This window comes from Candidatus Palauibacter scopulicola, from assembly GCF_947581915.1.
GTDB lineage: Bacteria > Gemmatimonadota > Gemmatimonadetes > Palauibacterales > Palauibacteraceae > Palauibacter > Palauibacter scopulicola.
The window spans coordinates 1-57671 of sequence record NZ_CANPWG010000038.1 but is presented as its reverse complement, the minus strand read 5'-3'; the positions used below and the strand labels follow the sequence as shown (position 1 = coordinate 57671).

At 69.0% G+C, this 57671-nt stretch carries 50 protein-coding genes (1 of these 50 running past the window's edge); 22 read left to right on the top strand and 28 right to left on the bottom strand.

Features of this window, described 5'->3' with window-relative positions; genetic code table 11:
* A protein-coding gene (locus RN743_RS06990; protein WP_310778059.1) for an aconitase family protein crosses the window boundary here: on the top strand, positions 1-1780 show its 3' portion. It extends 251 nt beyond the left edge of the window; the window shows 1780 of its 2031 coding nt (coding positions 252-2031); its start codon lies off the left edge, out of view; its stop codon occupies positions 1778-1780.
* A gap of 30 nt (positions 1781-1810) precedes the next feature.
* Here RN743_RS06990 and fdhF read toward each other — a convergent pair whose 3' ends face one another.
* Positions 1811-4540 (bottom strand): formate dehydrogenase subunit alpha, encoded by a 2730-nt coding sequence (gene fdhF / locus RN743_RS06980; protein WP_343219001.1) that lies wholly within the window; start codon positions 4538-4540, stop codon positions 1811-1813.
* A gap of 102 nt (positions 4541-4642) precedes the next feature.
* Positions 4643-6307, bottom strand: a complete 1665-nt coding sequence (locus tag RN743_RS06975; protein ID WP_310778057.1) for an NADH-ubiquinone oxidoreductase-F iron-sulfur binding region domain-containing protein — start codon at positions 6305-6307, stop codon at positions 4643-4645.
* A 118-nt stretch (positions 6308-6425) separates the two neighbouring features.
* On the opposite strand from RN743_RS06975, the gene fdhD reads away from it, so the two are divergent.
* On the top strand, positions 6426-7262 hold the full coding sequence (gene fdhD, locus RN743_RS06970) for a formate dehydrogenase accessory sulfurtransferase FdhD (protein ID WP_310778055.1): 837 nt from the start codon (positions 6426-6428) through the stop codon (positions 7260-7262).
* Between the two features lie 40 nt (positions 7263-7302).
* On the opposite strand, the gene RN743_RS06965 is transcribed toward fdhD, so the two are convergent.
* Complete coding sequence (locus tag RN743_RS06965; protein ID WP_310778053.1) at positions 7303-8775, bottom strand: FAD-dependent oxidoreductase; 1473 nt, start codon at positions 8773-8775, stop codon at positions 7303-7305.
* 195 nt (positions 8776-8970) lie between these two features.
* Here RN743_RS06965 and RN743_RS06960 point away from each other — a divergent pair, with 195 nt between their 5' ends.
* Genes RN743_RS06960 through RN743_RS06930 form a run of 7 tightly spaced genes read left to right on the top strand, consistent with a single transcriptional unit; the run spans position 8971 to position 15524 of the window.
* Positions 8971-10116, top strand: coding sequence for an aminotransferase class I/II-fold pyridoxal phosphate-dependent enzyme (locus tag RN743_RS06960; RefSeq protein WP_310778051.1), 1146 nt, complete (start codon positions 8971-8973; stop codon positions 10114-10116).
* Positions 10117-10132: 16 nt separating this feature from the next.
* Positions 10133-11263: a hypothetical protein gene (locus tag RN743_RS06955; protein WP_310778049.1), complete on the top strand. Its 1131-nt coding sequence runs from the start codon at positions 10133-10135 to the stop codon at positions 11261-11263.
* Positions 11263-12216 (top strand): NAD-dependent epimerase/dehydratase family protein, encoded by a 954-nt coding sequence (locus RN743_RS06950; RefSeq protein ID WP_310778047.1) that lies wholly within the window; start codon positions 11263-11265, stop codon positions 12214-12216. Before RN743_RS06955 ends, RN743_RS06950 begins: the two co-directional genes overlap by 1 nt.
* Positions 12213-13100 carry a phosphatase PAP2 family protein gene (locus RN743_RS06945; protein WP_310778045.1) on the top strand — a complete coding sequence of 296 codons (888 nt, stop codon included), beginning with the start codon at positions 12213-12215 and terminating at the stop codon, positions 13098-13100. The genes RN743_RS06950 and RN743_RS06945 overlap by 4 nt, the downstream gene beginning before the upstream one ends.
* A gap of 50 nt (positions 13101-13150) precedes the next feature.
* Positions 13151-13708, top strand: a complete 558-nt coding sequence (locus RN743_RS06940) for a sigma-70 family RNA polymerase sigma factor (RefSeq protein ID WP_310778043.1) — start codon at positions 13151-13153, stop codon at positions 13706-13708.
* 14 nt (positions 13709-13722) lie between these two features.
* Positions 13723-14421 carry a hypothetical protein gene (locus RN743_RS06935; RefSeq protein ID WP_310778041.1) on the top strand — a complete coding sequence of 233 codons (699 nt, stop codon included), beginning with the start codon at positions 13723-13725 and terminating at the stop codon, positions 14419-14421.
* Complete coding sequence (locus tag RN743_RS06930; RefSeq protein WP_310778039.1) at positions 14418-15524, top strand: PDZ domain-containing protein; 1107 nt, start codon at positions 14418-14420, stop codon at positions 15522-15524. The genes RN743_RS06935 and RN743_RS06930 overlap by 4 nt, the downstream gene beginning before the upstream one ends.
* A gap of 30 nt (positions 15525-15554) precedes the next feature.
* Here RN743_RS06930 and RN743_RS06925 read toward each other — a convergent pair whose 3' ends face one another.
* A complete protein-coding gene (locus RN743_RS06925) occupies positions 15555-15827 on the bottom strand; it encodes a hypothetical protein (protein WP_310778037.1) in 273 nt (90 codons plus the stop codon).
* 383 nt (positions 15828-16210) lie between these two features.
* Here RN743_RS06925 and RN743_RS06920 point away from each other — a divergent pair, with 383 nt between their 5' ends.
* The 3 genes from RN743_RS06920 to RN743_RS06910 all read left to right on the top strand — a co-directional run bounded on the left by RN743_RS06920 (position 16211) and on the right by RN743_RS06910 (position 21546).
* A complete protein-coding gene (locus RN743_RS06920) occupies positions 16211-17233 on the top strand; it encodes a hypothetical protein (protein ID WP_310778035.1) in 1023 nt (340 codons plus the stop codon).
* Between the two features lie 222 nt (positions 17234-17455).
* On the top strand, positions 17456-18709 hold the full coding sequence (gene icd, locus RN743_RS06915; RefSeq protein ID WP_310778033.1) for an NADP-dependent isocitrate dehydrogenase: 1254 nt from the start codon (positions 17456-17458) through the stop codon (positions 18707-18709).
* Positions 18710-18792: 83 nt separating this feature from the next.
* A complete protein-coding gene (locus tag RN743_RS06910) occupies positions 18793-21546 on the top strand; it encodes a pitrilysin family protein (protein WP_310778031.1) in 2754 nt (917 codons plus the stop codon).
* 54 nt (positions 21547-21600) lie between these two features.
* Here RN743_RS06910 and RN743_RS06905 read toward each other — a convergent pair whose 3' ends face one another.
* The 4 genes from RN743_RS06905 to RN743_RS06890 form a co-directional block, all read right to left on the bottom strand.
* Positions 21601-24168: a DPP IV N-terminal domain-containing protein gene (locus tag RN743_RS06905; protein WP_310778028.1), complete on the bottom strand. Its 2568-nt coding sequence runs from the start codon at positions 24166-24168 to the stop codon at positions 21601-21603.
* 189 nt (positions 24169-24357) lie between these two features.
* Positions 24358-24765, bottom strand: coding sequence for a hypothetical protein (locus tag RN743_RS06900; protein ID WP_310778026.1), 408 nt, complete (start codon positions 24763-24765; stop codon positions 24358-24360).
* Between the two features lie 199 nt (positions 24766-24964).
* Entirely contained in the window at positions 24965-26239 is a 1275-nt protein-coding gene (locus tag RN743_RS06895; RefSeq protein ID WP_310778023.1) for a hypothetical protein, read from the bottom strand.
* 20 nt (positions 26240-26259) lie between these two features.
* Positions 26260-26634, bottom strand: coding sequence for a VOC family protein (locus RN743_RS06890; RefSeq protein ID WP_310778020.1), 375 nt, complete (start codon positions 26632-26634; stop codon positions 26260-26262).
* A gap of 25 nt (positions 26635-26659) precedes the next feature.
* Here RN743_RS06890 and RN743_RS06885 point away from each other — a divergent pair, with 25 nt between their 5' ends.
* Entirely contained in the window at positions 26660-27796 is a 1137-nt protein-coding gene (locus RN743_RS06885) for a diaminopropionate ammonia-lyase (protein ID WP_310778017.1), read from the top strand.
* A 117-nt stretch (positions 27797-27913) separates the two neighbouring features.
* Positions 27914-29287, top strand: a complete 1374-nt coding sequence (locus RN743_RS06880; protein ID WP_310778014.1) for a dipeptidase — start codon at positions 27914-27916, stop codon at positions 29285-29287.
* On the opposite strand, the gene RN743_RS06875 is transcribed toward RN743_RS06880, so the two are convergent.
* From RN743_RS06875 to sufC, 10 genes are read right to left on the bottom strand one after another with little or no spacing between them, the layout of a single operon-like run.
* The gene (locus tag RN743_RS06875) at positions 29284-29556 is read right to left on the bottom strand and encodes an OsmC family protein (RefSeq protein ID WP_310778260.1); all 273 of its coding nucleotides are present in this window, start codon (positions 29554-29556) and stop codon (positions 29284-29286) included. The two genes, RN743_RS06880 and RN743_RS06875, sit on opposite strands and share 4 nt — an antisense overlap.
* Complete coding sequence (locus tag RN743_RS06870; RefSeq protein WP_310778011.1) at positions 29557-29751, bottom strand: hypothetical protein; 195 nt, start codon at positions 29749-29751, stop codon at positions 29557-29559.
* Positions 29748-30344, bottom strand: a complete 597-nt coding sequence (locus tag RN743_RS06865) for a CoA pyrophosphatase (RefSeq protein ID WP_310778008.1) — start codon at positions 30342-30344, stop codon at positions 29748-29750. Before RN743_RS06865 ends, RN743_RS06870 begins: the two co-directional genes overlap by 4 nt.
* The gene (rsgA, locus tag RN743_RS06860; protein WP_310778006.1) at positions 30341-31252 is read right to left on the bottom strand and encodes a ribosome small subunit-dependent GTPase A; all 912 of its coding nucleotides are present in this window, start codon (positions 31250-31252) and stop codon (positions 30341-30343) included. Before rsgA ends, RN743_RS06865 begins: the two co-directional genes overlap by 4 nt.
* A complete protein-coding gene (gene sufU, locus RN743_RS06855; RefSeq protein ID WP_310778003.1) occupies positions 31249-31746 on the bottom strand; it encodes a Fe-S cluster assembly sulfur transfer protein SufU in 498 nt (165 codons plus the stop codon). Before sufU ends, rsgA begins: the two co-directional genes overlap by 4 nt.
* A 4-nt stretch (positions 31747-31750) precedes the next feature.
* Positions 31751-33073 carry a cysteine desulfurase gene (locus RN743_RS06850; protein WP_310778002.1) on the bottom strand — a complete coding sequence of 441 codons (1323 nt, stop codon included), beginning with the start codon at positions 33071-33073 and terminating at the stop codon, positions 31751-31753.
* Between the two features lie 44 nt (positions 33074-33117).
* Positions 33118-33429: a non-heme iron oxygenase ferredoxin subunit gene (locus tag RN743_RS06845; protein WP_310777999.1), complete on the bottom strand. Its 312-nt coding sequence runs from the start codon at positions 33427-33429 to the stop codon at positions 33118-33120.
* Positions 33426-34757, bottom strand: coding sequence for a Fe-S cluster assembly protein SufD (gene sufD / locus RN743_RS06840; RefSeq protein WP_310777996.1), 1332 nt, complete (start codon positions 34755-34757; stop codon positions 33426-33428). The genes RN743_RS06845 and sufD overlap by 4 nt, the downstream gene beginning before the upstream one ends.
* Positions 34758-34806: 49 nt before the next feature.
* On the bottom strand, positions 34807-36222 hold the full coding sequence (sufB, locus tag RN743_RS06835; protein WP_310777992.1) for a Fe-S cluster assembly protein SufB: 1416 nt from the start codon (positions 36220-36222) through the stop codon (positions 34807-34809).
* A 25-nt stretch (positions 36223-36247) separates the two neighbouring features.
* Positions 36248-37021 (bottom strand): Fe-S cluster assembly ATPase SufC, encoded by a 774-nt coding sequence (gene sufC, locus RN743_RS06830; RefSeq protein WP_310777988.1) that lies wholly within the window; start codon positions 37019-37021, stop codon positions 36248-36250.
* A gap of 244 nt (positions 37022-37265) precedes the next feature.
* On the opposite strand from sufC, the gene RN743_RS06825 reads away from it, so the two are divergent.
* The 4 genes from RN743_RS06825 to RN743_RS06810 all read left to right on the top strand — a co-directional run bounded on the left by RN743_RS06825 (position 37266) and on the right by RN743_RS06810 (position 42259).
* Positions 37266-38300, top strand: coding sequence for a zinc-binding dehydrogenase (locus tag RN743_RS06825; protein ID WP_310777985.1), 1035 nt, complete (start codon positions 37266-37268; stop codon positions 38298-38300).
* Entirely contained in the window at positions 38297-40024 is a 1728-nt protein-coding gene (gene glpD, locus RN743_RS06820) for a glycerol-3-phosphate dehydrogenase (RefSeq protein WP_310777983.1), read from the top strand. The genes RN743_RS06825 and glpD overlap by 4 nt, the downstream gene beginning before the upstream one ends.
* A 543-nt stretch (positions 40025-40567) precedes the next feature.
* Entirely contained in the window at positions 40568-40714 is a 147-nt protein-coding gene (locus RN743_RS06815; RefSeq protein ID WP_310777980.1) for a hypothetical protein, read from the top strand.
* 327 nt (positions 40715-41041) lie between these two features.
* The gene (locus RN743_RS06810) at positions 41042-42259 is read left to right on the top strand and encodes a DUF3179 domain-containing (seleno)protein (RefSeq protein ID WP_310777976.1); all 1218 of its coding nucleotides are present in this window, start codon (positions 41042-41044) and stop codon (positions 42257-42259) included.
* Here RN743_RS06810 and RN743_RS06805 read toward each other — a convergent pair.
* From RN743_RS06805 to RN743_RS06790, 4 genes are all read right to left on the bottom strand, one after another.
* On the bottom strand, positions 42256-43455 hold the full coding sequence (locus RN743_RS06805) for a hypothetical protein (protein ID WP_310777974.1): 1200 nt from the start codon (positions 43453-43455) through the stop codon (positions 42256-42258). The genes RN743_RS06810 and RN743_RS06805 overlap by 4 nt on opposite strands.
* A gap of 19 nt (positions 43456-43474) precedes the next feature.
* A complete protein-coding gene (locus RN743_RS06800; RefSeq protein WP_310777972.1) occupies positions 43475-43711 on the bottom strand; it encodes a hypothetical protein in 237 nt (78 codons plus the stop codon).
* Between the two features lie 111 nt (positions 43712-43822).
* Complete coding sequence (locus tag RN743_RS06795; RefSeq protein WP_310777970.1) at positions 43823-46519, bottom strand: DUF5916 domain-containing protein; 2697 nt, start codon at positions 46517-46519, stop codon at positions 43823-43825.
* A 189-nt stretch (positions 46520-46708) separates the two neighbouring features.
* Complete coding sequence (locus tag RN743_RS06790) at positions 46709-47674, bottom strand: hypothetical protein (RefSeq protein WP_310777967.1); 966 nt, start codon at positions 47672-47674, stop codon at positions 46709-46711.
* Positions 47675-47816: 142 nt separating this feature from the next.
* On the opposite strand from RN743_RS06790, the gene RN743_RS06785 reads away from it, so the two are divergent.
* From RN743_RS06785 to RN743_RS06770, 4 genes are all read left to right on the top strand, one after another.
* A complete protein-coding gene (locus tag RN743_RS06785) occupies positions 47817-48104 on the top strand; it encodes a DUF4342 domain-containing protein (RefSeq protein ID WP_310777964.1) in 288 nt (95 codons plus the stop codon).
* Between the two features lie 96 nt (positions 48105-48200).
* Positions 48201-48665 carry a hypothetical protein gene (locus RN743_RS06780; RefSeq protein WP_310777961.1) on the top strand — a complete coding sequence of 155 codons (465 nt, stop codon included), beginning with the start codon at positions 48201-48203 and terminating at the stop codon, positions 48663-48665.
* Complete coding sequence (locus tag RN743_RS06775; RefSeq protein ID WP_310777958.1) at positions 48650-50872, top strand: TonB-dependent receptor; 2223 nt, start codon at positions 48650-48652, stop codon at positions 50870-50872. Before RN743_RS06780 ends, RN743_RS06775 begins: the two co-directional genes overlap by 16 nt.
* 7 nt (positions 50873-50879) lie before the next feature.
* Positions 50880-53057 carry a PQQ-dependent dehydrogenase, methanol/ethanol family gene (locus tag RN743_RS06770; RefSeq protein ID WP_310777955.1) on the top strand — a complete coding sequence of 726 codons (2178 nt, stop codon included), beginning with the start codon at positions 50880-50882 and terminating at the stop codon, positions 53055-53057.
* A 12-nt stretch (positions 53058-53069) separates the two neighbouring features.
* Here RN743_RS06770 and RN743_RS06765 read toward each other — a convergent pair whose 3' ends face one another.
* The 6 genes from RN743_RS06765 to RN743_RS06740 are packed head-to-tail and all read right to left on the bottom strand — an operon-like array spanning position 53070 to position 57638.
* On the bottom strand, positions 53070-53498 hold the full coding sequence (locus RN743_RS06765) for a hypothetical protein (protein ID WP_310777952.1): 429 nt from the start codon (positions 53496-53498) through the stop codon (positions 53070-53072).
* Positions 53499-53543: 45 nt separating this feature from the next.
* The gene (locus RN743_RS06760) at positions 53544-54209 is read right to left on the bottom strand and encodes a zf-TFIIB domain-containing protein (RefSeq protein ID WP_310777949.1); all 666 of its coding nucleotides are present in this window, start codon (positions 54207-54209) and stop codon (positions 53544-53546) included.
* 16 nt (positions 54210-54225) lie between these two features.
* Positions 54226-54678: a hypothetical protein gene (locus RN743_RS06755; RefSeq protein WP_310777946.1), complete on the bottom strand. Its 453-nt coding sequence runs from the start codon at positions 54676-54678 to the stop codon at positions 54226-54228.
* A gap of 27 nt (positions 54679-54705) precedes the next feature.
* Positions 54706-56199 (bottom strand): sodium:solute symporter family protein, encoded by a 1494-nt coding sequence (locus RN743_RS06750; protein ID WP_310777944.1) that lies wholly within the window; start codon positions 56197-56199, stop codon positions 54706-54708.
* Positions 56200-56224: 25 nt separating this feature from the next.
* Positions 56225-56449, bottom strand: a complete 225-nt coding sequence (locus tag RN743_RS06745) for a hypothetical protein (RefSeq protein ID WP_310777941.1) — start codon at positions 56447-56449, stop codon at positions 56225-56227.
* Positions 56450-56492: 43 nt separating this feature from the next.
* Positions 56493-57638 (bottom strand): hypothetical protein, encoded by a 1146-nt coding sequence (locus RN743_RS06740; RefSeq protein WP_310777937.1) that lies wholly within the window; start codon positions 57636-57638, stop codon positions 56493-56495.
* Positions 57639-57671: the final 33 nt, after the last annotated feature.

Here is a 57671-nt window from a genome sequence, read left to right as displayed (position 1 = left end):
CGAGCGACCGGTCGGCCGCAACGACATCCGGGAGGGCGGCTTCGTCTGCTCCGTGTCCGGGAAGAGGCGCGGGAAAGGATCCAGCCGGGAGGCTTCGCCGTATGCCGAGCGCGCTGCGGGCCTCCGCGTCGTCATCGGGGAGAACATCGAGCGTATCTACGGGGAGAATTGCGCGAACATCGGCCTCCTCGCATCGACGGATTTCTCCCTCATCGAGAAGATCCGTAGCGGGGAGGAGATCCCGCTCGACGCGTTCATCGGAGACGCGGGGCGCATTCAGCGCGACATCATCGAGTACGGCGGGCTGCTCGACTACGCCGTGGCGAGGCTGAAGGGACTCGTCACTCTCCCCGCCATCACGACCCCGGCGGACCGCCCGCAGACGATCGCGGAGAAGATCATCGCCCGGCACTGGGTCACCGACGCGGCCTCCGGCGCGTTGGGCGTTCCGGCCGTGAAACCGGGCGACACCGGCTTCCTGCGCGCCGACCTTCGCTTCTCCCACGAATACGTGACCCCCATGGCGTCGACGTTCTGGGAGGACTTCGCGGGCGATGCGGGGCTGAACCATACCGAGTCCATCGTCTTCTTCCGGGACCACCTCGCGTTCCTCGACGAAGTCATCACGGAAGAGAGGAAGGCGGCCGGCCTGCTCGACGCGGCCCATGCGCTGCACGACCGCCAGCGGGAGTTCGCGGCCGCGAAGGGCGTGCGCCTGCACGGCGAACTGCCCGACCGCACCGGGAGCGAGGGGATCTGCCATATCATGGTGCAGGACCGCTACGCCCTCCCCGGCCAGATCATCATCGGCAGCGATTCACACACACCCCATTCCGGTGCGCTGGGATGCGTCGCCTTCGGCGTGGGTACGTCCGCGATCGTCAACGCCTGGGCGACCCGCGACGTCCGGCTGGAAGTGCCGGAGTCGATTCGGGTGAAAATCACGGGCGAGCCGCCCCCCGGCGTCGTGGCGAAAGACCTCATCCTCGAACTGCTGCGTCACCCGACGGTCAAGAACGGCGAAGCCATCGGACGCATCATCGAATTCACGGGAGAGGCCGTGGAGGCGCTGTCCATCGATGAACGCGCGACGCTGACGAACATGGCGGCCGAGGTCGGAGGCTTCACCGGCATCATCGCCCCGGACGCGAAGACGGTGGCGTGGATCGCCGGCCGGCGCGGCGTGGCGGTGGACGAGATCCGGGGGCTGTGCGACGGACTGTACAGCGACGCGGGGGCGGCCTACGCGGCGACGATCGAGATGGACGCGGGCGGCATCGAACCGATGGTCGCAACCCCGGGCGATCCCGGAAACGGCGTGCCCGTCTCGGCCCTCGAAGGGGCCGTGAGTCTGGACACCGTGTTCGTCGGGTCCTGCACCGGGGCGAAGCGGGCGGACTTCGAGATGTATGCCGCGGTGGCGCGGGAGGCGGTGGCGGCGGGGAAGCGCGTGCCCGCGTCCGTCCGCGCCTATGCCCAGTACGGGTCCATCGACGTGGAGGCGTGGAGCCGGGAACAGGGCCACGACCGGGCGCTCCGGGATGCGGGATTCGACGTCCTCGCGCCCGGCTGCGGAGCCTGCATCAACGCGGGGCCGGGCGTCTCGACGACGAAGGAGCAGGTCACGATCAGCTCCATCAATCGGAACTTCCCCGGCCGCAGCGGGCCGGGGCAGGTGTACCTGGCAAGTCCGCTGACGTGCGTGGCTTCGGCGATCGAAGGGAGAATCGTCGCGTACGGAGACCAGGCGTGGATCCGCGGGGCCGCCAGCTCCCGGTAGCCGGCGAATTCCCTGACGGCCGGACGGCTGCTAGACGGGTTCCACCCTCACGGGGCAGACCTTCAGCTCGGCCGTGTGCGTGATCGGGTCGTAGCCGCCTCCGGTGAGGAAGTTCACCGGCACGTCGTTGAAGCTGAATGACGCGAACACGGTTCCGGGCGGAGATCGGTCGTTCGCCTCGACCTTGATCCGGACCTGGCCGCGCGGGCTCGACATCATGGCCCAGCCGCCGTCCTCGAGACCCCATTTCGACACGTCGGCCGGGTGCATCTCGAGACGCTCTTCCGACAGGAGGTACTCGATCCCCGCCGCACGCCCGGTCTGCGTTCTGGTGTGATAGGCAGGCAGGCGGCGTCCGGTCGTAAGCCAGATCGGGTATTCCTCCGAAATCGTCTCCGCCGGGTCCCGGTACCGGATCATCTGGAAGATCCCGCGCCCGTTCTCGAACTCGCCCTGGTGCAGGATGGGGGTGCCGGGGTGACCCCGGTGCGGCACCGGCCAGTGGTACTCGCCGTGCTCGATCACATCCCAGTCCAGGCCGGCATAGATCGGCGAGAGCGAGCAGAGTTCGTTGAACACCTGCTTGGCCGACTCGAACTCGAAACCCTTCAGCCCCATGCGCTGCGCGATGCGGGACACGCACCACCAGTCGGGTCTCGCCTCGCCCGGCGGGTCCACGGCCTTCCGCAGGCGCTGGACGCGCCGCTCCGTATTCGAGCACACGCCGTCCGTCTCCGCCCACGAGGTGGCGGGGAGGACGACGTCCGCCAACTGCGCCGTCTCGGTGAGGAAGATGTCGATCACGACGAGGTGGTCGAGGCTCCGGAGCGCGTGCTCGCAATGCTCCCGGTCGGGGTCCGTGACGACGGTGTTCTCGCCATTGATGATCATGGCGCGGATCCGGTCGCCGCACATCTCGAGCGCCGTGACCTTCGTGGGCCCCAGTTCGAGGTCCACCTCCCGGCCGTAGGCGGCGGCGAACTTCGCCTGGTACGCCGGGTCGAGCACGTCCTGGAAGCCGGGATAGTTGTTCGGCAGCGCTCCGGAGTCGCCCGCGCCCTGGATGTTGTTCTGGCCGCGCATCGGGTTGATCCCGGTGCCCTCGCGGCCGACGTTGCCGGTCATGAGGGCGAGATTGCAGAGGCTCTGCACGTTGTCCACGCCGCAGATGTGCTCCGTGATCCCCAGCGTGTAGTAGATCGCTCCGCGTTCCGCCTTCGCATACCAGCGGGCCGCCTCCGCGATCAGCTTCGCGTCCACCCCGGTGATCGATTCGGCCCATTCCGGCGGGTACTCCAGGACGTGCTCGACGAAGTCCTGGCCCTCCGTCGTGCGGGCGGCCACGAAATCTTCATCCATCAGCCCTTCGCGGACGATCGTGTGGGCCATGCCGAGCAAGAGGGCGACGTCCGACCCCACCCTCAACGGCAGGTAGATGTCGGCCATCTCGGCCAGCGCGATCCGCCTCGGATCGGCGACGATGAGCTTCGCGCCCCGGGCCACCGCGCGCTTGATGCGGGTGGCCGCGACGGGATGGCACTCGGTCATGTTGGTCCCGATGCAGAAGATCACATCGGGCTTGTCCATGTCCGCGAGTGGATTCGACATCGCCCCCCGTCCGATAGAGGCCGCCAGACCGGCGACCGTGGGGGCGTGTCAGGCACGGCTACAGTTGTCGATCTGGTTCGTACCGAACGCGCCTCGGATGAACCGCTGCATCATGTAGGCCGCTTCGTGCGGCGCACGCCCGGAGGCGACGCCGTACACGGAATGCCTGCCGTGATTCTCCACCGCCGCCGTGAACCCGGCCGCCGCGCGGTCGAGGGCCGTGTCCCAGTCGGTTTCGTGGAGTTCGCCGTCCTCGCCCCGCACCATCGGATAGGCCAGTCGGTCGGGGTGCTGCACGAAGTCGAACGCGAACTGCCCCTTGACGCAGAGCGCGCCCTCGTTGGCGGGCCCATCCATCGCCGGCTGGACGCCGATCAGCTTGTCGCCCCGAGACATCAGGTCGACGGCACACCCGACGCCGCAGTAGGGGCAGACGGTTCGCGTCTTCTCGGTCTCGCCCGGCACGTCGGCGTTCGCGAGCGCCTTGATGTCGGCGAGGGCGCCGGTCGGGCAGGTCTGGATGCACTGCCCGCAGAACGTGCACGCGGAGTCCCCCAGCAGGCCTTCGAACTCTGTCGTGATCTGCGTCTCGAACCCCCGGTTCATGACCGAGATCGCGTAGTCGCCCTCCTGCTCCGCGCAGACCCGCACGCAACGGTAGCAGGAGATGCAGTTCTCGTAGTCGCGGAGGATGAAGGGGTTGTCGTCGTCCGGCCGGCTGCGGCCGGACCTGGCCCCGGCAAAGCGGCCCGTCCGTGCCTCGTAACGGTCAAGCAGGACCGCCATCTCCTGCGAAGCGTAGCCGGAGAGCGGGTCGACATCCGTGTCGCGGTTCTCGGAGGCGACCATCTCCATCAGCACCCTGCGGTGCATGTCGAGCCGCGCCGAACGGGTCGTGATCCGCATCCCGGGCTCCGCCCGCATGGTGCAGGAGGCGACCGGGTTGCGGGCGCCGTCGAGTTCCACGATGCAGAGACGGCAGCCGCCGAAGGCTTCCAGGCGCGGATCGTAGCACAGCGTCGGGATCTCCTTGCGGTGCCGCTCGGAGACCTCGTACAGGCTCTCGCCCCGACGGACGCCGACCTTCTCGCCGTCGAGCGTGATCTCGAAATCGAAGCCCGTGCCGTTGCCCGAATTGTCGCTCAAACCCACCTCCGGGGGCGCGAGAACCCCGCACCGCTGGAAACTGCCGGGCCCACTAACATGACGCGGCGCGCCCGCTGCGACAAATCCGGGCGCCCTCCCAACGGGCGGTTAGCGAGATTCGGTGACGTGCCGGGAGACGCGATCCGGGAAGTAGCGGATCAGGCTCTCCGTGATGAGGGGGGCCGCCTGCCCGAGGCCGCAGGCGCTCGTCTGCATCATCGTGTCGCCCAGATCGTGCACCTCGTCGATCCAGGCGCCGATGTCGGGCGGGCCGTCGCCGTGCAGGCGCTCCGTCAGGCGCTGCGTGCCGATGCGGCAGGGGAAGCACTTGCCGCAGGATTCCTCGGCGAAGAACTCCATGGCGGAATGCGCGACCGCGATCATGTCCCGCGAGTCGTCGAACACCATGATGCCGCCCGCACCCAGGAAAGACCCCTTCGAGCGGATGTCGGGTTCGTCCAGCGTGACGTCGAGCGCCTCGCCGGCCAGGAAGCCGCCCGAGAGCCCCGCCATCGTCACCGCCTGGATCTTCCGTCCGCCCGGCACGCCGCCGGCGCAGTCGTCGATCAGCGTCAGCAGGGGGAAGCCCATCGGTACTTCGTAGTTGCCGGGGCGCGTGATGTCCCCGGAGAGCGAGATCACCTTCGTGCCCGCGTGGTCGCCGATCCCGAGCCCGCGGTACCAGTCGGCGCCGTGCACGAGGATATGAGGCACGGAGGCCAGCGTTTCGACGTTGTTCACGACCGTGGGAAGGTCCTCGTACCCGTGCGTCACCGGGAAGGGCGGCCGGTTGCGCGGGAACGGATGCTTGCCCTCCAGGCTGTTGAGAAGAGACGTCTCCTCGCCGCAGATGTAGGCGCCCGCGCCGCGGCGCACCCAAAGGTCGAACGGTTGTCCGGGCCCCAGGGCGTCGGGCCCCAGCAGCCCGGCGCCGCGGGCTTCTTCGAGGGCCGTCTCCAGGATGCGCATCGTATCCGGGTACTCGTAGCGAAGGTAGATGAACCCCCGCGTGGCGCCCGTCGCGAAGCCGGCGGCGATCATCCCTTCGATCACCGCGTGCGGGTCGTAGTCCATCAGCGCCCGGTCCTTGAAGCAGCCCGGCTCCCCCTCGTCGGCGTTGCACACGATGGTCTTCGGCTCCCCGGCGGCCTCGGCCACCGCCCGCCACTTCCGTCCGGTGGGGAAGCCGGCGCCGCCACGCCCGGCGAGGCCGCTCGCGTCGATGGCATCGAGCAGCGCGCCGGGCCGCCCGCGGAGGGCCTTGTCGAGACCCGAATACCCGCCCGTCGCCCGATAGCCCGCGAACGTCGCGCGTCCGGGAGTCCGGATGTGCGCGAAGACGCATTCCTCGATGTCCGGGTGTGGAGCGGGAGGGAGAGGAGAGGGTCGGGAAACGAGTTCCGCGACCGTGGTTCCGCAGAGGACGCGGTCCCGGTCGAGGACCGGAATCGGCTCGTCGCAACGCCCCGGGCAGGGCATCGCATGCGCGTTCGGCATCGCGGCCAGCAGTTCGTCGGCCCCCTGCAAGGCACAGATGGGTCCCGTGCAGATGCGGGCGTGCGCATACCCTCCGGGATCCCGTGAGAAATGGTGGTAGAACGTCACCGTACCGAAGAGGTCCGCGATCGGGATCCGCAGGTCGTCGGAGATGGCGCGCAGGGCGTTCTCCGAGAGGTGTCCGTCCCTCTCGTGGAACTCGTGCAGCAGGGGGAGCAGAGGAGCGGGCTCCTCCCGCCATTTCGCGAGGAGTTCCCCGTCCGAGGGCGTGTTCATGCCGTCATAGTTACCCGCAGACGCGAATAGCGGCAAACGACCGTGCCGCCTCGACGGCAGGCGCGACGGTCGACGGAGCGCTTGCTACACCAGGCGGTCGACAACGTAATTTCGGCCCATGATTACGCCCCGAAGGAACACCGCCCGCATCGACATCGAGCGCGTGTCCGAATCCACGAGCCGAAGGCGGCGCGACGCCGTCGCGGTCGAAGAGCCGCTCGAGATCCGGATCGCGCCCGCGGGCGGAGGCGAGCACCAGGTGGCCGTGACGATGCGCACGCCCGGGGACGACTTCGACCTCACGGCCGGGTTCCTCTTCTCGGAGGGGCTTCTGGGACAGCGGTCGGATATCGCCGACCTGCGGTACTGCGTCGACGTGGAGCCGCAGGAATACAACATCGTCACGGCGCACCTGAGCGAGACGGCCCGCTTCGACCCGGCGGAGCTGACCCGCAACTTCTATACGACATCGAGTTGCGGCGTCTGCGGCAAAGCCTCCCTCGAGGCGATCGAGATTCGCGGCTGCGCTCCGGTGCCGGCCGAGGGTCCGACCGTCGCGGCCGAGGTCGTGCGCACCCTCCCGGGAGCGCTTCGCCGCCGCCAGCCGGTGTTCGAGCGGACGGGCGGGCTGCACGCGGCCGGCCTGTTCGACACGGCGGGTGAACTGCGTCTCCTGCGCGAAGACATCGGACGCCACAACGCGCTCGACAAGGTGATCGGCGACCGATTCCTCCACGAAGCCCTGCCCCTGGGCGATACGGTGCTGGCCGTGAGCGGCCGGGCTTCCTTCGAGATCATGCAGAAGGCGCTCGCCGCCGGAATCCCGATCGTCGCCGCCGTGGGCGCCCCCTCGAGCCTCGCCGTCGACGTGGCCGAAGAGTTCGGGATGACGCTGATCGGCTTCGCGAAGCCGACGGGATTCAACATCTACACCGGGCGTCACCGCGTCGGCTGAGGACCCGGACCCGCTGCCCCCTCCCGCGGGGGGCCGATTCTCAGGGCGGCAGCGCGCGCCCGATCCGGAGCGCGAGGTCGACGGCCGACTTCCTCCATCCCGTCAGCGTCGACCGGCGGTACGCGTCGGCGGTACGCTTCACGCCCTCGCTCATCGTCGGGTACGGATGGACCAGCGACGCGAGCGTCCCGAGCTTCACCCCCGCCTTCATGGCGAGCGAGATCTCCGCGATCATCGTCCCCGCGTCGGGCGCCAGGATGTGTCCGCCGAGAATCCGGCCCCCCTTTCCCACGACGATCTTCACCCGGCCCATGGCGGCGCGCTCGGCGATCGCCCGGTCGAGGTTCGCGATGTCGTAGACGTGGGCGGACACCGAGTCCCCGTGCCGGTCGCGCGCCTCGGCTTCCGTGAGGCCGACGTGCGCGAGTTCGGGGTCGGTGTAGGTGCACCAGGGGATCACGCTGTAGTCGATATTTGCGCGGACCGGAAAAAGCGCGTTCTGGACCACCGTGCGCGCTTCGTGGTCGGCGACGTGCGTGAACAGGAACCCGCCGGTCACATCGCCGGCCGCGAAGATGTGTTTGCGGGAGGTGCGGAGTCTGGAGTCGACGGTGACCCAGCCTCCGTCTGTCTCGACCCCCGCGGCGTCCAGTCCCAGCTCCTGCGTGTTGGGCGCCCGTCCCGCCGCGACGAGGACCTCGTCGACTTCGAATGTCTCGACCCGCTCGTCCGCGCTCCCTCCCTGCTCCGCGACCGCGGGGGGCGCGATCGTGACGCGCCGCCGGTCTCCCATGCGGTCGACACGCGTCACGATCCGGCCCGTCCGGATACGGATACCCTCTTCCCGCAGCCGGCTCGTCAGCAGGTCGGCGAGTTCGGGCTCCTCGCGCACCATGAGCCGGTCGAGCAGTTCGACGACCGTGACCTCGGCCCCGAGACGGCGATACGCCTGGGCGAGTTCGACGCCGATCGGCCCGCCGCCGACCACCGCGAGCGAAGAGGGGATCGTGTCCCGGTCGAACGCCTCGGCGTGCGTGAAGTAGCCCGCCTCCTCGAGTCCCGGGATCGGGGGCACCGCGGCTCTGGAGCCGGTGGCGATCACGAAGCGCCGCGCGCGGAGGCGCCGGCCGTCCACCTCCACTTCATGCGGAGAAACGAAGCGCGCCGCCCCCTCGACCACGTCGACGCCCATGGCGCGGAAACGCTCCGGATCGTCGTGCGGCTCGATCTGCGCGCGGACATCGCGGACGCTCGAGAGTACGCCGGTGGCTTCGATCTCCTGCCGCGGGATCCCGAGGCCGAACGAGCCCGCGTCGCGAACGTGCCGCGCCACCCGGGCCGAGCCGATGAGCGCCTTGGAAGGCACGCATCCCGTCCACAGACAGTCGCCTCCAAGCCGGTCGCGCTCGATCAGGGCCACGCTCGCACCCAGCCCCACGCTGCCGGCCGCCGTCACGAGACCCGCGGTCCCTCCGCCGATGGCGACGATGTCGAACGTCCGGTCTCGAACCACGTTGCTCCTCCCCATGGAAGGTCATCGATTTCACCGAGCCGCCAGGGCCGTTTTTTCTTGCCGGGCGTCCCGATTCGCGCTTAGCTTCGATTCGTGCAGAAACCTACATCTCAAGCTGCGGTGTCCCGGTCGGGCTCAATGAAAAGCCGCGTCCAGCCGCCTTCGATCCTTGCCAAGTGTCGTGAACTAGCGACCGTGCACAACCTCCGCGAGTCCGGTCTCTACCCGTACTTCATGCCCATCGAGGCCTCTCACGACACGTGGGTCGTCATCGACGGCGCCCGCAAGATCATGGTGGGCTCCAACAACTACATGGGACTCACGCACGATCCGCGGGTCCTCGAGGCGGCCCGCGAGGCCCTCGACAAGTTCGGCAGCGGCAATACGGGCAGCCGCTTCCTCAACGGCAACCTCGATCTCCATGAGCAACTCGAGGCCGAACTCGCCGACTTCACCGGCATGGAGGCCGCGCTCGTGTTCTCAACCGGCTACCAGACGAATCTGGGCACGCTGGGCGCGTTGATCGGTCGCGCGGACACGGTCTACATCGACAAGCTGGACCACGCCAGCCTGCAGGATGGCGTACGCCTGGGGCTCGGCCGCACGCGCCGCTTCAACCACAACGACTTCGCGACGCTGCGCCGCATGCTCGAGGCCGAGGGGCCCTCGCGCGGCAAGCTCATCGCGGTGGACGGCGTGTACAGCATGGAAGGCGACATCGCCGATCTGCCCACGCTGGTCGAACTGAGGCGAGAGTACGACGCGGCCATCCTGGTGGACGACGCGCATGCCGTGGGCGTGCTGGGCGAGACCGGGGCCGGGACCGCCGAGCACTGGGGGCTCACCGATGAGGTGGACCTGATCCTCGGCACGTTCTCCAAGTCCTTCGCCTCGATCGGCGGCTTCGTGGCGGGCCGCGCCGACGTCATCGACTACCTCCAGCACAACGCCCGCGCCCTCATGTTCAGCGCGAGCATGCCTCCCGCCTCCGCCGCCACCGTGCTGAAGGCGCTCGAAATCATCCGCGAGGAGCCGGAGCGCCGGGAGCAGCTCTGGAAGAACACGCACAGGATGATGGAGGGCTTCAAGTCGATCGGGTTCGACATCGGGCCGACCGAGACCCCGATCGTCCCCATTCTCATCGGGCCCATGGAGAAGACCTTCGTGTTCTGGCGGGCCCTGTTCGAAGCGGGCGTCTTCACGAACCCGGTCGTCCCCCCCGCGGTTCCCGAGGGGAGCTGCCGCCTGCGCACGAGCTACATGGCCACGCACTCGGACGACGACCTCGACTTCGTGCTCGAACAGGTGGAGCGCGTGGGGAAGGAGCTCGGCGTCGTCTGAACCGGCGCCTCCCACCATGACGAGTCTTGCCTCCTCCGTGCGCGTCGTCCCCGTCGAGAGCCGCGCCGATCTCAAGCGCTTCATCGACCTGCCGTGGTCCATCTACCGGGGCGATCCCGACTGGGTGCCCCCGCTCAGGCGAGACGTACGGGCGGCCTTCGATCCGACGAAACACCCGTTCCACCTGCACTCGGAAATCCAGCCCTACCTCGCGTTGCGCGACGGCCGGGCCGTGGGCCGAATCTGCGCGATCCGGAACCGGAACCACGAGCGGACGCACGACGAGTCCGTCGGATTCTTCGGCTGGTTCGAGTCCGTAGACGACCCGGAGGTGGCCGGGGCGCTGCTCGACGCGGTCCGGGCCTGGCTGCGGGAACGCGGCCTTACCGCGATGCGGGGTCCCACGAGCTTCTCGACCAACGAGACCTGCGGCCTGCTCATCGACGGAGATCCCGGGCCGCCCGTCGTCCTCATGGCCTACAACCCCCCGTACTATCCCGCGCTGCTGGAGGCCGCGGGGCTGCGGAAGGTCAAGGATCTCTTCGCCTGGCTCATGAAGAAGGGCGACTGGCCGCCGCACCTCTTCCGCGCCGAAAAGGTCGCGACCCGCAGGTACGGCATCCGGATCAAGACTCTGGACATGTCGCGCTTCGACGAAGAACTCGGCCGCGTCCAGCGCCTGTACAACGCGGCGTGGGAGAAGAACTGGGGTTTCGTCCCCATGACCGAGGCCGAGATGGATCACATGGCGGCCGAACTCAAGCCCATACTCGACCCCGAACTCGCGCTCTTCGCCGAGACGCCGGAGGGCGAGACCGCCGGCTTCGCCCTTGCCCTCCCCGACTTCAACCAGGTGCTGCGCCGGATGAACGGCCGACTCTTCCCCTTCGGGATTCTGAAGGCGCTCATCTACAGGCGGAGAATCACGTGCATGCGCGTGATCATCCTGGGGCTTGCCGAGGAGTGGCGCGGAAAGGCCGTCGATGTCCTCCTCTACCTCTGGCTGTTCAGAAAGGGGATCGCCGCAGGGATGACGTCCGCCGAACAGTCGTGGATCCTCGAGGACAACCAGAAGATGAACCAGGCCATCGAGCGTCTCGGCGGCAGGATCTACCGGACCTACCGGCTGTACGAAGCGGCCCTTTAGTGGCATCGGTCTTCCTGACGGGGGGAAGCGGGTTCCTCGGCGGCCATCTCGCCGAGACCCTCGTCGCGGCCGGCCACCGGGTCACCGCGAGCGTGCGGCGAACGAGCGACACGCGGCGGCTCGATCGCCTCGAGTTGAGGAAGACCGAACTCGACCTCGGGGTGGAGGGCGGACCAGGAGCGGCCGCGGCACTCGCGGGTTGCGCCGCCGTCGTGCATTGCGGCGCCCTCACGCGGGCGCGTAACGAGTCGGAGTTCATGGCCGTGAACGCGGTCGGCACGCGGAGGCTCGCGGACGCGGCGGCGGAAGCGGGAGTCCGGCGGTTCGTCTTCATCAGCAGCCTCGCCGCCCGCGGTCCGGATGGCGCGGCCGGACCCGTGAGCCCGTACGGTCGGTCGAAAGCCGAAGCGGAGGCGGCGCTCGCCTCCGTCCCCGGGTCGATGGAGGTCGCCGTGCTCAGGCCGGGGGGCGTCTACGGCCCGCGCGACGCCGACCTGTTGCCGCTCTTCCGGCTGGCGGCGCGAGGTTGGACCGTGATTCCGCGCAGCCACGCACCCCTGCAGCCGGTGTACGTCGCCGATGTCGTCTCGGCCGTCCTCGCCGCCCTCGACGCGGAGCCGGCGCCGCTCCCGCTCCCCATCGCCGGGGCGGAACGCCATTCCTGGGGCGCGCTGGCGCGCGCGCTGATGGCCGCCGTGGACCGCCCGGGGCGCGTGCTGCGGCTGCCGCCCGCGCTCTTTCTCGCCGCCGGGGCCCTGTCGGAACCCGCCGCCCGCCTGACGGGGAAGGCCCCCGCCTTCGACCGGCGACAGGCGCGGGATCTGTCCGTGTACGCCTGGACATGCGACATCGAGTCGAGCCGAAGGGTTCTCGACCCCTGGCGTCCGAGGGTCGGCATCGAAGACGGGCTCGCGCGCACCGCCGAGTGGTATCGCCGAAAGGGCTGGCTGTGAGCGGCGGCCGCGGCGGAGGGCTCCTGCCCGTCGATCGCGTCGCCATCGGCTACTTCGGTTGCACGGGCCTCATTGCGGTGGCGTTCGGCGGCCTGTCCGGCGCAGGCATCGCGGCGGCCCACGCGATCGCCGTCTTCGGGATCACGCGACTTGCGGCCTGGCGCCCCCGCGCCGGCGTCGCCGCGATCGCGAGGGGGGCGTACGCGGTGCTGCTCACGCCCCTCCTGTATGCGGAACTCGCGGTCCTCAACCGCTTTCTCACGCAGCGGTACTTCGACGCGACAGTGCAGGCGTGGGATGCCGCCTTGTTCGGCGGACAGCCGAGCATCGGCCTCAGCGCGTCGCTCCCCTGGCTCCCCTTCTCCGAGGTGTTGCACCTGGGCTACTTCGCCTACTACGCCATCATCCCCGCCGCCATCCTGGGCGTGTTCGCGACGCGGGGGCTCGAGGCCATGCAGCGCACCGCCCTCGCCGTGGCCGCCGCCTTCTTCGTCTCCTATCTCATCTTCATGTTCTTCCCGGTCGCCGGTCCCCGATACGAGTTCGCGCAGATCGGCGGCGAGATCGGCGAGGGGACGCTGTTCGGGATCGTGCACGGGATCCTGGAGGCCGGCTCGTCGAAGGGCACGGCCTTCCCCAGTTCCCACATCGCCGCCTCCCTGGCCGGGGTCCTGGCCGCCGGGCGCGAGGATCGGCGCTGGTTCTGGCTCCTCCTCATCCCGGAACTCGCGTTGACTGCGGGGACGGTCTACGGTCGCTTCCACTATGCGGTCGACGCCCTCGCGGGCATCCTGCTCGGGCTGCTGGTCTGCGCCGTACTGCGCGCGGCCGACGCCGGGGCCCGCGGCGCCCGGGCTGCCGAAGGCGGGCAACCCGCGGGTTGAACCGCGCATCAGAAGCGGTGGATCCGGAAGGTGACCTTCAGAGGGATGACGTGGAAGAACGCGACCTGATCGCCTGTGCCAAGGCGGGAGAGCGATCCGCGATGGGGGAGTTGTACGAACTCCACGCGCGGCGCGTCTACACCGTGATCCGCCGCCTCGTCGGCGACGATCACCTCGCGGAGGACCTCTCCCAGGAAGCGTGGATCCGCGCGTTCGAGAAGCTCCACCTCTTCCGGGGTGACGCGGCCTTCGGCACGTGGCTCTACCGGTTGGCGACGAACGTGGCGCTCAACCGGCTGCGCCGGTCGTCGAAGCGGCGTCCGGTGGAATCCGCCGCCGAGCTTCCGCGCGTCGTGCGGGCGCACGACGACGTGATCGTGACGCGGCGGGTTTTGACGAAGGCGCTGGACCAGTTGCCGCCGGGGTACCGGAGGGTCCTCGTGCTGCACGACGTGGAAGGGTGGACGCACAACGACATCGCCGAGGCTCTGGGGTGTTCGCCCGGCACCTCGAAGTCGCAGTTGCACAAGGCGCGGGCGCGCATGCGGAAGCTCATCGCTCCGGAGGATTCCGGGGACGGCGGTGCGCGGGGCGAAGCGCGCCTCTGAGAGGGTTGGAAGAGATGGCGAACCACATGGATGCCGAGCGAATCTCGGCGCTGCTCGACGAGCCGTGGGCGGACCGGGACTGCCGGGCCCACCTCGAGACGTGCAGGGACTGCCAGGCGGAGTTCGAGAGGTTGAGCCGGATGCGCATGGCGCTGTCCGCGCTTCCGGATGAGAAGGCGCCGGCCGGACAGTGGGCCGCCATCGAAGCCGCGCTCGATACCGGCGAGACGCGTGCCGGCGTCCGCCGGACCGGAGGAGGCTTCGCCGGCCGTCTCTTCGTCCGGGGACCGCTCCAGGCCGCCGCCGCGCTCGTCTTGTTCGCCGGCGGCGTGGTCGCCGGCCTCCAGTTCACGGGCGGGCCGTCCGCGAACTCGTCGGCCGCGGATCTCGCGGATCTCCCGGCCGTCGTCTCCACCGACGACGGTCGCGCCCTCGTGGACGGGCTCAACCGGATGGAATCGCTGCGGTCGCCGCTCAGACAGGTCGGAGAGGGAGGGGTGAACCCCGCTTCTGCAGGCGGGCCGGAGGAGCGGGATCCCCTGGAGATGGCGCAGAGGCTGGCGACGCTGGAGGGGTATATTCGGGCACTGCGCGACGGCCTCGAGACGAGTCCCGACGATCCGTTCGCCAGCGCCTATCTGCTGGAACTCGTGGAGACGCGCGATCGGCTCGCGGAGGACCTGGGCCGCGCGCGCGGGACGCGAACCTGGTGACCCGGCTCCTCGCGCGGCCGCGCACGCCGCTGGCTTCGTCCCTCGCCCTGGCCGCCCTGCCGTTCGCCGCCCTCGTCGCCGCCGCGCAGGAGGCCGGGACGGCGGAATCCGCTGGCTGGATCGGGGTGCGGGTCGAGGAACGCTTCAACTGCGGCTGGGAGACTTCGGAAGACTGGAAGAACTGCACGCTTGTCCTCCGGATTCGCGAGATGCAGGAAGACGGTCCGGCGGAGCGCGCGGGGCTCCGCGCCGGCGACCGGCTCGCGGCGATGGACGGCGTGGAACTCACTCTGGCCAACCTGCCCGACCGGCTCGCGTCCATCCGAGCGAGCGTTCCCGTTCGACTGGAAGTGAACCGGGACGGATTGCGCCATACCTTCGAGATCATTCCCGACGTCCGGCCGCCGGACGCGGACGCTGTTCCGATGGTGGGCCGCCGGACGGTGGTGGCGACCGCCGGTACTCCGCAGCGGAACACGTTCGTCCTCTGGCTGACGGATCCGGCGGAGGGCGACCGCCCCGGCTTCGCGCTCACCGTCCGCAATACGGAGGATGTCGGCGTCGCCGTGGAACCCTCCGCCGTGCGGGTCGTCGACGGTCGTCTCAACGTGCTTCCGGTGCGCGACCGGCCGGTCTCGGAGTTGCCGGCCGTCCGCCGGGAAGTGCTGAGCGATCTGCAGCGGGAATCGGAATCGGCGTATCGCAACTTCGCGGGCGCGCTGGAGCGCGTCGGGGCGGTGCGGGCCCGCCTCTCGCCGGCGGAGTTCCGGCGCCGCGCGATTCGCATCGCCCAACTGGCACTGGAGGAAACGGAACTCGCCGTCCGCTTCCAGCGCACGTTCGCCGGGGCCGAGTTCGAGCCCGTGCGCGACTTTTCCGACCGGCCCGGCCTCGACGGCCTCCTCGTGCTCCGGGTCGCCGGGGGGACGGTCACCGACCGGCTCGGGCTCGGGCCGGGAGATCTCCTCGTGAGAGCGGGCGGCCGGCCGATACGCGATGTCGAGGATCTCGTCGCCGCGCTGGAATCGGAAGGGAACGAGGGTCTCGGGGTGGTATGGGTTCGGGGGAGCGAAGAGATAAGCGGAGTCTGGCCCCGGCGCTGACTCCGGCTCGCGAATCTCCGCGGCGCCACATTAGGTTTCCGCATGGCTCGAAACCGTCCGGGACAGCGGAGCCGCATCGTGGGTAGAGGGCGAGTACGCGTCCGAATGGATACGTACGCCGTCATCGCGGCCTTCCTCCTCGGGATCGGCCCGGGCGCGGTCGTTCAGCCCTGTCCGAAGCATCAAGCGGCGCACGGTGACGAGTCGGGGACGACCCAGGCCGCCGCGCACCACGGGATGCATGCGGACCACGGGACGCATGCGGAGGCCGGCCGGGCGGACCGCCACGCGGAGTCCGCTCACGCCGAAGGCTCGGGCGCCGCGCCGGCGCATCCCCATTCGGACGGACCCTGCGACTGCCTCGGCATCTGCCTCACCTGCTCCGGTCCGGCACACGTGGCGTCCGCCGTACGGGCCGCTCAGCCCACGTCGGAAAGCCGATCACCGCGCAGAGAGCGACCCGACTCCAGGCCGGCCCCCGACCCGACCGCCTATCTCAGACCGTTCGCTCAACCACCCCCCGCCTGACTCCTCGACGCTAGCTGCTACAAGTCGTCCAGGGCGTGAACCGCGTCGGCCGCGAAGGCCGCCGCGCGCGCTCGTGCCCGTTGCCGAATCGATCGCGGCGCCCGTTGGCCGCGTGCATCGATCGGCGGCGCATTCCCTGTCGAACGAGGAGTCGAACCTTGAAGAAAAGCACGATACTCGGCGCATTCGCGCTGCTGGCCCTTGCCGCACCCGTCGCCGCGCAGTGGAACGCCTCGCGCGCGGACAGCCACGCCCCCATCGGAGTCATGGGCGACCACCGCCACGAGGCGGGCGAGGTGATGCTCTCCTACCGCTACATGACGATGACCATGGAGGGGAGCCGTATCGGCACGGATCCCATCGCCGATGCGGACATCGTTTCCCCGGGCGGGGGGTTCATGATCACGCCGACCCGCATGCCCATGACGATGCACATGTTCGGGGCCATGTTCGCGCCGTCCGATCGCATCACGTTCATGGCCATGCTCCCCTTCGTGTCGAGTTCGATGGACCATATCACGCGCCATGGCGGATCGTTCACGACCGAATCCAGCGGCATGGGCGACGTCAAGGTGGGCGCGATGATCGGCCTGGCCGACTGGGCGAACCAGTCGCTCCACCTGAACGCCGTGGTCGGCCTGCCGACCGGGTCGATCGAGGAGAGGGGCGTCCTGCCCATCAGTCAGGGGATGGAAGTGCAGCTCCCCTACCCGATGCAGATCGGGTCCGGTACGCTCGACCTGCGCCCCGGCCTCACGTGGCTGGGCCAGGCCGGCGACTGGTCCTGGGGCGCCCAGGGGAACGCCGTGATGCGCACCGGCAGGAACGACCGCGACTGGGCGCTCGGCGACAAGGTGCAGGGGACCGCCTGGTGGGCGCGGGCGCTGGGGCGCAACGTTGCGGTCGGCCTGCGGCTCGTTGCGACCCGGACCGGGAACATCGACGGAATGGACGCCGCGCCCAGCGTGAACCCGCAGATGGTCCCCACGGCCCGCACCGACCTCCGCGCGGGCACCGTGGTCGAGGGGGGCGTGAGCTTCAACCTGTATATTCCCCAGGCGAAGGCCTTTCGGGTCGCGGGCGAAGTGCTCCTGCCCCTCGTTCGCGACCTCGAGGGTCCACAGCTCGAAACCGACCTGACCTTCGTGCTGGGTCTTCAGGTCGTACCCATAAGTCACTGACCGGCAACGCGGTATCGTACGGGAGCCGCCCCGTTCGGCTCCCGTGCGGCGCTGCCGTGAGATTTCACGTGAGGTCTCGAACGCGCCCGGTTCGTATACAGTACATGCGTCTGTATACGAACCGCATGGTTTGTCATCGGTGAAGGGCGGGCGTACTCTCCCCTCCCGCCGCCCACCGGTCCCCCGGCGGGCGAAGGACCCTGAAACCGTTCGAGAAACCCCATGTCCGACGCATCTCCCGCATATGACAACCTGCGCCCGCCATCCGGCGGGGAAGCGATCCGCATGGCCGGCGACCGCCTCGGCGTGCCCGACCGTCCGATCATCCCTTTCATCGAAGGCGATGGGATCGGCCCCGACATCTGGCGGGCCGCGAGCGCGGTCTTCGAAGCGGCCGTCGAGAAGGCCTACGGCGATGAGCGGCGGATCGAGTGGTTCGAGGTGCTCGCGGGCCAGAAGGCGTTCGATCGTACCGGGGACTGGCTCCCCGCTGACACCCTCCGCGCCATCCGGCATCACCGCGTCGCGATCAAGGGCCCCCTCACGACGCCTGTGGGCGGAGGGATCCGGTCGCTCAACGTGGCGCTGCGCCAGCAACTCGACCTGTTCGCGTGCGTTCGGCCGGTACGCTGGTTCGAGGGCGTCCCGTCGCCGGTTCGCCAGCCGGACCTCGTGGACATGACGATCTTCCGCGAGAACACCGAGGACATCTACGCCGGCATCGAGTGGGAGGCCGGGAGCGAGGAGGCCCGCCGCCTGCGCGCCTTCCTGCACGACGAGATGGGCGTGTCGACGATCCGTTTCCCGGAGACCAGTTCCTTCGGGGTGAAGCCGATCTCGCGGGAAGGGACGCAGCGGCTCGTGCGCGCCGCGATCCGATACGCGCGCGACCGGGGTTGTGGGAGCGTTACCCTCGTCCACAAGGGGAACATCATGAAGTTCACCGAGGGCGGCTTCCGCGACTGGGGCTACGAACTCGCGAAGGACGAGTTCGGGGCGCGCGAGTTCGGCGGCGGCCCCTGGTGCGAGACCTCGGACGGGATCGTCCTCAAGGACGTGATCGCCGACGCGTTCCTGCAGCAGATCCTCACGCGCCCCTCGGAGTACGACGTGATCGCGACGATGAACCTGAACGGAGACTACATCTCGGACGCGCTCGCCGCGCAGGTGGGGGGGATCGGCATCGCCCCCGGCGCGAACATCAACTACGAGACGGGCCACGCGATCTTCGAGGCGACGCACGGCACCGCGCCGAAGTACGCGGGGCAGGACAAGGTGAACCCGGGATCCGTCATCCTGTCCGGGGAGATGATGCTGCGGCACCTGGGGTGGAACGAAGCCGCCGACCTTATCGTATCCTCCCTGAGCGCGACCATAAGCGAGAAGCGTGTGACGTACGACTTCGAGCGCCTGATGGAAGGCGCGACGCTCCTCAAGTGCAGCGAGTTCGGTCAGGCCATGATCGACAACATGTGACAGACCCGGCACCCGTCGTTCGCCGGGAGATCGGGGATCGGGAGGTCCGGTCCCGGCAGTCGTTGTATCCGATGGAGAAAGAGATGAGAAAGACAGGCATCTTCGCGGCAGTGGCGGGATTCGCGTCCGCGCTGGCCGTACCGGTTACGGTCGAGGCCCAGCTTCCCGCCGGCGTCACCGAGGTCGCCAGCGTCGAGGGGATTACGGAGTATCGGCTCGAGAACGGGCTGCGTTTCCTGCTCTTCCCCGACCAGAGCAACCAGCGCATCACGGTGAACATCACCTACCTCGTCGGCTCGAGACACGAAGGGTACGGCGAAACGGGCATGGCCCACCTCCTCGAGCACCTGGTGTTCAAGGGGACTCCGAACCACCCGGACATCCCGAAGGAACTGGACGAGCGGGGCGCCTTCCCGAACGGCACGACGTGGTTCGACCGCACGAACTACTTCGAGACGTTTCCGGCCAGCGACGACAACCTCGAGTGGGCGCTCGGCCTCGAAGCCGACCGCATGGTGAACTCGTTCATCGCCCAGGAGGATCTCGATTCCGAGATGACCGTCGTCCGGAACGAGTGGGAGGCGGGTGAGAACAGCCCGCAGGGCGTGCTCCAGAAGCGAGTCCTGTCCGCCGCCTACGACTGGCACAACTACGGCAACTCCACGATCGGCGCGCGCGCGGACATCGAAAACGTGCCCATCGACCGGCTGCAGGCGTTCTACCGGAAGTACTACCAGCCGGACAACGCGATCCTGGTCGTCGCCGGGCGCTTCGATCCGGACCGGGCGCTCGAACTCGTGGCCGAGAAGTTCGGTCCCCTCCCGCGGCCGGATCGCACGGGGGCGAACCAGCTGTTCGAGACGTACACGGCCGAGCCCGCGCAGGACGGCGAGCGCACCGTCACCCTGCGGCGCGTCGGCGATGTCCAGTTCGCGATGGCGGCCTATCACATGCCGCCGGGCTCGCACGAGCACTTCGCCGCCGTCGACGTGATGACGCACATCCTCTCCGCGCGTCCCGCCGGACGGCTCTACCAGGCGCTCGTCGAGCCGGGCCTGGCCGCGAACGCGTTCGCCGGCAACTTCCAGTTGCGCGAGCCGGGCATCCTGTTCGCCGGCACGGAGGTGCGCGAGGGCGACTCGCTCGACGAAGCCGCCGACGTCATGCTCGCCACGATCCAGGCGCTCACCGAAGATCCTCCCACGGAGGAGGAGGTCGACAGGGCGAAGACGGACTTTCTCTCGCGCATCGAACTCTCGTTCAACAATCCCCAGGGGATCGCCCTTCAGCTCAGCGAGTGGGCATCGATGGGCGACTGGCGCCTCTTCTTCCTGCACCGGGACCGCCTGGAGCGGGTGACGCCCGACGCGGTCCACCAGGTCGCGCAGGCCTACCTCAAGCCGTCGAATCGGACCATCGGGTACTTCTACCCGGCGGATGAGACGCCGGCCCGCGCCGAAATCCCCGCGCCCCCCGACGTCGCTGCGCTGGTGGCTTCGTACACGGGGCGGGAGGCGGTGGCCGAGGGCGAGGCTTTCGAGCCCACGATCGAGAACATCGAGGCCCGGGCGGAGCGGTTCGAACTGCCCAATGGGCTCAGGGTCGCCTTTCTCCCGAAGGAGAACCGCGGTGACGCCGTCAGCGTGCGCTTCACGCTGCGATACGGCACGGAGAGCGCCCTCATGGGGAAGGCGACCGCCGGCTCCCTCGCGGGTTCGATGTTGATGCGCGGGACGGCGAACCGCTCGCGCCAGGAGATCTCCGACGAACTGGACCGGCTCAAGGCCCAGGGCGGGGTCAGCGGGAGTGCTCTCTCCGGCGGCGGGTCGTTCACGACGGTCAGGGAGAACCTGCCGGCGGTGCTGCGCCTGGGTGCGGAGATCCTCCAGGAGCCGGCCTTCGACGCGGCCGAGTTCGAGTTGCTCCGCGAAGAGCGGCTCGCCGGCATCGAATCGCAGATGTCGGAACCGCAGGCCCTGGTCGTGCAGGCCTTCCAGCGTCACTTCGGCGACTATACGGCGGACCATCCCCGCTACTCACCGACCTTCGAGGAGCAGATCGAGCGCCTCGAAGCCGCGACGGTGGACGAGGCGCGCGCCTTCTGGGAGGGCTTCTACGGAGCCCACGGCGGCACCATGTCCGTGGTCGGCGACTTCGATCCTGCGGAAATTCGCCCGCTGATCGAGGAACTGTTCGGCGACTGGACGGCGAGCGAACCGTACGTGCGTGTGCCGGCGCAGTACCGTGAGGTGCCCGCGGTCGCCCTCGACATCGAGACGCCGGACAAGGCGAACGCCATGATGTTCGCCGGACTCGCGATTCAGATGCGCGACGATCACCCCGACTATCCGGCGCTGCTCCTCGGTAACCACATCCTGGGCGGCGGCATGAATTCGCGGCTGTTCAGCAGGATCCGGGGGGAGGAAGGCCTGTCGTACGGCGTGGGGTCGAACTATGGCGCGCCGCCGATCGACGACAACGCGCAGTTCGCGGCCTTCGCTATCTTCGCCCCCGAGAACGCGGACAAGGTGGTCGCCTCGTTCGAGGAGGTTCTGGAGACCACCCTCGCGGACGGTTTCTCGGAGGAGGAGTTCGAGGCCGCCAAGCGGGGCTACCTGGACCAGCAGCAGAACGGCCGCGCGAACGACGCGGTCATCGCGATCATGCTGGCGAACGCAATGTTCCTCGACCGGCCGCTCTCCTTCGACGCGGAGCAGGAGGCCGTGATCGAGGGGCTGACCGCGGGCGACGTCGTGGCCGCGATGCGGCGCCACATCGACCCGACGAGGCTGACGATCATCCGGGGCGGCGACTTCGCCAACAAGCTCGTCCCCTAGCCATCAGGCTGCCGGCCTCCCGGGCCGGGCAGGGGGGAGCGGCGGGCGGCCGGATCAGCGGCCGCCCGTCTGCTCCCGTTCGACGTTCAACTGCGTCATGTCGACGCTCCAGCGCGTATCGCCCAGGAGGTGCTTCACGAAGTACTCCGCGCGCAGCCAGAACCAGTAGTCGCTCATGTCCCCGTAGCCGTGCCGCTGGCCGGGGAAGACGAAGTAGTCGAAGCGCTTGTTGGCCCGGATCAGCGCCTCCGCCATGCGGTGCGTGCCGGCGTGGTGGACGTTGTTGTCGATGTCCCCCGTCGTGAGCAGCAGGTGCCCCTTCAGGTTCGCGGCGAGGTCCGAGTTGCGCTCGATCTCGTACTCGAACGTCACGTTCCCGCTGTCGTCCACGACCTCACGCACGCCGTGGTGCTTCTCGGACCAGTTCTGGTTGTAGACGTCGTTGTTGTGGTTCCCGGAGGATGAGACCGCGACCTTGAAGAAATCCGGGTAGACGAGCATCGCCGCCGTCGACATGAACCCGCCCCCGGAGTGCCCGTAGATGCCCACGCGGTCGATGTCGATGAAGTCGTGCCGGTCCGCGAGTTGCTCGATCGCGGTCTTCTTGTCCGCCAGCCCGTAGTCGCGGAGGTTCCCGTACCCGTAGTTGTGATACCACTTCGAGCGCGCCGGGTGGCCGCCGCGGTTCCCCACCGTGATCACGATCATCCCGAACTGGGCCAACGCCGTCTCGTAGCGCGCCGTCGAGAACGCCTTCGCCACGGCCTCCGTCTGCGGCCCGGGGTACACGTAGGCGACGATCGGGTACGTCTTCTCCGGATCGAAGTCGAACGGCTTGTAGATCACGCCGTACAGGTCGGTCACCCCGTCGTCCGCCTTCACCGTGTAGGGCTCGGGGAATCCGTACCCCGCCTCCTCCAGCTTCGAGAAGTCGGCGGTCTCGAGGTCCATGATCCGGCGGCCGTTGGCGGCGTGGAGCGCGGAAGCCGGCGTGGTGTTGACGCGCGAATAGTTGCTGACGAAGAAGCGGTTCGACTCCCCCATCTCGGCCCGGTGGTCGAAATCCCCGGGGTTGAGGAGCGTGAGCCCGGAGCCGTCGAGGTTCACCCGGTACAGGTGCTGGTAGTAGGGATCCTCGCCCTCCTCGCGCGCATTGGCCTGGAAGTAGACCACACCGGCCGCCTCATCGATCCCGACCACCTGGCGCACCGACCACGGACCCTCGGTGAGGCGGTTGCGCAGCGTTCCGTCCGGCCCGAACCGGTAGAGGTGGGCCCAGCCGTCCCGCTCCGACCACCACAGCATGTCGCCCGACTCGAGAAGTTCGAGCCGCTGGAACTCCACGTAGGTGTTGAGCCGCTCCTCGAACAGCACGCGCGCGGCGCCGGTCGCCGCGTCCGCCACCAGCACGTCGACGCGGTGCTGATTGCGGCTCTGCCTCACGAAATGGAGCTCGTCCGATGTCGGAGAGAGCCAGAGCGAGCGGAACGGTTCCTCGCTGTCCGGATAGCGGAACTGGCGCGCGGACGTCGTGAAGAGGCGGTGGTCCTTCCATGCCTCCGGCATCGCGACCTCGACCATGCTCCGGTCTTGGAGGTCGTAGATGAGAAGCTCGGGCTGGCTCACCGTCTCCTCGCCCGGCATGTCGTACTTGTAGGACTCGAGCTCGGGCCGCTTGTTGCCGACCATGTGGATGACCCAGAGGTTCCCCACCTCGCGCCGGTCGCGGCGGATCAGCGAGAAGCGGCGGGAGTCATGGGACCACGAGACCGACACCCGCTTCCGCTCGTCCGCGCTCTCCTCACGCTCGATGTCCGTGTCCCCCCGCTCGAACACCGCGTAGCTGTAGTGCTCCACTCCGTCCGTCGTGAGCTGCGTCTCCTCGACCTCGATCCCCTCCTCCGCTTCGTCCGCCTCGTCACCGCTCTTCCCGCGCCGCGCCTCGAGGAATCGCTGGTAGTCGTCCCCGCTCATCATGTGGAGGTTGTAGTGACGCGCGAAGATCACCGTCTGTCCGTCCGGCGACACGCTGGCCCAGGACGGGTGGTTGTCGGGCGCTTCCCAGTCCTCGAGTTCGCGCAGCACCCGCGTGTTCACGTCGTACTCGAAGTGGAACACCTTCTTCCTGGCTCGCCGGCGCTGCCGTTCTCCTTCTTCCTCCTCCTCGTCCAGTTCCTCCATCCCGGACTCGGTCTCGTCCTCCTCCTCGTCCTGCGAGGACTCGACCTCGAACTGGAGCGTGTTCGCGTCGATGAACTTGATCGCGCGGATCGGGAGGTGCTGGCCGTCCCACGGATCGCGCGTGATGCGGGTCAGCTCGGCCGCGATCCGGTGGTTGTCGAAGATCTGCCGCTTCGTCCCCGCCACCGGGTCCACGATGTAGTAGAAGGAGCCGTCCGAGGTCTCCCATTCGTACCAGAACGACTCGGAGCCCTCGATCCACTGCGGATCGACCGAGGTCGAGTAGACGAGGTCCTGGATCTTGTACGGCGCGAAGCGCGCCGCGAGGCGGTAGTTCGCCGGGCCGTCGCCCGTTTCCTGGGCGGCGAGCGGCGCGGCGAGCAGCACTGCGGCCGCCAGCGGGAGGAAAAGGCGTGAACCGGCACGGGTTGCGGAGTTCATGGCAAGACTCGTGGCTGTCGTGATCGGAACGAGATGAGAGACGGAGAACGTGAAGGAGGTCGGGGCGGCCTGTCCAGATGGCCGCCCCGCGGGGCGCGGAGGCGCACCCGATCGGCGGGAGCCGGTCCGGGCGACCGAACCCCCGCCGAAAGGGGTCAAGCCTGGTCGGTCAGCGAACTGGCGTCGTTGCTAATCGCCGCGTCCGAGCATCATGCCGACGACTGCGCCGGCGGCGCCCCACAGTACGGCCGTGACGACGACGTCGACGACGACCGAGGTGAGGGTCGAGGTGTTCATCGCGCCCAGCGCCACGAACCCGAAGGCCGCGGCAATGAGGGCGCCGAGCTTGGCGCCCGCCTGGGCGCCGCCCGCGACATCCGTCGCGCCCTTCCAGCCCAGGGCGGTCGCGAGCACTCCGCCGGCCGCGAGCTGGCCGACGACGATCCAGAGGAAATCGGGAGACTCCTTAATGACACCGGTGGCTGAGCCCATGTTGGCTTCGAAGAAGCCACCCAGGAGCAGTTCGTACAGGACGTAGCCGCCCACAAAAAGGACGACGGCGCCGGCGATCGAGGCGATGAGGCACTTCGTGTTCATGGCATTCCCTCCGCCTGAAGGTGGTGAAGCCCCCCCGCACACGTCCCTTCCTCCCGCGGGCAGACGCGCGCGGCGCGCGCAAGAGGCTCACCGGGCGGCGGCCACCCTGCCTTGAAGCATAGGAATTGATGCCCGGCCGGCAAGACCGGACCCGACCGGGAAGACCGGCCGCCCCGCTCTCCCGGTTGGGTGGTGTGTGCTAGAAGCGGTCCAGCCGGGGGTTGACGACGTTGGAGTAGATCGACCCGAACGTGTAGGAGAACCCCACCGACACGCCGTACTCGAAGCCGCTCTGCAGGACGCGCTGGCGGAGGAGGACCTCCTCGGTGGTGGCGTCGCCGGATGGCACGTTGAGCTGGTCGCGGATGCGGGAATAGTTCGCGTTCAGCCGTAGCGACAGGCCGCGGAAGATCCGGAAATCGGCCCCCGCGAAGGCCGTGAACCGGTTCTTCGACGGATCGTGGAGGAACTGGGAGAAGGTCAGAAACCCGTACGATTCGCCCCACGGCTGGCGGACGCTGAGCCGGACGCTGAAGCGGTGGTGGGGAAGCGTCTCCTCTTCCTTGAGGAAAACCGTCTGTTCGATGTAGTTGTGATACCGGACGCCGATCGTGTAGAGAAAATTGAACTGCCTCCGGGTCGACTCGGAGTAGGGAAAGATGTTGTACTCCAGGGCCGGCCCCACCCGGAGTTGTACGTCTTCGTTCGCGAAGCTGGAGTGCCCCACCTCGTACGCGGCCCCCGCCGACCAGTGATCCGACAGGCTCCATACGCTGAGTCCCTCGGCTTCCCAGCTCTCCCGGACACTCGTGACGGACGTCGTGTCGGAGGTCTCGAACAAGCGCCGGTTGTAGCTCGCGTCGACGGAGAACTCGAGCTTCAGGGCGTCCGTGACCCGGTCGGCCGAGAAGCCGGTCTCGAGTTCGTACTCTTCGGTGCGCTCATCCACCTCGAGATCGGCGTTCGCCCGCAGCCGGAAGGTCCAGAAATTCCACGGGTCATCCTCGGGTCTGGCCGCGATCTCGCCGTCCTCGGCTCCGTCGTAGCGGATATCGATGCTGGAGGCCTGGTCGGTGCGGGCGATGTAGCGCAGCAGTCCCAGTTCAAGCGTCCCGGCGACGTCCGTCAGCCGCTGCTCCAACGCGAGGTTGGGCGGCGTCACGACTTCGAGCCGATCCGTGACGTCGGCGAACTCCTCCCGCCCGATGAAGTCGAGCGTGAAGCGCTGGCCCCCGCTGCCCGTACTCTCCGAGGACATGAGGACGTGGACCTGGGCGTCCTCGCGGTCGCGCGTGTAGTTCACGTACGGGATCTCGCGCCGGTAGAAGTCGAAGTCGCACATCCCGCGGCCGCCGTCACAGTCGAAGAAGACGCGAAGCGCGCCGTTGCCGTTGGCGATGGGCGTCACCTCCTGCGCGGGCAGGGGTACGGCCACCAGGCAGGCCGCGGCAGCGAGACAGGCGGAGAGTTTCACGCGAGCAATTCCCTGAGCGGTTAGAAGAACTGGTCGATGAGGATCGGGTTGCCGTCGGGGTCCTCGAGGACGACGTGTGCGGGCCCGGAATCGCCCGCCTCCTCCGTGCCATGCGTGATCTCCACGCCACGTTCGCGCAGCGTCCGTTCGAGCTCCCGGACGTCCGTCCACGACTCCATGGGTTTGCCCTCGAGCGTGAGCCCCGGATTGAAGGTGAGGATGTTCTTCTCGAACATGCCGTGGAAGAGGCCGATCACCGTCTCGCCGTTCTTCATGATCAGGTAGTTTGCCTCGGCGTCACCGCCCGTCTGTACGAAACCGAGCTTCTCGTAGAACGCCTTCGAGGCGGCGAGGTCCTTTATCGTGAGACTGATCGAGAACAGCCCGAGGTCCAAGAGTTCGCTCCGGGTTGAGGGCGCCATGGCGCTCCGCCTTTCCCTCCGCTCACCGCAACTGCGGCGCGGGGCGTCGGAAGGGATCCTCGACCCGTCCGAGACCGCGGCCGCTCGGGAGGTGATTCGCAACTGGCATGGGTACGACGCGACGCCGATGGTAACACTGCCGGGGCTCGCCGCGTTGCTGGGGGTGGAGTCGGTCCGGGTCAAGGATGAATCGCCGCGCTTCGGGCTCGGCTCGTTCAAGGCGCTCGGCGGGGCGTTCGCGGTCCTGCGCGCGCTTCAGGACGAGATCGAGCGCCGGAGCGGAGCCCGGCCTACGGCGGCGGAGTTGCGGGCAGGGCATCCGCTGGCGGCGGAGATCACGGTCACGACCGCCTCCGCGGGGAACCACGGCCGATCCGTCGCATGGGGAAGCGCCGAGTTCGGCTGCCGCTGCGTGATCTTCCTTCCTGACGACGCGATCCCCGCTCGGGCCCACGCGATCGAGGGACACGGAGCGACGGTGGTCCGCGTACCCGGCGAGTACGACGGCGTGGTCGGGCACACCGACCGGGAGGCCGCGCGGAACGGCTGGGTCGTCGTCTCCGACACGGCGTACGAAGGCTACGAGGAGACGCCCCGGCGCATCATGGCGGGCTACACGCTCCTCGCCGCGGAGATGCTGGACGACCTTGCCGCGGCAGGCTCGGCGCCGCTCACGCACCTCTTCGTGCAGGCGGGCGTCGGCGGCCTCGCGACCGGCGTGTGCGGCCACTTCGCGCAGAGGTGCGGCGAGGAGCGGCCGCGCTTCATCGCCGTCGAGCCGTGGCGGGCCGACTGCTTCGGCCGGAGCCTGCGGCTCGGTCGGGCGAGCATCGCGGAACCGCCGTTCCGCACCGCGATGGGCGGTCTCGCCGCCGGCGTCGCGTCGACGATCGCCTGGGACTACCTGGCGCCACTGCTCGACGCGGCGGTCGCGCTCCCCGAGCCCGTATGGGCCACCGGCGCCGAGGCGCTCGCGTCCGGTCGGCTGGGCGCCCGCATCATCGCGGGCCCGTCCGGCGCCGCCGGCGCAGGAGCGCTCCTTGCCCTGGCCCGCCTCCCCGCCCTGCGCCGGCTCCTCGGCCTCGACGCTTCCTCGCGGGTCGGCGCGATCGTCACCGAACAGCGTTTCGACTGACCACCCGGGCCGCTTGCCGCCGCCCGCCTCCGCCGTATAGTCGATCACGCCGATCATCGGATCGCGCGCGCCCGCCGTCACGGCGCCTTGGACGCCCTCAACCCGCCCGGGAGTCACATGTTCGATTTCGCCGCCCACGTCGACCGCGAACTCGCGAGGTTCCACGACGAACTCAAGGCCTTTCTCCGCATCCCCAGCATCAGCACCGATCCCGAGCATGCGGGCGACGTCCGCGCCTGCGCCGACTGGGTCGCCGAGCATCTCCTCGCGGCGGGGATGGACGAGGCCGAGGTCATCGAAACCGGCGGGCACCCCATCGTCGTGGGTGAACGGATCCACGCGGAGGGGGCCCCCACCGTGCTCGTATACGGACACTACGATGTGCAGCCCTCGGAGCCGGACGAGTTGTGGACGAGCCCGCCCTTCGAACCGGCGGTCCGCGACGGCCGCCTGTACGCCCGCGGCTCGATCGACGACAAGGGGCAGGTCCACATGCACATCAAGGCGCTCGAAACGCGCCTCGCGTCCGGGGCGGAGGTCCCCGTCAACCTCAAGCTCGTGATCGAGGGCGAAGAGGAGGTGGGAAGCCGCCACCTCGCCGCGTTCCTCCACGAGCACGCCGAGCGGCTCGCCTGCGACGCAATCCTCGTCAGCGACACCGGGATGTTCTCCCCCGAGTTGCCGTGCATCACGACCGGGCTGCGGGGCATCGTCTACACCGAGATCAACGTCCACGGCCCCCGGTCCGACCTCCACTCCGGCACCTACGGCGGCGCGGTCGTGAACCCCGCCAACGCCCTCGCCGCCATCCTCGCCGGCCTCCGCGACGAGTACGGCCGGGCCACCGTGCCCGGGTATTACGATGCGGTCCGACCCATCAGCCCCCGCGAACGCGCCGATCTCGAACGCCTCCCCATGGATGAAGAGACGCTCCGGGCGGGCGTCGGAGCGCCGGCCCTGGGCGGGGAAGCCGGGTTCTCGGCGCTGGAGCGGCTGTGGTATCGCCCCACGCTCGACGTGAACGGGCTCCTGAGCGGCTTCACCGGCGAAGGCTCGAAGACCGTTCTCCCCTCGCACGCGATGGCGAAGGTGTCGATGCGGCTGGTTCCGGATCAGGATCCGGCGCAGGTGGTCGACGCGTTCGAGGCCCGCGTCCGCGAACTCGCGCCGGAGGGTGTGACGATCGAGATCAAGCGCTCGCATGGCGGCGCCCCGTGGGTGGCCGACACCGGACATCCCGTCTTCGACGCCGCCTCCGCCGCGCTGGAGTCGGGGTTCGGCGCCCCGCCCGCGTACATCCGCGAGGGCGGTTCGATCCCCATCGTGCAGGAATTCGAGGAGACGTTCGGCGCACCCGCGCTCCTCATCGGCTTCGGGCTTCCCGGCAGCAACATGCACGCGCCGGACGAGTGGATCGATCTCGGCGTCTACCGAAAGGGGATCGCGGCCCTCGCCGACCTCTACGGCCGCCTCGCCGACCCGTTGGCCTAGGCGACGGGTACGATGTCGAGTTCCGTCGTGATCTCGATGCAGCCGGAGAGCGTTCGGTAGACCGGACACTTCGGCGGGTGGGCCTCGAAGGCGCGCCGGATGGCGTCGGCATGCGCCTCGTCCGCCTGAAGACGATATCGAGCCCGGATCCGCCGGATCACGAGCACGCCGTCGTCCGTCTCGACCTCGCCCTCCACGTTCGCCACCAACCGTCCCTCATCGGCCTTTACGCCACGCGCTTCCAGCGCGCCCCCGAAGGTTCCGGCCAGTCAGCCGCCGGTTGCGGCGATGACATAGTCGAGGGTCGTGGCGACATCGCGTTGGTCGCGGACCCCGTAGTACTCGGCGATCGCCGAATGGACGCCGAAGTCGACCGGTGCATCCGTGGCCGGGATCTCCGCCGTCCGGTACGGTCCCTTCTGCCGCACGATCTTCACGTGCGAGCGGTAGACGACTTCACTCATTCGCTGGTTCTCTCCGTGATGATGTCGAGGAAGTTCATGACGACGCGGTGCGTCAGCCCCCAAATGGCGTCGCCCTCGTACAAAATGGAAGGCCACGCGTGTTCCCGGCCACCATCCGGGTAGCGGATCTCGGAGCGCAGAGACGGGTCGCGCAGCGCGCCGAGCGGGGCCCACACGTGATACTGCACCTCGGCATTGGTGGAGATGCGGACGTCCTCCCCGTGCCAGGCGACGAAGGGGGAGATGAGGATCGACGGGATCCGGCGCGTCACCGGGTGCAGGTCGTCGAGCCGCCCGAGGAACCCGCCGCGCGGCAGATCGAGCCCGACCTCCTCGCGCAACTCGCGGCGCGCCGTCTCCAGGAGATCCGGGTCCGCCGCATCCCGGTGTCCGCCGGGAAGCGCCATGTGGCCGGACCATGGATCGCCGGGCACCTCCGCCCGCCGGACGAAGAGCACCTCCAGATCGTGGCCCCGCGGACGAACCACGAGGGTCACGGCCGCGTGACGCTCCGCCGCCCCGGCGTCGACGGCGGTGTGGCCCGCCGCCGCCAGCCGACGCGCGACCCGCCCCGGGCTCCAGCCTTCGCTCACCGACCCTTCTCCGCTTCGTCGAGGAGCCGCAGGTAGCTCTCCAGCCGCCGGCGCCGGATCGTCCCATCCTCCACGGCCGCGCGCACCGCGCAATCCGGCTCCACCCGGTGTCGGCAGTCCGCGAACCGGCAGCCCTCCCCCGCTTGCGCGATCTCGACGAAGCCCCCCGGAAGCTCCGCCGGATCCAGCCCCCACAGCGCCAGGTACTGAAGGCCGGGCGTGTCCGCCACGTAGCCGCCGCCAGGATATCGATAGAGCGCCGAAGCCACCGTCGTGTGCCGTCCTCGTCCCCGCCGCTCGCTGATCTCGCCGACGCGGAGGTCGAGTTCGGGGACGAGCGCGTTCAACAGGCTCGACTTCCCCACGCCCGACTGCCCGCTGAGCACGGTGATCCGGCTCGCGAGGCGTCCGGCAAGCGCCGTCAGTCCGGCCCTCGATTCGGCGCTCGTCCGCAGCGTCGCCACGCCGAGCGCCGCGTACTGCCCGAGGCCGTCTCCGGACGCGGGCTCCGCGAGGTCCGTCTTGTTCACGATGAGGAAGGCGTCGATGCCGCTCAGCGCCGCAAGCGCGAGCAGTCGGTCCACCATGAGGAAATCGGGATCGGGCGCCGTCACCGAAACGACGACGGCGACCTGATCCACGTTCGCGACGATCACCTGCTCGCGCCGTTTGGAGACGCCGTGCCGGGAGAGCGCGCCGCTTCGCGCGCGGAGCCGAACGATCCGCATCTCGTCGCCGACGCGTTCCAGTTCGACGAGGTCACCGACCGAAACGATGCGCGAATCCGTCCGTTTCAGGCGCCCGCGAAGCGATGCCTGGACCACCGTTGTGGAATCGTCCACGTGATAGACCCCGCCCGCGATCCGCAGCACGCGGCCGACGGCAGCGGAGGGGCCACCGGGTGTCACGCCGGGCCGCGGTCCTCGTCCGTCCCGTCCCCCAGCTCCTCGAGACAGTTCCACGCCAGCAGCGCGCACTTGATGCGAACCGGAAACTTCGAAACCCCCGCCAGCGTGCGCAGATCGCCGAGGTCGTCGTCCGACAGCAGCGCCTCGTTTCCGTGCAGGAGATGAGTGAACTTCCCGGCGAGTTCCAGCGCCTGGTCGAGCGACTTCCCCTTCACGCGTCCCGTGAGCATCGACGCCGACGCGAGGCTGATCGAGCACCCGCGGCCCAGGAAGCGCGCCTCCGCGATGCTCCCTCCCTCCACGCGCAACATGAGTTCGATCACGTCGCCGCAGAGCGGGTTGTTCATCGTGATCGCGTGCGTGGCCCCCTCCAGATGTCCCTTGTTCCGGGGTTTCCGGTAGTGGTCGAGGATGACTTCCTGGTACAGCTGATTGAGCGACGAGGGGATTTCCCGGTCGATGGTCCCGGACGCTCCCGAACGGGGTTCGATCATCGGTTCACGCCAGTCCGCCGAAGACTTCGGCTGCCAGGGCGAGGCCGTCGCACAGCGCGTCGATTTCCCGCGGCGAGTTGTAGAAGTAGAAACTGGCCCGGGCCGTGGCGCTGAGCCCGTAGTGGTCCATCAGCGGCTGGTTGCAGTGGTGCCCCGCCCGGATCGCGATGCCGCGCTGGTCGAGGATCGTCGAGAGGTCGTGCGGATGGATGTCGCCGTACGTGAAGGAGAAGACCGCCGTCCGCTCCTCGCGGGGGCCGTACAGGCGAAGCCCTTCGATCTCGTCGAGCCGCTCGAGCGCGGCTCGCTTCAGGGTGTCCTCGTGCGACGCGATCGCCTCCGACCCGAGGTCCGCGAGGAAGCGGGCGGCTTCGCCGAAGCCCACGACGCCCGAGATGTTGGGCGTTCCGGCCTCGAACTTGTGCGGCACCTTCGCCCAGGAAGATCCCTCGAGCCGTACATCCGAGATCATCTCGCCCCCGCCCTGGTACGGAGGCATCTCCTCCAGCAGCTCGCGCCTGGCCCACAGCGCCCCGACGCCGGTGGGGCCGCACATCTTGTGGCTGCTGAACGCGTAGAAGTCGCACCCGGTCTTCGCGACGTCGGTCAGCATGTGGGGCGCGGCCTGCGCGCCGTCGATGAGCGTCAACGCCCCGGCCGCGTGGGCCCGGTCCACGATCTCCCGGACCGGATTGACGGTCCCCAGGCTGTTGGAGACGTGCGTACAGGCGACGAGCCGGGTCCGCTCCCCGAGGAGCCGGTCGAAGTCGTCCAGATCGAGCCTGCCCCCGGCCGTGACGTCGACGAAGCGGAGAACGCACCCCGTACGGCCCGCGAGAAGTTGCCACGGCACGAGGTTCGAGTGGTGCTCCATCTTCGTGAGCACGATCTCGTCGCCCGCGCCGATGAACGCGTCCCCCCAACTCGACGCGACGAGGTTCACCGCCTCCGTCGTGCCGCGCGTGAAGACGATCTCCGCCGGGTCCGTCGTGCCCGCGTGCGCCGCCACCGAACGGCGCGCGCCCTCGTAGGCCTCCGTCGCCTCCGCGCTGAGCTGGTGCACCCCGCGGTGCACGTTCGCGTGCTGCTGGCGCAGATAGCGTTCGACCCGGTCCAGCACGCGGAGCGGCTGCTGCGAGCTCGCCGCGTTGTCCAGATAGGCCAAAGGGTGGCCGTTGACTTCCCGCGAGAGAATGGGGAACTGGGCCCGGATCTCCGCGAGATCCCAGGCGCCATTCTCCGAAGCCCCACCGGCATCGCGGCGATCGGCCGCCCCCGGGGGGCCGTCGGACGCAAGCACGCCCGTCGCGCGCTTCGTATCCGTCATTCCTGCCGTCTCCGCCATCGGGCTCCGGTCCTCGGCTGGGCCGTTCAGGCGAGGTCGACCTGAATGTCGTCCCCGTCGATCCGCACGTCGAAGCGCCGGACCGGCATGACCGCCGGGAGCGCCCTCGGCTCGCCAGTCGCGAGATCGAAGCGCGCCCCGTGGAGGAGGCAGGTGATCTCGCCCGCCTCGACCTCGCCGTCCGAGAGCGGGAACTCCTCGTGGGAGCAGCAGTCCTCGAGCGCGTACACCTCGCCCCCGCTCCGGATAAGGGCGATCGCCAGGTCCTCGGCCATCACCCCGCACGTCCCGTTCTCCGGTACATCGTCGACCCTGGCCACCGTGACGAATCGGCTCATAGCCCGATCTTCTCCTCGATCGCTTCGCGTACGCGCGCCCGCACCCCCTCCATCGGAAGGCGGCCCAGAACCTCGTCGAAGAACCCGAACACGAGCAGGCGCTCGGCCTGGCGCCGCGTGAGGCCGCGGCTCATCAGGTAGAAGAGTTGCCCGTCCTCCACCTGCCCGATCGTCGCCCCGTGCGAGCAGCGCACATCGTCGGCCTCGATCTCCAGGTTGGGAAGCGCGGAGGCATGAGAGCCCTCGCTCAGGAGCAGGTTGCGGTTCGTCTGGTAGGCGTCCGTGAGCTGGGCGCCCTTGTCGACCCGGATCAGCCCGCGGAACACGCTCGACCCCGAGTCCGTGAGCGCCCCCTTGAACAGCAGATCGCTGTGCGCGTGCGGCGCCGCGTGGTGCTGCAGCGTGTGGTGGTCGAAGTGCTGGTCGGAGTCGCCGAACCAGAGCGCGAGCATCTCGCTGTCGCTCCCGGGCCCGTCGAGACGGCTCGTGACGTCCGCCCGCGAGAGGTCGCCGCCCAGCGTGACGTTGAACGTCACGATCCGCGAGTCGCGGCCCGCGGCGACGTGCTGCGTCGAGAACCGCTTCACGCCCCGGCCGAAGCGCTGGAGCGCGACGTACTCGATCCCCGCGCCCCCCTCCCCCGTGATCGTCGCCCCGTGCAGCGAGACGGTCTCCGCATCGAGATCGTCGGAGAGGAACTCGTCGATCACCGCGGCCCGCGCGCCCGACTCCGCGTACACGAACGAATGTGCCGAGGAGAGCGTGCCCGCCCGCTCGACGATGTGGAACGCGTGGATCGGCGCCGGCATCTCAACCCCGCGCGGCACATGCAGGAAGTAGCCGCCGCCCAGGAGGGCGAGGTGCAGCGCCCAGAGCTTCTCCTCCGCGGGCCCCGGCTGCGCTTCGAACAGCGCGCGCCTCAGCACCTCCGGATGCCGGTCCGCCGCGTCCCGGATCGAGCACAGGACCACGCCGCTCCGCGCCACCTCGGGTTCGAGTTCGAGATGCGCGACCCGCCCCTCGCGGAGCACGACGACGCCCGCCCGCTCTCCGGAGCGCCCGAGCACCTCGCGCACATCCGCCGACAGCGCTTCCGACGTGGCGGGCGCCGGGACGACCGGCGTCAGCGTCTCGAAACCGACCTTCGTGAGGTCCGTGTACCGCCATTCCTCCGACTTCTTCGTCGGCCAGGGAAGGGCGGTGAACCGTTCCCATGCGGCGGCCCGCGCCCCCGCGATCGCTTCCGGCTCCGTCAGCCTGCCGGCAAGCATATCGAAATCCGCCGTGGCCAGCGTCGACTGCGCCGGCCCGGCCGTCATCGTGCTCATATCCCGAGAATCCCTCGTCGTCCGTGTCCGGGAGTGGGAGTTCGGACGGCTATCCGACCGACCCTTCCATCTCCAGTTCGATCAGCCGGTTCAGTTCGATCGCGTACTCGAGCGGCAGCTCCTTGGCCACCGGCTCGATGAAGCCGCGCACGATCATCGCCATCGCCTCCGCCTCGTCCAGGCCACGGCTCATCAAGTAGAAGAGCTGCTCGTCGCCCACCTTCGATACCGTGGCCTCGTGCCCGATCGACGCCGTGTTCTCATCAATCTCGATGTAGGGGTAGGTGTCCGTCCGAGACTGCTCGTCGAGCAGCAGCGCGTCGCACTCGACGTTGGACTTCGCGCCTTCCGCGCCGTCATACACCTTGCACAGTCCGCGGTACGAGGAGCGCCCGAGCCCCTTCGAGATGGACTTCGAGGTGATCTGGGACGTCGTGTTGGGGGCGGCGTGGATCACCTTGCCGCCCGTGTCCTGGTGCTGGCCGTCCCCCGCGTACGCGATGGAGAGGATCTCGCCGTGCGCCCGCTCTCCGACCAGGAAGCACGACGGATACTTCATCGTGAGTTTCGAGCCCAGGTTCCCGTCGAGCCACTCCATCTTCGCGTCCTCGTGCACGAGCGCCCGCTGCGTGACGAGGTTGTACATGTTGTTCGACCAGTTCTGGATCGTGGTGTAGCGGAAGCGCGCGCCCTTCTTGACCACGATCTCGATGACGCCGGAGTGGAACGAGTCCGTCGAGTAGACCGGCGCCGTGCAGCCCTCGATGTAGTGGGCCTCGGCCCCCTCCTCGCAGATGATGAGGGTGCGCTCGAACTGGCCCATGCGCTCCGCGTTGACCCGGAAGTAGGCCTGGAGCGGAATCTCCACCTTCACCCCCTTCGGGATGTAGACGAACGATCCGCCCGACCACACGGCCGAGTTGAGCGCCGCGAACTTGTTGTCGTGCGTCGGAACGACGGTCGAGAAGTACTGCCGGAACAGCTCCGGGTGCTTCGCGAGTCCATCCTCGATCGACTCGAAGATCACGCCCTGCTCCTCCCACTGTTCCTTCAGGGAGTGGTAGACCATCTCGGACTCGTACTGGGCTCCGACTCCGGCGAGCGCCTTACGCTCCGCCTCGGGGATCCCGAGCTTCTCGAACGTGTCCTTGATCTCCTGCGGGACATCGTCCCAGGACCGCTCCATCTGGTCCTGCGGCTTGAGGTAGAAGTAGATCTCGTCGAGCGTGTCCTCGAGCTTCGAGAGATCCCCGCCCCACTTCGGCATCGGCTTGGAGTAGTAGACGTCGAGCGCCTTCAGTCGGAACTCGAGCATCCAGTCCGGCTCCTCCTTGTGATGCGAGATCTGTCGGACGATGTCGCTGGAGAGGCCGGGGACGGCCTTGAAGACGGGCTTGTCCTCCGTGACGAAGCCGTACTTGTACTCGTCGAGCCCGAGCCCGGCGATGGTCTCGTTCTGAGGCATGGTTCTTCCACCTTCCCTTACGGAGTCAGACGGCCGCCGCGGCCTGATGCAGCCAGTCGTACCCCTCGGCTTCCAGCTTGTCGGCAAGCGAGGCGCCGCCGCTTTCCGCGATGCGGCCGGCCATCATCACGTGCACGACGTCCGGCTGGATGTAGTTGAGGATCCGCTTGTAGTGCGTGATGAGCAGCACGCCGAGCGCCTCGTCGGCTTCCGAGAGGCGGTTCACTCCGCGGGCCACGACCTTGAGCGCGTCGATGTCGAGTCCGCTGTCCGTCTCGTCCAGAACTCCGAGCGCCGGCCGAAGCACGGCCATCTGCAGGATCTCGTTGCGCTTCTTCTCGCCGCCGGAGAAGCCGTCGTTCACATACCGGGTCGCGAAACCCGGATCCATCTTCAGCATCTCCATCTTCTCCGTGAGCGTGCGCTGGAACCCGAACACGTCCATCTCCTCGCCCTCGCCCAGCCGCGAATTCACGGCGGTGCGCAGAAAATTGGCGATCGAGACGCCCGGGATCTCCGCCGGATACTGGAAGGCGAGGAAGATCCCCGCGCGGCTCCGCTCATCGGGCTCCAGCTCGAGGACATCTTCCCCCTCGAACAGGATCTCTCCGGCCGTCACCTCGTACGCGGGATGGCCCGCGATGACCTTGGCGAGCGTGCTCTTGCCCGAGCCGTTGGGTCCCATCAGCGCGTGCACTTCGCCGCGCTCGAGGTCCAGGTCGACGCCGCGGAGGATCTCCCCGTCCTCGCCTTCGACCTTCGCCCGGAGTCCGCGTATCGACAGAAGCGGTTCTGACATTCGTGTCCTCTTGGTGCGAAAGGCCGGCCGCCCAGGGGCGCCGGCCTGGAAATACAGCGTTCAATTCAAGATGAACCGATAACGATTATCGGCGGGACAAAGTACGCGGCGCACGGCCCCATATCAAGCCTCGTTGAGACCCGTTCTCAACCGTGGTGACGTGATCGCGGCCCGCCGGTCTCCGTCCGCTTCGAGTATCGGCGGCCCGCTGCACGCACTTCGGCGCAACCGTAGGTTGGCGGCCATGAAAGCGGCCTACTTCGAACAACACGGGGGGCCCGACGTCATCCGCATCGGCGACCTGCCCGAGCCGGCGGCGGGCCCCGGCGAGGTGCTGATCCGCGTGCGCGCGGCGGGCCTCAATCACCTCGACCTGTGGACGCGGCGCGGTCTGCCGGGACTCACGCTGACGATGCCGCACATCGGAGGGTCGGACGTGGCGGGCGAGATCGCGGCGACCGGGGCTGGCGTGGAGGGCTGGGCCCCCGGCGACCGGGTCGCCGTAAACCCGGGCCTCTGGTGCGTCGACACCGACTGCGAGTGGTGCGCCCGCGAGGTGCACCCCCTCTGCACGACGTACCGCATCCTCGGCGAGCACGTGCCCGGCGGCTTCGCGGAACAGGTAGCGGTGCCGGCGCGCAACCTGGTCCGGCTGCCCGATGGCTTCCCGTTCGCGACCGCGGCCGTGGCGCCGCTCGTATACCAGACGGCGTGGCGCGGACTCCTCTCGCGGGGGCGGCTGGCGCCCGGAGAGACGGTCCTCGTCACCGGGGCGTCGGGCGGCGTCTCCACCGCCGCGATCCAGATCGCGAAACACCACGGGGCGCGGGTATTCGCGGTCACGAGCGGCCCGGAGAACGTACGGCGCGTGGAGGCGCTCGGAGCGGACCTCGTCATCGATCGTCTCGAGGAGGATTTCTCGCGGCGCGTGTGGATGGAGACGGGGAAGCGCGGGGTCGACCTCGTCCTCGACAGCGTGGGCGCGGCGACGTGGGAGGGTTGCGTGCGCGCACTGGCGCGCGCGGGCAGGATGGTCGTGTACGGTGCGACGACCGGACCGCAGGGCACGCTGAACATCGCGCGCCTGTTCTGGAGTCAGACGTCGGTCATGGGGACGACGATGGCGACGCGTGCCGAGTTCGAGGCCGTGATGGGGCTCGTGCTGGACGGCACACTCACGCCGGTCGTCGATGACGTGTGGCCGCTGGACCGGGCGCGCGAGGCCCACGAGCGGCTGGAGGCGGGCGGCGTCTTCGGGAAGCTCGTCCTCGAGCCGTGAACCCGGCAGCGGCTCCGGGGCGCGCCGGGCGGTTCCGGAGCCTCGCGGAGACCGCCTTCGACATCCTCGTGATCGGCGGCGGCATCTCCGGCGCGGCCGTCGCGCGCGACGCGGCCCGCCGCGGTTTTCGCACCGCTCTCGTCGAAGCCGCGGACTTCGCGTCGGGCACGAGCAGCCGTTCTTCCCGTCTCGTCCACGGCGGCCTGCGCTACCTGGAGCACTTCGAGTTCGACCTCGTGTTCGAGGCGAGCCAGGAACGCCGGACCCTGCTTCGGATCGCGACCCACCTCGTCCGGCCGCTGGAGTTCCACTTTCCCATCTTCCGGGACGGCCGCGTCGGCCGGAGGAAGCTGGACGCGGGGCTGTGGCTCTACGACGCGCTCTCGCTGTTCCGGAACATCGAACGCCATCAGATGCTCGACGCCGAGGGGATGCTCGCCCGTGAACCGGAGCTGCGCGCCGAGGGGCTGCTCGGCGGCGCGCGCTATTTCGACGCCCAGGTCGACGATGCGCGGCTCGTCCTCACCACCGTCGTAGCGGCCGTCGAGGCCGGCGCGACCGCGGTCAACCGGGCCGAGGTCGTACGTGTCGACGCCTCCGACTGGCCGGGCCACCGGGCGCGGGTCAGGGACGTGGAGAGCGGAAGGGAAGTGGAGGTCGACGCGCTTGCGATCGTCAACGCCACCGGCGTGTGGGCCGAACAGATGCTCGACCGCGTCACCGCGGGCTCCCGGGGGCCCGCCCGGGGCGGGGAAGCGGCGCCCGCGGTGCGCATCCGTCCTTCGCGGGGGACGCACATCCACGTGGCGCGCGAACGGGTGGGGCACTCCGGCGCTCTGATCTTCGAGGCGCCCCAGGACGGCCGTGTGATGTTCATCCTTCCGTGGCGGGAGGACCTGACCCTCATCGGCACCACCGACGAGTTCTTCGACGGCCCGCCGCACGAGGTCGCGGCCACTCCGAGGGACATCGCCTACCTGCTCGAGGCCACCCGTCGCCTGCTCCCCGCCTCGAGGCTGGGACCGGAGGATGTGGTCAGCGCCTGGGCCGGCCTGCGGCCGCTCGTCGCGCCGCCCGCGGCCGGCGCCGACGAGGGCGCCATCTCGAGGGAGTTCGAGGTCCATCAGCATCCCCCGGGCGTCTTCACCCTCAGCGGAGGAAAGCTGACCTCTCACCGGCACATGGCCGAGACGACGGTCGATCGCGTGCAGTCGTTCCTCGCGCCGGCGGGCGTGAAGGCGCTTCGGAAGGTGGACACGGACAAGGTTCCGCTCCCCGGGGCGCGGTTCCGGGATCTGGACACGCTCCGCGGCCGGATCCGGGCGCGTGCCCGCGAGCAAGAGCTTGAGCGCGCCTCCGCCGACCGGCTCACGCGCGCGTACGGGACGAGAGCGAACCGGGTGCTCGACCTGGTGGAACGAAACCCGCGGCTCGGTGAGCGGGTCGTTGCCGAGCGGCCGCACCTTCTCGCCGAAGCGGTGTATGCGGTGCGGAGCGAGATGGCCCTGCACGTCGAGGACATTCTCTTTCGACGGATGCGGGTCGGCCTCGAGACGCGCTCCGGAACGCCGGAGGCCGCGCGCCGCGTCGCCGAAGTCGTGGCCCCGGAGCTGCACTGGACGGAGGAACAACGGATGGAGGAAGTGAAACGGGCGCTGGCCTTCCGGGCGGTGGACGACGGAGCGATCCGCGAACTGGCGGCCCGCGCGAAGGAGGCCCACTGAAGCGGCGGGCTTTCCGGCCGGCCCCCGCGCTTTCCGCGCTTGCCTGCCTCGCGGCCGCGTGCGCTCCCGCGGACGATCCCCCGGATTCGTCCGGGGTCCCGCCCGATTCCGTGCTGTCTGGCGGCAACGCCGGGCTCACCCTGCTACCGGGCGAGGGTCCGACCCGCGAATACCGGATCCTGCTGGTCAATCCGCTCGACATCGACGCGTACGTGTTCGCCGCGGCCGGAGCCGGAAGCGTGGTGCTCGACACGGTGCCGCGCCGGGATTCCGTCCGCGTGAACATTCGGGTGCGCGCCGACCTCGTCCGGCTCGAGGCCCGGGGCGCGGAAGGCACGGTCCTTGCGGAGACCGATCTCGCGCTGGCCAGGGATGCCCTCAACCGCTGGGTCATCGAAGCCGACGCTTCCGTCCGGCGTGTCACCATTGGGCGAGAGAATTCGTTAAACGGCAGGAAGGCCTTATACTATGGGAGCGATCTGTGTCCGGATCCGGCGTTCGGTGCGGCGTTAGGTGCAGGGACGATGGAGGAGGGGGGACGCCATGAAGAAGCTGAGGATCGTGCTGGCGCTCGCCGCGAGTATCGCGATGATCGTCGTCGGGCAGCGTCAGGTCGGCCAGAAGGATGTGCGGGCGCAGAAGGCGGACATCCAGGGAGTCGATTCCGAAAACGAGGCCTTGTTCATCTAGCAGCCCGTGGAAAAACCCCGCGTCAGCGCCGAGAGCGGTGAAGCGATCGCCTGACAAGGAGCGACGAGGGAGCATAGCAGCGCTACGCGACCGAGGAGCGACGCAGAGCGGAGCGTTTCAGGCGAGATGCAGTGCCGCTCGAACGCAGCGGGGCTTTTGCCACGGGCTGCCAGGCCGGCTGGCGGCCTCGCCGGTCTCTCCGTCTGAAGAGCCGTCGGGCGCTCTCGCGTCGGACGGCGACGGAGGATGACACGTGCGGGGCACCGGATGAGTCCAACAGGGGTTTTCCCACGGGCTGCCAAGTGTAGTGTCGCCCGACGGATCGGCTTGCGGCGTCGGGCGCTCCGAATCGCCCTCGCGCTGCCCGCGGTGGGGCTCGTCGCGTGCTCCGGAGAGAGCTTCGGCCCGCCGCCCCCGTTTTCGAATTGCTCGCTCCCCCTCGCGAACTTCACGGACGCCGGCGCGGAGCGCTCGAGTATCCCGGCGCTCAATAATCCCGACGTCGCCACCCGGCTCATCGCCCCCCACGTCGGTTACGTCAATCGCCGCGACATGGTGATCGGGCTCGAATTCAACGGGCAGCCCCTCGCCATCCCGCTGAAGCTCCTCTGGTACCACGAAGTTCTGAACCTGCAGGCCGAATCCGACCCGGCCGACCCGAGTGCGACGGGAGAACGACTCACGATCACCTATTCGCCGCTTACGGGGTCGGTCAGCGTCTTCGATCCGGAACCGAGCGATACGCCCGACTTCGTGGTATCCAACTACGTTCTCGACAACAACCTCGTAATGGACGACGGCTCCGGGACGCTCTACCCGCAACTGACGCGCTCCGCCACCTGCGGCCCGAGCGACGGCAGCAGCCTGACACGCGTGCCGTACGAGTTGATGGTGTACGGGGCCTGGCTCCAGGTCTTTCTGGACACCTGGATCGCGACGCGCGCGACGGGGCACGACTTCCTCTACACGCTCTATCCGTACGGGAACTATCGGGACCCGGACAACGCCTCACTCTTCTATCCGACCTCCGCCCCGATCGATCCCCGCCGCAGGCCGAAGGAGCGGATAGTCGGCGTCCCGTCGGGAACCGGCGGCATCGCGTTCGCCATCGCGGACCTGAGAGAAGTCGCGGCCCGGGACCAGGAGGGTCAGAACACGTCCGTTTGGGCCGCGAGCGCCGTGGCGCGCGGAGAACCTGTCGTGGCGTTCTGGAACTCGACCGCTCAGAGCGCGAGGATCTACCGCGCTCGCGCCAACGGGCGGCCGCTCACGTTCGAGGTTGTCGATGGTCGTCGGCAGGACGTGGAGACGGGGAGCGTGTGGAATTTTGCGGGCGAGGCCGTGGACGGACCGCTGGAGGGAGAAAGCCTCGAAGCGCATCCCGAGGCGTACCACGCGTTCTGGTTCGCCTGGGCGGCGTTCCAGCCGGATACGGAGGTGTGGGTTGCCCCGATTCCCCTCACCGGCTCCGCCGACTTCGTTCCGGCGGACGACGCGGCGCTGCCGCCTCCGGATCCGGATCTGGTGAGGCGGCGTCCCCGCTAGGGCAACGCGGGCAGCGGGTACTTCTCGAGCCAGGCGAATCCGAGTGCGTCGCTGTGGACCAGGTAGGCGCTTTCCGCTCCGAAGGCGACGAGCCGCCGGTCCTCGGGCAGTTCCACCTGCGCGAGGCGCTGTCCGCCGCCATCGAACACGTCGTACAGGTGCGCTTCCCCCGCCGGCACATGACGCCGGACCCACGCCCGGCCCGCCGCATCGACCGCGACCGCCCCGGCCGGGATCACCGGCTTCGCATCGGGCCACTCGAAGTCGGAGGGATCCAGGTCGCCCGCGCCCGAAGGCGCGCGGCTCATGGACATCCGCATCCCACTCCCGTCATCCGTGGCCTCGACGCGCAGACCGCCCCCGAGGCCCTCGATCCACTCATTCTGGTCCGCCCGCCGCACCCGCACCGGTTCGTAGGGAATCTCGGGCCCTCGCGTGACCCCGCCCGCGCGATCCAGCCACTCCAGCCGGTAGCCGTCCGCGCGCGCGACCGCCACCCGGCCGTCCCAGGCCACGTTCCACGCATCCTGGTTCGAGAACGGCACCGGCCGGATGTTCACGCTGCGGTTGTTGGCATCCCCCGACTCGACCCGTGTCTGCGCGGCCAGCCGCACCCGTCCGACCTCGGAGATGTCGCCCGTCGCCGGATCGAAGCGCGCCACCGCCGCCGAATCCGACGTGCCCGCCATCCCGTCGAGCCGCCGCTGAAAGTAGATCCCGCCTTCGCGGTCGGTCCCCACCGGGATCATCATCGTCATCCCGGTATTCGGCGCGCCCTGGGCGATGGGCCACGTCTCGCCGAAGCTGAGATCCGCCTCGATGCGGGTGAGCCGGGCGTTGCCGAGGTCGACGAGCAGCGTCGCGCCGTCCGGAAGGGGAAAGAGGCCATCCGGCGTTCGATACTCCTGCGGCCCCTGGCCCGTGTTCGTCAGCGTGTCCGCGCCGCCCCCCGGCGTCCACGCGATGACCGCGGCGCCGAAGCCGTCCGCGATGAGCACGCGCCCGTCCTCGAGTTCTCGCGCGCCGCGCATCGAGCCGAGTCCGTCCTCGAAGGTCGCGCTCGCCGTCCCGAATGAAACCCGCGGCGCCTCCTGCGCCTCTCCCACGCGGACCGCCGCCGACAGCGTGATTGCCGCCAGCGCAATCGCCGCCAGCCCGATGCGGGTCGCACCGGAGTTCCGTGCCGTGTTCATCATCGAATCCCCGCCAGTCCTCCTACCAGTTCTCTTCGGGCTCGTCCCACGTCTGGGCCCAGAATTCGTCCTCCTCGGCCCTCGCCAGCTCGAGATCGACCGGTTCGACATCCTCCGCGTCCACGCGACCCACCGTCTCGATGCGCCGCACGATCTCGTCCGTCACGCCGCTCCGGGTCGCGCGGCGCAGCCGCCGCCGGACGCGCCAGCCGACCACCGCCACCAGCACCGCAAGCGCCACGAAGATGTAACCGGTCACCGCTTCTCGCTGCTCTGGCAGCCCGTGCAAAGCCCCGCTGCGTTCGAGTTTCGCCACGGGCTGTCCGCCGTCGGGCTGTGGCGGGAACGGCGTCGCTCCCGCCCCACGAAGCTAGAGTCCGAGCCAGTGCTCGAACTTCACGAGGAAGATATTGGTGGAGGGAATCCGCGCGAGGTCGGTCAGATCCTCGCCGAGGCGGAACGAACCGTCGTTGCGGAACGACTGCTGGTCTCGGCTCCAGACGAGGAACACGGTCGATCCGGGCCGATACTGCCAGCGCAGGACGAGGTTGGAGCGGAAGGACTTCACGTTGAAATCGGGATCCGCGAAGCCGAAATCCGCCCTCCCGTCCCGGTTGGCGTCGACCTGGTAGAGCCCGAAGCCGTTCGCCTCCAACCGCCGGATCTCGTTCTCGCCGTACGTTCGGAAGCGGTCCGAGAAATCGGACGCCCGTGGATCATCGACCTCCATGAAACGGTCGTAGCTCCCCGCGCTCACGAAAGGCTGGGCGTAGAACTGAAGCGAAAGGTCCGGGCTGAACGTGTAGTTCAGGCGCGTCGTGATCGAGACCGTCTGCTGGCTGAGGCGCGCGAACACGTAGTGTGTTCCGTCGGGCGCGCTCGGTCGCGAGACGAACTGCCACGCCTGCTCGTTCCACTGCAGGCTGGGACCGATGTTGAGCTGGAGGCGGCTCGATGGCTGGAGCCTGATGTTCGGCGACAGGCCGAAGCGGCCGGTCGCGGTGTGGTACTCTCCTCCGGCGTTGAAGACGGCCCCGAGCTGAACGGGCTTGCGGGAATCCGTGAACATCCCGCCCCAACTGCTCCACTGGCTCGGCTGGTAGAGCGTGGGACCCCCGCGCAGCGCCGTGGTGGCGAGTCCCGCCCACTCCTGGTTGAACCCGGCGAAGCCGCGCCAGAAGTTCTTGAGCTGGAAGTTCCCGTTCACGTTGCCGCCCGTGAACTGCCGTTCGCCGCGGAACGTCCAGCCGGACCACGTGGCCGCGTTCACTCCCCAGTTCCGAAACGGCCCCTGCGGCCGGAACTGCTCGTAGTTCACCCAGATCGCTCCGACCCGGTAGTCCGAGTTCTGCTGGAATCCGAGGTCGTTCGCCTCGAAGCCGGGCGACCGGTTCTCACCGAACAGTCCGTAACGCCAGTTGCCGCCTCCCACCTTGGAGAAACTGACCGTCGACGTGCTGCCCGAGAGACGCGTGCGGGTGGGGTCCAGTCCGTGCCTGGAGTCCGGGCTCTGGAAGTAGTGGACGGAGGAACGCTGGATGCGCTCGATCGCCTCCGGACTCCCGCTCACCGTGCTCCCGATCAGATGGCCGCTGATCTCGTAGTTGCCGTTGGCAAACCGATGCCGGAAGTCGACCCCTCCCGTGTACGCCTGGTCCGCCAGGAAGGAGAGCGCCCCCCCGGAGTCCAGGCGCCGGTTCGTGGCCGTGGCGATGAGGCCGACCGCGCTCTCCCCGTCGCGGAAGTCCCGGATGATCCGCCCCACCGCGTAGTTCGTCACCGGTTCGACCACCTGCTCGCCCAGCGTCCCCCCCGGGGTGGAGAACTGCGCCATCTCGCTCGAGGTGAGCGCGTCGAGGAAGCCGATGGACCACCCGTTCGCCGTCTTTCCGGACAGCTTCGCCGCGCCGAGTATGCTCGTCGCCGCCGGCACGTCGCGGTAGTCGGCCGGGCCCGTCACGGACCCCTGGGGCGCCCGCCCGATGCGGCGGCTGTAGAAGAGCGATTCGTTGTTCTGGTCGTCGCCCGGGCCGACGGAAAAGCCGAAGATGTCGGATCCCTCCTGGAAGAACGGCCGCTTCTCGGGAAAGAACGTCTCGAACGCCGAGAGGTTCACGACGGACGGATCCGCTTCGACCTGACCGAAGTCGGGGTTGACGGTGACGTCGAGCGTGAGGTTCTCCGTGATTCCGTACTTCAGATCGCCTCCCACCGTCTGACGCAGGGCAGTGGCGGTGTAGAAGGGATCGGCGGCGGTGCCGGGCGCCCGCGTCGCCGAAGAGAGGACGTAGGGCCGTACCTCGAGATTGCGGCGCGGCCGGAGGTCCCGAAGGTCGCGCAGCGTGCCGAACGCGGAGACGAGCCGCGAGCCGTCCTCGGGCAGGGGCGACCACACGCTCGCCTCCTCCAGGCGGGCGATCTCCCGCCGGAAGTTGATGCCCCACGTGCTTCCGGCGCCGTCCTCGGAGGATCCGGCGAACCGGAGCTGCGAGAGAGGGATCCGCATTTCGGCGGTCCAGCCGGTCTCGTCCGTGCGCGTCGCGCTTTCCCACACCGCGTCCCAATCGTCGTCCGCCTGCGTGTCGGAGAACAGCAGCCCGTCGCTCTGGACGCCCGCCACGCTGACGGCGAAACGGAACGCGGTGCGGCGATCGAAGTAGCTGTCGAACGCGACGTGAAAGATGTCCGTCGTCACCTGCTCGTCGCGGCGGGCGAGCCGGCGGATGATCCCGGCGGGGTCGCTGTCGTACATCCGCGCGCCGACGTAGACGGCGTCGTCCGTGTAGAGGATGCGGACCTCGGTGCGCTCGCTGGCGGGCTCGCCCGGGTCGGGCCGGAACTGCACGAAGTCGCGGGCAGTCGGGGCCCCGCTCCAGGCGGGTTCATCCAGCCGTCCGTCGATCTGCGGCGGCTCCGTGGCCCGGATCGCCTGCAACACGGGCGCCGCGGCGCCCCGCGCGGATGTCTCGCCGCCGGTCGCGGAATCCTGCGCCGCGAGCGGCGCGGCCAGGCCCATCAGCAACCCGAACGCCGCCAGCCGGCGCACCGGACCGGCGGAATCTATCAAGAACGAGGAAAACCCCAACGTAAACCTTCCTTAAGTCAGCCGAACCCCGGCGGCCCGTGGTCAACCCTGCTGCCACGGGCTGCTCACCTTGCGAAGTAGGACGTGTCGAGCCGCCGAAAGGTTGCGGTTCGTCGTGGCCCGTCGCGTTCTTTCCGGGAACGAGGCTGGTTGAAAAAAAGTTGCAGCGGGTCAGCCGCCGGCGTCGGCCTCCAGGCGGGCGATCTCCGCCTCGGACGCGATGTAGCCGAACCCCGCCCAGCCGGAACCCTCGAGGATGCGGCGGTACATCTCCGCCGCCTGCGCCTCGCGGCCGTTGTAGAGGTGCCAGGTCGCGACCCCGTAGGCGACCGCCACGCCCGCCGGATCTCCGCTCTCGGGATCCCACAGCTCGTCGGCGTCGAGTTCCCCCTTGTACATGAGGAGGAGCCGGTGATAGCTGGTGTTCTCGATGACATCGAGATCCGCCGTCACCGGTTCGAGGACGGCCGCCGCCTCCGCGTCGCGGCCCAGACGGCGGAGCGCCATGTACCACCAGTGCGAGATGGCCACGAGCTGGTCCGGGTTCGTCGTCACGGCCATGTAGGCCTCGTAGGACGGAAGCGCGCCCTCGAAGTCGCCCTGCAGGTAACGGGCCAGCGCCAAGTGGTAGTGGATGTTCGACTGCAGCGTGCTCGTCGGGATGCCGCGGGCGTTGGGCTGGCCGTCCGGCTCGACCTCGTCCTCCTCGCCCCGCACGAGGCCGGCGGCGTGAGACAGGTCCTCGATGGCGCGGTCGAACTCCCGGACGCTGATCCAGCGGTGTCCCCGATGACGGTACATGCGTGCGTCGTCCGGGTGCTTCCCGATCCCCTCCGAGAAAATCTCGATCGCGTCGCGATAGGCTCCCGTGTACCCGACGCGCCGGCCGAGCCAGATGATCGCGTCCGCATCATCCGGATCCGCGTCGTAGTCCGCACGCGCCACTTCGATGTCCTGCGCCTGCTGCGCCGAAGCGGGGGACGGATAGAGAGGTTCGCCGAGGAGGGAGATCGCCTCCGCCCCCTCCGGGAGTCCGGCCCCGGCGGCGGGGGCTTCGCCGTCGTCCGCCGCCTCCCCGCAGGCCGCAAGGGCGAGCGCGAGCACGAGGGTTCGGAGTTCCATTCGATAGCGTTTCATCGTTTTCCTCGCGAGAGGGTTTCCGCGCGGCTCGCAAAACCCGGACCGGATCGCGAGCGTACGACGGACTGCCAGGGATCCGGCATCAGGCCGGGCCCCACCATCAAGCCGGACTCGCGGCGGCGCCGCAAGGGAGGTGGACATGACCGAGGAACACAGGGTGCCGGGCGAGAACCTCGTCCGGAAGATCAAGGAGATCATCCGGGAGGGGAACGTTCGCCGCATCTCGATCCGGAACGAGGACGGAAAGGAACTCATCGAGGTTCCGCTCTCCATCGGCGTCGTGGGGACGTTGATGCTGCCCGCCTGGGCGGCGATCGGCGCCATCGCCGCGCTCGTCACGAACTGCTCGATCGTCGTGGAGCGCGAAGAGCGCGAGGGAGAAGCGAGTTCCGCGCCGGTGCCCACCAATGGCGAGGACGGCGGATAGACGGAGCGGTGGTCTCGGCAACTCCGAACCGGACGGCTATCTTGAAGGAAGCGGCGTCTTCGCAGGGGCGCCTGATCCAGAACTGACGGAGGTTTCATGAAGAAGCGCTTACTGAGATTGTGCGTGTCGCTGGTCGTCGTGACCCTTGTCGCGGGCTGCGGCGGCGGCGACACGATGGACCCGGAGCCGCCTGCCCCCGCCGGGCCCCCCGACGTCTCGGGGACCTATAGTCTCGTATCCCTGTCCGGCGCGATCACTGGGGGGGCGACGATCGGACCGCCGATCGCGGTCGGAACAGCCATGCTGTCGCAGAACCCCGCATCGGGCGAGACGGCAACCGGCACGATGTCCATGTCCCTCACGGTGACGAACCCGCTGAACGGCGAGGTAACGGAAATCGCGGACCAGGGGACGTTTACGCTACGGACGGACGGGAGCTGGGAGTTTGCGGGGCAGGAGCAGCAGAACATCGGCACGTACACGCTGGCGGGGAACGTTCTCTCCGTCATCGTGACGGAGCCTCCGGCGGCCGCCGCGACTACAGTTTGGCAGCGGCAGTAGCGGGCGGGATTCGACGAAGTCTCACGGCAGGCGCCGCGCTCGTCTTCTTCTACATGCGCGCGGTGCTCGCCTCCTTCTACGCGCGGGCGGCGCTCGCCTCCTTCTACGCGAGCGCACCGCTCGCCGCCCAGGCCCAGGACGCCATCGTCCGCGGCCGCGTCCTCGATGCGGAGACGGGCGCACCGCTCGCCGGGGCCACCGTGCTTATCCGCGACACCCCGCTGAGCGCGACGACGCGGCCCGATGGCGGCTTCGGGATCGCCTCCCCCGCCAACGGGACCTTCACCCTCGTCGTCGTGGCGGACGGCTTTCGCGTCGCCGAACGCGAACTTCGGCCCGGTCGGTCGGGCGACCTCGACATCCTGCTCGAGCGCCGGCTGTTCGACGTTCCCGAGTTGACCGTGACGGCGAGCCGCTCCGCCGTCCGGACCGGCGAGGCTCCCGTGAGCGTCGCCGTGATGAGCGGCGACGAACTCGGCAACCGCGACGCCGTGACCCTCGACGAGGCGCTTCCGTTCGCGCAGGGCGTGATCTTCAATTCCGGCCAGATGGACATCCGGGGCGCTACCGGCCTGGCGCGGGGCGTCGGCAGCCGGGTTCTCATGCTCCTCGATGGCCACCGGGTGCTCTCCGGCGTGGGGGCGTCCATCGATTTCAGCGGCCTGCCCGTGCTGGACGTGGACCAGATCGAGATCGTGAAGGGTCCTCATTCCACGCTGTGGGGGACGAACGCGCTGGGCGGCGTCGTGAACGTGATCACGAAACGCCCGCCGGCGGAGCCCGAGACCATCGTCCGCGGCTACGTGGGGCTCTTCGATACGCCGTCCCGGCACTCGTTCACGGACGAGCGCCTGAGCAGGGAAGGGATCGCCCTGCAGCACTCACGCCGCATCGGCGACATCGGTACCACCCTCTACCTGGCCCGGGAGGAATCGGACGGGTTCCGGCAGAACGGCGCGCTCGAACGCTGGCGGATGCGGCTCAAGACCGTCTTCCCGGCGGAATCCTCCAATCCCTGGGAGATCTTCGTCAACTGGACGCGAAAGGAAGAGGAGGAGTTCTTCACCTGGCTGTCGCCGGACCGGCCGCTGGAGGTCGACCCGGCCGAACTCGGAGACTGGATTCGCTCGGACGACGTCGTCCTGGGCGTGACGGCCAATCCGATCGTCACGCCGAAGCAGCGCCTGCAGCTGCGGCCGCACGTCTACCACGCGCGCAACCAGAACCATTTCCACGACAACGAGGACTTTCACCGCTCGACGCGGGTCGGCACCGACGTGCAGTGGTCGTACTTCCCCAACCGGTCGCATTCGCTGACGATCGGGGCGGAAGGCGCCTTCACCGGCGTGACCTCGAACTTCCTGGAGCCGTCGCCCGATGTGACGGACCTCGCGCTGTTCGCGCAGGACGAGATCACGTTCTCGGACCGGGTTCGCGGCTCGTTGGGCCTGCGCGTCGACTACCACAAGGCCACGTCGGCGATGGAGGACCGGTTCGTCAATCCGAAACTCGGGATCGTCTACGAGGCGAGCGACCGGCTGAGCCTTCGGGGGTCCCTCAGCCGCGGATACCGGGCGCCGAGCGTGTCCGAGCAGTTCACGTCGACGACCCAGTTCGGCTTTCGCGTCATCCCCAATCTCGAGCTGCGGGGGGAATCCGCATGGGCCAGAGAGGTCGGGGCGACCGTGACCCTCACTGATCGCGTATGGCTCGATGCGGGCTTGTTCTGGAGCGACTACACGGACCTCATCGAACCTTCGCCGGCGCCCAACAACGTGTTCGTGTTTCAGTTCCGCAACGTCGCCGAAGCCATGGTGCGGGGCGTCGACGCGGGTCTGCGAATCGGCGTGATCCCGACCCGTCTGGACCTCAACGCGAACTACACCTTCCTCGACACGAGGGATGACCGGACCGGGCGCGCGCTCCCCTATCGTTCGCGCCACAACTTCACGGCCACGGCCACCGGGTGGAGGGGCGCGGTCGCCGTCGATTTCCGGCACCGTAGCCGGGTGGAGCAGGTGCTCGCCTTCCCGCTCGACGAGCGCAGCGCCATCAACCTCGTCGACCTGCGCGTGCGCACCCGGATCCTGGGGACCCGCGTGCAGGCGAAGATCGAGAACCTGTTCCAGAAGACCTACGTGGACGTGCAGGAACGGAGTCCCGGACCCACCCGCAGCTTCCGCCTCACCGTAACTCCGCGTTTCTAGCAAACCGGTGGCTCGCGGCAATCCGGGCGCCGGCGCGCCGGTCAGGGCACTCTTCGCGGTCGGCGTACTGGCGGCGTGCGGGCTGGTGGGCTGCGAACCGTCGCCCCGCGACGCGGCCGGCGACGTCACCCGGGACCGCCTGCTCGCGACGGACACGGTCCCGGCGGAGTGGCTGACCTCCGGCCGGGATTTCGGGGAAACGCGGTATTCGCCGCTCGGGCGCATTCACGTCATGAACGCGGCCGCCGTGGGCCTCGCGTGGGAGTACCCGTGGCGGTCCCACGTCGGCTCCGTGCACTGGGGGCTCGAGGCCACTCCCGTGGTCGTCGACGGCGTGATGTACTCGCCGGGCCCGTGGGGAAGCGTTGCGGCGCTCGACGCGGCGACGGGCGAGGAGATCTGGCGCTACGACCCTCAGGTTGACCCGAGCACCACGCGAAAGGGGTGCTGCGGCCCCGTCAACCGCGGACTCGAGGTGTGGGAGGGGCGCGTCTACATCGGCACCTTCGACGGCTGGCTGGTGGCGCTCGACGCGGCGACGGGCGAGGAGGTGTGGCGCGTCGACACGTTCATCGACCGGTCCCTCTCCTACACGAGCACCGGATCGCCGCAGATCGCCGGCGACGTCGTCGTCCTGGGCAACGCGGGCGGCGACTTCGGCGTGCGCGGGTACATCACGGCCTACGACCTCGAGACCGGCGATGAGGCGTGGCGCTTCTTCACCGTTCCGGGCGATCCGGACGACGGCTTCGAGCACCCGGAGATGGAGGCGGCCGCCGCCACGTGGGACCCGGACTCGGCCTGGGAGGGCGGGCTCGGGGGCACCGTGTGGGGCGAGATGGCGTACGACCCCGGGCTCGACCTTCTCTACGTGGGCACGGGGAACGCCTACCCGTACCCGATCTGGCACCGGAGCCCGTCGGGGGGCGACAACCTCTACCTCGTCTCCATCCTCGCCATCGACCCCAAGACGGGTCGCCTCGTCTGGCACTACCAGACCGTGCCCGGCGAGATCTGGGACTACACCGCGACGCAGAACCTCATCCTGGCCACCGTCGCGATCGACGGCCGTCCGCGGGATGTCCTCCTCCAGGCCCCCAAGAACGGTTTCTTCTACGTGCTCGACCGCGCCACGGGCGAACTCCTGCGGGCCGAGAACTTCGTGACCGTCACCTGGGCGCAGGGGATCGATCTCGAGACGGGCCGGCCGATCCCGAACCCCGCCGCGGATTATCGCGACGAACCGCGCGTCGTCTTCCCCTCCTCCGCCGGCGGCCACAACTGGCAGCCGATGTCCTTCAATCCCGAGACGGGCATCGCCTACATCCCCGCCCGCGAACAGGCCATGCTGTGGCGTTCGCTGGATGCGTTCGACCACCGGCCGGAGGTCGCCTACGAAGGCTTCGCGGCCTCCTGGCCTCCGTTCCCCGAGGAGTACGCGCACCTTGCCGAGGGTCTCCCCGACATCGGCCCCAACGAGTTTCTCCTCGCGTGGGACCCTGTCGCGGGGCGCGAGCTGTGGCGGGTTCCGCGCGGCAGCATGTGGAACGGGGGCACGCTCGTGACGGGCGGAAACCTCGTGATCCAGGGGACGGCGGCGGGCACGCTCGACTTTCATCAGGCCGACACCGGCGCCCGCATCCACAGCATCCATCTCGGCACCGGCGTGATGGCGGGGCCCATGACGTACGAGGTCGGCGGCGTGCAGTACATCGCGGTCATGGCGGGCTACGGCGGGCCGCGGGGCGCCGCCTATCCGCTCGGCTCGGCGGCGTACGACTACGACAGCGCCGGGCGGCTGCTCGTCTTCAGGCTCGACGGCGGGGATGTGCCGCTACCGCCCGCGCAGGTCGTGCCGACGACGCCGGAACCGCCCGATCTCGCGCTCGACGCGGCCAGGGTCCGGCGCGGGGCGGAACTCTTCGGGGTCCACTGCGGCATCTGTCACCGGGCCTCGGACGAGCACCTCTCCGCCTATCCCGATCTGCGGCGCATGGATGGCGGCGCCTGGGAGAGCTTCGATGCCGTGGTGCTCGGCGGCGCGCTCGCCGCGAACGGCATGGCCGGCTTCGGCGACCTTCTCTCGCTGGAGGACGCGACCGCGATCCGGCACTACCTTACGAGCGAGCAGCGGCGCCTGTGGGAGGCGGAGTCGGCCGCCGATCCCGCCCCGGACGGCCGCTGACCCCTCGGCCCCTCAGTTCCCCCCCTCAGTCCCCGGCGGACCGGCGGGTCCCTCCGCCTTCATCACGTCGAGTTCCACCGTCCGCTTCAGGTCCCGGTTGATGAAGATCGGGAACGTGTACCCGCCGTACTTCTGAAGCGTCAGGTTGTTGATGCCGACGACGTGATTGAAGGTGGCCGCCTTCCCCGGCGGGGCCTGGACCGAGAACCCGCCCGTCACCTTGAACAGTTCCTGTCCGTCCTCGTCCATGCACCGGATTTCGAGTTCGTGCTCCCGGTCGGTCTCTGAAGGCTCGGCCCGGATCCTGAGGACGAGCTGCATGGAGGGGTGGGTCACCGGCATGGCGCCGGCGAAGAGTGTGTCGAAGAGGCCCATGAGGTTGAGCTTGCCGTCGCTCGAGGTGTTGGCGGCGTCGGCGAGTGTGGCCAGCACGATTTCCATTCGTCGGTTCTCCAGTAGAAAAAGAAACAGCCCGCGGTCGGAGCGTCAGCCGAAGATGCCGCCCACGATCTCGAGGATCGCCTCGAACACGCTCGCGGCCGCATCTCCCACGGCGTCGAGCGCCGCCGGGGCCGCTTCCGCAGCGGCCGCCGCGGCGTGGCCGGCGACGTGCGCCCCCACGAAGACGAGGTCCGGCGCCCAGAAGAGCGTCTCGAACAGTACGTCCGCGCCGGTGTCCGCGGTGCGCGCGACGGCCCCTTCGCGTCCCCGCGCGACGAGCCGGTCCCGTTCCAACTCCCAGATCGCCTCGAGTTCGTGGTGGTCGAACCACACGCCCTTGCACCGCTTGCACACATCGAGCGTGAGCGAGGATTGGCGGACCTGCAGCATCCGGGTGTCGCAGGCGGGACAGTTCAGGCGGGTCTTGGCCCCGCACGCAGCGCACTTCGGCACGTCGCGGTCCACGAACGCGCGGCACGCGTGACACTGGGCCCGGTGCCGCTCCTCCCGCGCCGGAATCCGCGCCCACAGCGACTCGGGCCGCTCGGAACGGAGGCGCTGCACCTCCCCCAACTCGAACCACATGCCGCCGCAACGGGCGCAATGGTCGAGCGTCAGCGGACCGGCGGCGTCTCCGGCCCCGGCCTCGAGAGACGTCTTCTCCATCGTGGTCCCGAGACATACGGGGCACGGCCAGCGCGTCTCGATCACGGTTGCGCCGCCGTCCTCACGATTCCAGCAGCCCCCGCGCGGACTCCTTCTCGGAGAGCCGCCGCACGTCGTGGAAGTCGTACACGAGGAGGCCGGAGTCCGTGATCTCGATCTCGGCCATCTCCCGCGCCATCAGCTCGTTCAGGATTTCCTCGGCCGTCGTCGTCGGTACCGCCAGTTCCCCGGCGACCTCGACCGCCGTCAGCCGCCCGCCGTGGCGGCCCGCCATCTTCAGGACTTCGGCCTCGAGGGTGTCGCGGCGGAGTTGGTCCCGCCGGTGTTCGATGCGGCGTCCGACCCCGAAGTGGCGCGCCAGGAGCAGGCCGCCGCCCGCCGCGGGCAGTCCGGCCGCGATGAAAAGTGCCACGAGCGTCCTCAGGGCGAGCGGGTCCGCGCCCGAGCGAACGGCCCCCCAGACCACGAACAGCGCCAGCGTCAGGAGAGCGACGCCTCCCAGGAGCCTGCCCACGGTGTCAGACTCCAGCCGCGACCGCGCTCACGCGGGGTCGCCCTCGTACACGAAGCGTTCGACCGCGCCGTGGATCCGCGAAACGGTCACGTCGCTCGGCGGGAGCGTGAACCGGCTCACCACGAAGGTCACGACGAAGTTCACCAGCAGTCCCCACACCCCGCCGTGCAGGCCCAGGGGATGGGGGAAGATGATGAGCGTGACGCAGAGCGTCGCGAGCCCCGCCCCGATGCCCGCGATGACCCCGGCCTTCGTCGTCAGGTGCCGGCCGGGGAAGCAGACCCCGAGGACGGCCGGCATCAGCTGCAGAGCCCCGGAACCCGAGAGGGCCACGAGCTGCACGAGGAAATCGAACGTGCTCACGGACAGGAAGTAGCCGACGGCGAGCAGGGCCACGACGATGAGCCGGCCGATGAGGATGTAGTGATTCTGGCTCGCGCCGGTGCGGATGTAGCGCTGATACACATCGCGTGTCAGTACCGTCATGTTCGCGTGCAACATCGAGTCGAGCGTCGACATCGCCGCCGCCGTCGCGCCGGCCAGAATCGCGCCCGTGAGCCAGGCCGGGGCGTACGCGAAGAGCATCTCGGGGAAGATCCGGTCCGGAATCGCGATGTCCGGCATCACCAGCGCGCCGCCAAGGCCCACGAGCGCCGCCGGGATGTAGAGCGTCATGAGATAGATCGGCGTCGTCGCGCCCAGCAGCTTGATCGTGCGAGCCGAGACCGCGGTGTAGTAGCGGATGAAGAGGTGCGGCTGGAAAACGATCCCGAACGAAAGCACGACGATCATCCCGAACCACATCCCCGGCGTGAAGAACCCCTCCGGCCCCGGAAGCGTCAGCAGGTCGGGTCGCTCCGCCGCCACCTGCCTCCACAGCTCGAGCGGTCCGCCGAACAGTTCGAAGGCGAGCACGAGCGCGCCCGCCCACACGGCGACGTACATCCACACGCCCTGGATCACGTCCGTCCAGTAGACCGCCCGCAGACCCCCCGCGATGAGGTAGCCCGCGGCGACCACGAGCAGGATCAGCGTCCCCAGTTCGAACGAGATCCGGTCCCCGGACGCGACCGAGAGGATGTAGCCCAGCCCCACCGCCTGGACCTGGATGTAGAGGATCGTGAACAGGACGGAGACGATCGCCGCCACCACCCGCACCGCATCCGACTCGTAGAAGTCCGCCAGCAGGTCGGCCGGCGTGATGTAGCCGAACGTCTTCCCCAGCGCCCAGATCCGGCTCCCGAGCACGTAAGTGATCGCGCCGACGAGCACGGTCCACGCGCCCGCCGCCCAGAACCCGATCCCGTGCGTGTAGAAGAACCCGCCCGAACCGAGGAAGGCGAACGCTGAATGGTAGGTGGCGACGACGGTGAGATAGAGGACGATGAACCCGGCCTTGCGTCCGTAGAGGAGAAAGTCCTCCAGGTCCACGGACATGCGCCGGTTCGCGATCGCCCCCAGCACGATCGTCGCCACCAGGTAAACGAAGATGAGACCCGTCGCAACGACCCACGGCTCCATCAGAGCCCCCGCCTCAGCAGGCGCATCAGAGCCCCCGCCTCTGCACCCGGATCAGTACGCCGATGAGGAGGACATAAACGACGAGCAGGTACACGTAGAGGAAGGGCAGGCCGCCGATCCACGGCTCGACGCGGTTGCCGATCCAGTACACGAGCGGCGGCTGCGTGAACGCGAACAGAACCAGGAAGAGGATGACGAGCCGGCGGCCCGTCGGCGTGCGCGGCAGGAAGTGCGACCGGAAGCGTGTCATGACGTCAAGCTAGCCGTCCCCGGGCGCCAGCGGCCAGCAGGCGTCAGCGGCCGGCGTCCTCGCCGACGATCGTCACGTCGAAGCGGTCGAGCACGAGGTCGATCGGGTTCGCGATCGTGAGCCGGCCGTCGCCGGCGAAGAGCAGGGCGACCGGTTTGCGGTCGTCCGGGCCCGCGTTACCGTCGCGGTCCAGGTCGCGCGCCACGATCAGGGAACCGGAATCGCCGCCCTTGCTGAAGTTGCAGCACACCATGATCTGACCGACAAAGCGGCCCACCTGCGACCCGGCCGACCCGTAGGTCACGTTGATCGACGCGTTGACCGCCTCCACCTCCCCGACTGTGAGGCGCGTCGTCCGCCCGTACTTCTGGACCTGCAGCCCCGGCTTCGCCGCCATCGTCGAGCTGCGCGGCGACCCATACCCCCCCACCGGCGTCTCCGGCAGCACCTCGTCCGTGCGCGCGATCGCCGCATCGATCCGGTTCGTGGCGAACGGCGACAGGACCACCGGCTCGAACGCCGTCAGCGTGCCGATCGCGTCTCCCGGATCCGAGCCGCCATCGACAGGTCCCGGCTGCAGGAGCACGTCGCCCACCTGTCCCTCGCCGCCCGGCACGAACACATGCCAGTTGCTGAGGGCGTACCGGCGCTCGCCATCGGTCACGACGGCGCCGATCGTGCCCGCCGTGGAGCGGGTGTGCCCCGTGGACACGCCCATGGGCACCGGCCGGTCGAAGCGCCCCGTGGGCACCGGCCCTTCGTCCGCCGAAACCGGGGCGTCGGGCTCCGGCGGCAGCACGCGGAACGGGCCGGCCGGCTCGACGGTGACGGGGAAGAGACCCAGCGCCTCCGGGATGCCCTGGAGGCCACGGGATACCGGGGAGGCGGCGGGGTCGACGAAGACCTTGATCGTCGGTGAGCCCGCGTCCGTAAAGCCGATCCCCACGCCGACCACGCCCGGGAGGGCGAAGAGCATCGACTCGTTGTCGCTCTGCACCTGCATGGCGGTGGCCAGCAACTCCTGGGCGGAAGCACCCGCGGGAAGCTGCGGCGGCCGCGTGGGGAGCGGCGGCGGAGGCAGCGTCGGGGGCCGCGTCGGCCAGGACGTCACCGTCCAGTGGATGCCGACCCCGACACACGTCAGGGCCGCGATGGCGATCGCGAGGACAAGGTTCCGGCGCGGCGTCATCGCCTGACTTCTTCCGCGCCCGTCACGCGTTGC

What these genes read in the sequence shown, in the direction of transcription:
- RN743_RS06745 (WP_310777941.1), bottom strand. Translation starts at nt 56,449, where the DNA reads ATGACACGCTTCCGGTCGCACTTCCTGCCGCGCACGCCGACGGGCCGC.
- sufB (WP_310777992.1), bottom strand. Translation starts at nt 36,222, where the DNA reads ATGCCTCAGAACGAGACCATCGCCGGGCTCGGGCTCGACGAGTACAAG.
- sufD (WP_310777996.1), bottom strand. Translation starts at nt 34,757, where the DNA reads ATGAGCACGATGACGGCCGGGCCGGCGCAGTCGACGCTGGCCACGGCG.
- RN743_RS06780 (WP_310777961.1), top strand. Translation starts at nt 48,201, where the DNA reads ATGAAGAAGCGCTTACTGAGATTGTGCGTGTCGCTGGTCGTCGTGACC.
- RN743_RS06790 (WP_310777967.1), bottom strand. Translation starts at nt 47,674, where the DNA reads ATGAAACGCTATCGAATGGAACTCCGAACCCTCGTGCTCGCGCTCGCC.
- sufC (WP_310777988.1), bottom strand. Translation starts at nt 37,021, where the DNA reads ATGTCAGAACCGCTTCTGTCGATACGCGGACTCCGGGCGAAGGTCGAA.
- RN743_RS06815 (WP_310777980.1), top strand. Translation starts at nt 40,568, where the DNA reads ATGAAGAAGCTGAGGATCGTGCTGGCGCTCGCCGCGAGTATCGCGATG.
- RN743_RS06910 (WP_310778031.1), top strand. Translation starts at nt 18,793, where the DNA reads ATGAGAAAGACAGGCATCTTCGCGGCAGTGGCGGGATTCGCGTCCGCG.
- RN743_RS06880 (WP_310778014.1), top strand. Translation starts at nt 27,914, where the DNA reads ATGTTCGATTTCGCCGCCCACGTCGACCGCGAACTCGCGAGGTTCCAC.
- RN743_RS06955 (WP_310778049.1), top strand. Translation starts at nt 10,133, where the DNA reads ATGACGAGTCTTGCCTCCTCCGTGCGCGTCGTCCCCGTCGAGAGCCGC.
- RN743_RS06750 (WP_310777944.1), bottom strand. Translation starts at nt 56,199, where the DNA reads ATGGAGCCGTGGGTCGTTGCGACGGGTCTCATCTTCGTTTACCTGGTG.
- icd (WP_310778033.1), top strand. Translation starts at nt 17,456, where the DNA reads ATGTCCGACGCATCTCCCGCATATGACAACCTGCGCCCGCCATCCGGC.
- RN743_RS06825 (WP_310777985.1), top strand. Translation starts at nt 37,266, where the DNA reads ATGAAAGCGGCCTACTTCGAACAACACGGGGGGCCCGACGTCATCCGC.
- RN743_RS06885 (WP_310778017.1), top strand. Translation starts at nt 26,660, where the DNA reads ATGGCGCTCCGCCTTTCCCTCCGCTCACCGCAACTGCGGCGCGGGGCG.
- RN743_RS06935 (WP_310778041.1), top strand. Translation starts at nt 13,723, where the DNA reads ATGGCGAACCACATGGATGCCGAGCGAATCTCGGCGCTGCTCGACGAG.
- RN743_RS06870 (WP_310778011.1), bottom strand. Translation starts at nt 29,751, where the DNA reads ATGAGTGAAGTCGTCTACCGCTCGCACGTGAAGATCGTGCGGCAGAAG.
- fdhD (WP_310778055.1), top strand. Translation starts at nt 6,426, where the DNA reads ATGATTACGCCCCGAAGGAACACCGCCCGCATCGACATCGAGCGCGTG.
- RN743_RS06805 (WP_310777974.1), bottom strand. Translation starts at nt 43,455, where the DNA reads ATGATGAACACGGCACGGAACTCCGGTGCGACCCGCATCGGGCTGGCG.
- RN743_RS06975 (WP_310778057.1), bottom strand. Translation starts at nt 6,307, where the DNA reads ATGAACACGCCCTCGGACGGGGAACTCCTCGCGAAATGGCGGGAGGAG.
- RN743_RS06900 (WP_310778026.1), bottom strand. Translation starts at nt 24,765, where the DNA reads ATGAACACGAAGTGCCTCATCGCCTCGATCGCCGGCGCCGTCGTCCTT.
- sufU (WP_310778003.1), bottom strand. Translation starts at nt 31,746, where the DNA reads ATGATCGAACCCCGTTCGGGAGCGTCCGGGACCATCGACCGGGAAATC.
- RN743_RS06845 (WP_310777999.1), bottom strand. Translation starts at nt 33,429, where the DNA reads ATGAGCCGATTCGTCACGGTGGCCAGGGTCGACGATGTACCGGAGAAC.
- RN743_RS06785 (WP_310777964.1), top strand. Translation starts at nt 47,817, where the DNA reads ATGACCGAGGAACACAGGGTGCCGGGCGAGAACCTCGTCCGGAAGATC.
- RN743_RS06905 (WP_310778028.1), bottom strand. Translation starts at nt 24,168, where the DNA reads ATGAACTCCGCAACCCGTGCCGGTTCACGCCTTTTCCTCCCGCTGGCG.
- RN743_RS06765 (WP_310777952.1), bottom strand. Translation starts at nt 53,498, where the DNA reads ATGGAAATCGTGCTGGCCACACTCGCCGACGCCGCCAACACCTCGAGC.
- RN743_RS06850 (WP_310778002.1), bottom strand. Translation starts at nt 33,073, where the DNA reads ATGACGGATACGAAGCGCGCGACGGGCGTGCTTGCGTCCGACGGCCCC.
- RN743_RS06740 (WP_310777937.1), bottom strand. Translation starts at nt 57,638, where the DNA reads ATGACGCCGCGCCGGAACCTTGTCCTCGCGATCGCCATCGCGGCCCTG.